Source organism: Weissella coleopterorum, from assembly GCF_011304355.1.
Classification (GTDB): Bacteria; Bacillota; Bacilli; order Lactobacillales; family Lactobacillaceae; genus Weissella; species Weissella coleopterorum.
Genome location: NZ_CP049888.1, coordinates 115,343 through 173,013, shown reverse-complemented (window position 1 = coordinate 173,013; position 57,671 = coordinate 115,343). Strand labels below are relative to the sequence as shown.

General features: G+C 37.1%; 43 protein-coding genes, 1 tRNA gene, 3 rRNA genes and 2 pseudogenes (1 of these 49 cut by a window edge). 38 read left to right on the top strand and 11 right to left on the bottom strand.

What is annotated here, in order from left to right:
• Positions 1–154 precede the first annotated feature (154 nt).
• Positions 155–1,498 carry a TrkH family potassium uptake protein gene (locus G7084_RS00905; protein ID WP_166009183.1) on the bottom strand — a complete coding sequence of 448 codons (1,344 nt, stop codon included), beginning with the start codon at positions 1,496–1,498 and terminating at the stop codon, positions 155–157.
• A 695-nt stretch (positions 1,499–2,193) separates the two neighbouring features.
• Between G7084_RS00905 and rlmH the strand changes: the two genes are divergently transcribed.
• Positions 2,194–2,673 (top strand): 23S rRNA (pseudouridine(1915)-N(3))-methyltransferase RlmH, encoded by a 480-nt coding sequence (gene rlmH, locus G7084_RS00900; protein ID WP_166009181.1) that lies wholly within the window; start codon positions 2,194–2,196, stop codon positions 2,671–2,673.
• A 697-nt stretch (positions 2,674–3,370) separates the two neighbouring features.
• Here rlmH and G7084_RS00895 read toward each other — a convergent pair.
• Positions 3,371–4,440, bottom strand: a protein-coding gene (locus G7084_RS00895) for an IS3 family transposase (RefSeq protein ID WP_166009179.1) whose coding sequence is annotated in 2 segments (ribosomal slippage) — positions 3,371–4,224 and positions 4,224–4,440 — 1,071 coding nt in all. Because the reading frame shifts where the segments join, the coding sequence is not laid out codon by codon here.
• A 587-nt stretch (positions 4,441–5,027) separates the two neighbouring features.
• Complete coding sequence (locus G7084_RS00890) at positions 5,028–5,237, bottom strand: hypothetical protein (protein WP_166009177.1); 210 nt, start codon at positions 5,235–5,237, stop codon at positions 5,028–5,030.
• Between the two features lie 280 nt (positions 5,238–5,517).
• On the opposite strand from G7084_RS00890, the gene G7084_RS00885 reads away from it, so the two are divergent.
• Positions 5,518–6,177 carry an MgtC/SapB family protein gene (locus tag G7084_RS00885; RefSeq protein WP_166009175.1) on the top strand — a complete coding sequence of 220 codons (660 nt, stop codon included), beginning with the start codon at positions 5,518–5,520 and terminating at the stop codon, positions 6,175–6,177.
• Between the two features lie 683 nt (positions 6,178–6,860).
• Positions 6,861–7,990, top strand: a pseudogene (locus tag G7084_RS00880) (aminotransferase).
• A 47-nt stretch (positions 7,991–8,037) separates the two neighbouring features.
• On the opposite strand, the gene G7084_RS00875 reads toward G7084_RS00880, so the two are convergent.
• The 3 genes from G7084_RS00875 to G7084_RS08410 form a co-directional block, all read right to left on the bottom strand.
• A complete protein-coding gene (locus G7084_RS00875; protein ID WP_166009173.1) occupies positions 8,038–11,652 on the bottom strand; it encodes a GA module-containing protein in 3,615 nt (1,204 codons plus the stop codon).
• Positions 11,653–11,913: 261 nt separating this feature from the next.
• Positions 11,914–12,432 carry an ankyrin repeat domain-containing protein gene (locus tag G7084_RS08160; RefSeq protein WP_281346944.1) on the bottom strand — a complete coding sequence of 173 codons (519 nt, stop codon included), beginning with the start codon at positions 12,430–12,432 and terminating at the stop codon, positions 11,914–11,916.
• Between the two features lie 33 nt (positions 12,433–12,465).
• Positions 12,466–12,675 carry a hypothetical protein gene (locus G7084_RS08410; RefSeq protein WP_246163817.1) on the bottom strand — a complete coding sequence of 70 codons (210 nt, stop codon included), beginning with the start codon at positions 12,673–12,675 and terminating at the stop codon, positions 12,466–12,468.
• Positions 12,676–12,893: 218 nt separating this feature from the next.
• Here G7084_RS08410 and G7084_RS00865 point away from each other — a divergent pair.
• From G7084_RS00865 to G7084_RS00845, 5 genes and pseudogenes are all read left to right on the top strand, one after another.
• Positions 12,894–13,789: pseudogene (locus tag G7084_RS00865) on the top strand (linear amide C-N hydrolase).
• 139 nt (positions 13,790–13,928) lie between these two features.
• Positions 13,929–14,750 (top strand): GIY-YIG nuclease family protein, encoded by an 822-nt coding sequence (locus tag G7084_RS00860; RefSeq protein WP_166009171.1) that lies wholly within the window; start codon positions 13,929–13,931, stop codon positions 14,748–14,750.
• Between the two features lie 217 nt (positions 14,751–14,967).
• Entirely contained in the window at positions 14,968–15,303 is a 336-nt protein-coding gene (locus tag G7084_RS00855) for a GNAT family N-acetyltransferase (RefSeq protein WP_246163816.1), read from the top strand.
• Positions 15,304–15,350: 47 nt separating this feature from the next.
• A complete protein-coding gene (locus G7084_RS00850; RefSeq protein WP_166009169.1) occupies positions 15,351–15,518 on the top strand; it encodes a hypothetical protein in 168 nt (55 codons plus the stop codon).
• A 231-nt stretch (positions 15,519–15,749) separates the two neighbouring features.
• Positions 15,750–16,574, top strand: coding sequence for a glycosyltransferase family 8 protein (locus G7084_RS00845; RefSeq protein WP_166009167.1), 825 nt, complete (start codon positions 15,750–15,752; stop codon positions 16,572–16,574).
• A gap of 63 nt (positions 16,575–16,637) precedes the next feature.
• Here G7084_RS00845 and G7084_RS00840 read toward each other — a convergent pair whose 3' ends face one another.
• Complete coding sequence (locus G7084_RS00840; RefSeq protein WP_166009165.1) at positions 16,638–17,276, bottom strand: NAD(P)H-binding protein; 639 nt, start codon at positions 17,274–17,276, stop codon at positions 16,638–16,640.
• A gap of 234 nt (positions 17,277–17,510) precedes the next feature.
• On the opposite strand from G7084_RS00840, the gene G7084_RS00835 reads away from it, so the two are divergent.
• From G7084_RS00835 to lepB, 3 genes are all read left to right on the top strand, one after another.
• The gene (locus G7084_RS00835; RefSeq protein WP_166009163.1) at positions 17,511–18,182 is read left to right on the top strand and encodes a potassium channel family protein; all 672 of its coding nucleotides are present in this window, start codon (positions 17,511–17,513) and stop codon (positions 18,180–18,182) included.
• A 344-nt stretch (positions 18,183–18,526) separates the two neighbouring features.
• Positions 18,527–19,876, top strand: a complete 1,350-nt coding sequence (locus G7084_RS00830; protein WP_166009161.1) for an amino acid permease — start codon at positions 18,527–18,529, stop codon at positions 19,874–19,876.
• Positions 19,877–20,016: 140 nt separating this feature from the next.
• Complete coding sequence (lepB, locus tag G7084_RS00825; protein ID WP_166009159.1) at positions 20,017–20,643, top strand: signal peptidase I; 627 nt, start codon at positions 20,017–20,019, stop codon at positions 20,641–20,643.
• A gap of 57 nt (positions 20,644–20,700) precedes the next feature.
• On the opposite strand, the gene G7084_RS00820 is transcribed toward lepB, so the two are convergent.
• The 3 genes from G7084_RS00820 to rpmH form a co-directional block, all read right to left on the bottom strand.
• Positions 20,701–21,552 carry a YidC/Oxa1 family membrane protein insertase gene (locus G7084_RS00820; RefSeq protein ID WP_166009157.1) on the bottom strand — a complete coding sequence of 284 codons (852 nt, stop codon included), beginning with the start codon at positions 21,550–21,552 and terminating at the stop codon, positions 20,701–20,703.
• Positions 21,533–21,937: a ribonuclease P protein component gene (gene rnpA, locus G7084_RS00815; RefSeq protein ID WP_166009155.1), complete on the bottom strand. Its 405-nt coding sequence runs from the start codon at positions 21,935–21,937 to the stop codon at positions 21,533–21,535. Before rnpA ends, G7084_RS00820 begins: the two co-directional genes overlap by 20 nt.
• Before the next feature lie 169 nt (positions 21,938–22,106).
• Positions 22,107–22,241, bottom strand: a complete 135-nt coding sequence (gene rpmH, locus G7084_RS00810) for a 50S ribosomal protein L34 (RefSeq protein WP_002828338.1) — start codon at positions 22,239–22,241, stop codon at positions 22,107–22,109.
• A 625-nt stretch (positions 22,242–22,866) separates the two neighbouring features.
• Here rpmH and dnaA point away from each other — a divergent pair.
• From dnaA to G7084_RS00715, 19 genes are all read left to right on the top strand, one after another.
• Positions 22,867–24,246, top strand: a complete 1,380-nt coding sequence (gene dnaA / locus G7084_RS00805; protein ID WP_166009153.1) for a chromosomal replication initiator protein DnaA — start codon at positions 22,867–22,869, stop codon at positions 24,244–24,246.
• A 203-nt stretch (positions 24,247–24,449) separates the two neighbouring features.
• Complete coding sequence (gene dnaN / locus G7084_RS00800) at positions 24,450–25,580, top strand: DNA polymerase III subunit beta (RefSeq protein WP_166009151.1); 1,131 nt, start codon at positions 24,450–24,452, stop codon at positions 25,578–25,580.
• Between the two features lie 207 nt (positions 25,581–25,787).
• Complete coding sequence (gene yaaA / locus G7084_RS00795; RefSeq protein ID WP_166009149.1) at positions 25,788–26,027, top strand: S4 domain-containing protein YaaA; 240 nt, start codon at positions 25,788–25,790, stop codon at positions 26,025–26,027.
• Positions 26,027–27,190, top strand: a complete 1,164-nt coding sequence (gene recF / locus G7084_RS00790) for a DNA replication/repair protein RecF (RefSeq protein ID WP_166009147.1) — start codon at positions 26,027–26,029, stop codon at positions 27,188–27,190. Before yaaA ends, recF begins: the two co-directional genes overlap by 1 nt.
• A gap of 33 nt (positions 27,191–27,223) precedes the next feature.
• Complete coding sequence (gyrB, locus tag G7084_RS00785; RefSeq protein WP_425508985.1) at positions 27,224–29,200, top strand: DNA topoisomerase (ATP-hydrolyzing) subunit B; 1,977 nt, start codon at positions 27,224–27,226, stop codon at positions 29,198–29,200.
• 36 nt (positions 29,201–29,236) lie between these two features.
• The gene (gyrA, locus tag G7084_RS00780) at positions 29,237–31,795 is read left to right on the top strand and encodes a DNA gyrase subunit A (protein ID WP_166009145.1); all 2,559 of its coding nucleotides are present in this window, start codon (positions 29,237–29,239) and stop codon (positions 31,793–31,795) included.
• A 319-nt stretch (positions 31,796–32,114) separates the two neighbouring features.
• Positions 32,115–34,319 carry an LTA synthase family protein gene (locus tag G7084_RS00775; protein WP_425508984.1) on the top strand — a complete coding sequence of 735 codons (2,205 nt, stop codon included), beginning with the start codon at positions 32,115–32,117 and terminating at the stop codon, positions 34,317–34,319.
• A gap of 256 nt (positions 34,320–34,575) precedes the next feature.
• The gene (locus tag G7084_RS00770) at positions 34,576–35,046 is read left to right on the top strand and encodes a MerR family transcriptional regulator (RefSeq protein WP_166009143.1); all 471 of its coding nucleotides are present in this window, start codon (positions 34,576–34,578) and stop codon (positions 35,044–35,046) included.
• Between the two features lie 2 nt (positions 35,047–35,048).
• Positions 35,049–36,308 carry a hydroxymethylglutaryl-CoA reductase, degradative gene (locus G7084_RS00765; RefSeq protein ID WP_166009141.1) on the top strand — a complete coding sequence of 420 codons (1,260 nt, stop codon included), beginning with the start codon at positions 35,049–35,051 and terminating at the stop codon, positions 36,306–36,308.
• Complete coding sequence (locus G7084_RS00760) at positions 36,305–37,261, top strand: IpaB/EvcA family protein (protein ID WP_166009139.1); 957 nt, start codon at positions 36,305–36,307, stop codon at positions 37,259–37,261. Before G7084_RS00765 ends, G7084_RS00760 begins: the two co-directional genes overlap by 4 nt.
• Before the next feature lie 496 nt (positions 37,262–37,757).
• Positions 37,758–39,338, top strand: a 16S ribosomal RNA gene (locus G7084_RS00755).
• Between the two features lie 77 nt (positions 39,339–39,415).
• A tRNA-Ala gene (locus G7084_RS00750) sits at positions 39,416–39,488 on the top strand.
• 256 nt (positions 39,489–39,744) lie between these two features.
• Positions 39,745–42,657 (top strand): 23S ribosomal RNA (locus G7084_RS00745).
• Positions 42,658–42,750: 93 nt separating this feature from the next.
• Positions 42,751–42,867 (top strand): 5S ribosomal RNA (gene rrf, locus G7084_RS00740).
• Together the 16S, 23S and 5S rRNA genes with 1 tRNA gene alongside form the textbook arrangement of a ribosomal RNA operon.
• Positions 42,868–43,068: 201 nt before the next feature.
• Entirely contained in the window at positions 43,069–45,081 is a 2,013-nt protein-coding gene (metG, locus tag G7084_RS00735; protein ID WP_166009137.1) for a methionine--tRNA ligase, read from the top strand.
• A 657-nt stretch (positions 45,082–45,738) separates the two neighbouring features.
• Positions 45,739–46,551 carry a TatD family hydrolase gene (locus G7084_RS00730; RefSeq protein WP_166009136.1) on the top strand — a complete coding sequence of 271 codons (813 nt, stop codon included), beginning with the start codon at positions 45,739–45,741 and terminating at the stop codon, positions 46,549–46,551.
• Complete coding sequence (rnmV, locus tag G7084_RS00725) at positions 46,541–47,089, top strand: ribonuclease M5 (protein ID WP_166009134.1); 549 nt, start codon at positions 46,541–46,543, stop codon at positions 47,087–47,089. The genes G7084_RS00730 and rnmV overlap by 11 nt, the downstream gene beginning before the upstream one ends.
• Before the next feature lie 23 nt (positions 47,090–47,112).
• Entirely contained in the window at positions 47,113–48,006 is an 894-nt protein-coding gene (gene rsmA, locus G7084_RS00720) for a 16S rRNA (adenine(1518)-N(6)/adenine(1519)-N(6))-dimethyltransferase RsmA (RefSeq protein WP_166009132.1), read from the top strand.
• A 144-nt stretch (positions 48,007–48,150) separates the two neighbouring features.
• Complete coding sequence (locus G7084_RS00715; protein ID WP_166009130.1) at positions 48,151–49,527, top strand: hemolysin family protein; 1,377 nt, start codon at positions 48,151–48,153, stop codon at positions 49,525–49,527.
• Between the two features lie 132 nt (positions 49,528–49,659).
• Here the strand turns inward: G7084_RS00715 and G7084_RS00710 are convergent, their stop codons facing one another.
• The gene (locus tag G7084_RS00710) at positions 49,660–49,890 is read right to left on the bottom strand and encodes a Veg family protein (RefSeq protein ID WP_166009128.1); all 231 of its coding nucleotides are present in this window, start codon (positions 49,888–49,890) and stop codon (positions 49,660–49,662) included.
• Between the two features lie 268 nt (positions 49,891–50,158).
• Here G7084_RS00710 and G7084_RS00705 point away from each other — a divergent pair, with 268 nt between their 5' ends.
• The 8 genes from G7084_RS00705 to arcA all read left to right on the top strand — a co-directional run.
• Positions 50,159–50,638, top strand: coding sequence for a ComE operon protein 2 (locus G7084_RS00705; RefSeq protein ID WP_166009126.1), 480 nt, complete (start codon positions 50,159–50,161; stop codon positions 50,636–50,638).
• Positions 50,639–50,655: 17 nt separating this feature from the next.
• Positions 50,656–51,612: a thymidylate synthase gene (locus tag G7084_RS00700; protein WP_166009124.1), complete on the top strand. Its 957-nt coding sequence runs from the start codon at positions 50,656–50,658 to the stop codon at positions 51,610–51,612.
• A gap of 143 nt (positions 51,613–51,755) precedes the next feature.
• Positions 51,756–52,976, top strand: coding sequence for an LCP family glycopolymer transferase (locus tag G7084_RS00695; RefSeq protein WP_166009122.1), 1,221 nt, complete (start codon positions 51,756–51,758; stop codon positions 52,974–52,976).
• Between the two features lie 208 nt (positions 52,977–53,184).
• Positions 53,185–53,817 (top strand): DUF1700 domain-containing protein, encoded by a 633-nt coding sequence (locus G7084_RS00690; RefSeq protein ID WP_166009120.1) that lies wholly within the window; start codon positions 53,185–53,187, stop codon positions 53,815–53,817.
• Positions 53,810–54,817, top strand: a complete 1,008-nt coding sequence (locus G7084_RS00685; RefSeq protein WP_166009118.1) for a DUF4097 family beta strand repeat-containing protein — start codon at positions 53,810–53,812, stop codon at positions 54,815–54,817. Before G7084_RS00690 ends, G7084_RS00685 begins: the two co-directional genes overlap by 8 nt.
• A 19-nt stretch (positions 54,818–54,836) precedes the next feature.
• On the top strand, positions 54,837–55,691 hold the full coding sequence (locus G7084_RS00680) for an undecaprenyl-diphosphate phosphatase (protein ID WP_166009116.1): 855 nt from the start codon (positions 54,837–54,839) through the stop codon (positions 55,689–55,691).
• 119 nt (positions 55,692–55,810) lie between these two features.
• Positions 55,811–56,701: a YihY/virulence factor BrkB family protein gene (locus G7084_RS00675; protein WP_166009114.1), complete on the top strand. Its 891-nt coding sequence runs from the start codon at positions 55,811–55,813 to the stop codon at positions 56,699–56,701.
• A 372-nt stretch (positions 56,702–57,073) separates the two neighbouring features.
• Positions 57,074–57,671, top strand: partial view of an arginine deiminase gene (arcA, locus tag G7084_RS00670; RefSeq protein ID WP_166009112.1) — the start only. The gene runs 638 nt beyond the window's last position; only the first 598 of its 1,236 coding nucleotides appear in the window; its start codon is at positions 57,074–57,076; its stop codon lies beyond the right edge, outside the window.

The window sequence follows — 57,671 nt, the reverse complement described above, 5'->3', positions numbered from 1 at the left end:
ACACCCCGTAGGTCTCATAAAATATTTTTTAGCTTTTTAGTGTACTAGTAACCTGAAAAGCCGCGCTACATTGTATGATTTTGGGGATCTAAAAACATTTCATTCCAATTTAATAGGCACTCGTAGCCCGCATTATTAATATTTAAAACTAGCATTATCCGATTAAGACTTCTTCTTCTGGATACTCAATATGGGTATCTTGAGCATGGACATTCAAGACCGAAAACATTACTGTATATAATCCTACGCGGCCAATAAACATGACCAACATAATAATTACTTTTCCAAGGCCTGACAGATTCGGCGTTAATCCTAAAGTCAAACCAGCGGTTGAGAACGCTGAAACCACCTCAAAGACATAGTATTCAGTTCCCCGCCCCGTGGGTAATTTTTCCGTAATACTCAACAAAAATGATGCTAAGAAAATAAAAATAATGGCCACAATGGCTAACATTAAAGCCTTGTTTACGGTCTTTTTTGAGAATTGTCGCTCCCCAAAGCGCACTGAATCTTGTCCACGTAGGGAAGCCCAAACTTGAGCAATTAAAATTCCAGCGGTAGTGGTCTTGATTCCACCTGATGTTGATCCAGGGGTTCCACCAATAAACATTAAGAAAACAAAAGTCATAAATCCGGCATTCGAGATGGTATTCATTGGAACAATTTCAAATCCCGCTGTGCGGGGAGTGATCGCAACAAAAAGTGTATCAATCATTTGATTGAACCACCCATTGGAATGGCTAAAAGTTCCCGTTAGTGTATCTGAAATCAAGAAGCCAATAAACCCTAACCCAATTAACCAAGCAGAAACAGTCAATGTTAAACGGGTATGCAGACTAAAATGATGTTTTTTATGTTTAGAGATAATATCGCGCCAGACCAAGAACCCTAGTGATCCTGCCAGTATTAATAGCATTGTCACAATTAAAACGTAAGTATTATTACTAAATTGGCTAAATGGTGCATCAAAGAAGACAAAGCCGGCATTAGCAAACGCCGAAATCGAATGAGCTATTGCATAGTAACTTCCTTGCCCCCACCCAAAGCGTGGAATGAAGTCAAACGAGAGTAATAATGCTCCTAAAATTTGAATAATGGCTGATAAGCGTAAGACATATTCAAGAATAGAGTGTACGTCTGAAAAATTTTGTAAATTAAGCGCCTGTTGAGCAATCATTCGTGATTTTAAGTCCAGTTGGCGGCCGGTCAAAGTAATTAACATCACCGCAAAAGTCATGAAACCTAGGGCCCCTACCTCAATCATCATCAAAATGATGATTTGTCCTGGCAACGTCCAAGTGGTCGCCGTTGGAAGCGTATTTAATCCGGTTATCGTTGTTGCTGAAACCGCGGTAAAAATGGCATCAATCATCGGTACATGAATTTGTGTATGGTGCATCCACGGAAACGTCAATAACAAACTACCCACCAAAATAATTAATAAAAAACCAAAGGTCAAAATTTGTGGCGGGGTCATTTTTTTAGCAATTTTTTTCATTATTCGCACTCATTTCTACATTTATACTATTTCCTTAAATTATAACCTAATTCCCCCAATCTAGCTCTTTGTTAATAAGCATGTGTAAAACTTTCAGTTTGAGTTATCCCCACATGTGTATAACATGTTAATAACTATCGTTAGTTTTCAACAACTAAAAATTAAATCGTGTATAACTGAATTTTCACACTACTTTTAAACAAATATAAGCGTCAACAAACGCCGTGAAAATGCACTTTATAGCCCATATACTTTTATTGATTGATGTGTAAAAATAATTATTAACAAAGCATCTAATTAAAACTTAATAATCGTTAACCCTGTTAATATAATCTTTATTTATTATAATTAGATATCGCTTTCATTATTAAAAGACGATTGTTTTAAATGTTATTACAATTAATGTTCGCTTTTATTTTTACATCTATATATTAATTCACATTTTCGAAGTTAAATTTAACTTTATTAACTCCTGACAAGCCTGTAATAATGGGTCTTTAGAGAGTTTTCCACAAGGTTACTAACAACTGTGGAAAATCATAATTTAGTATCCATTTCCAAACCGTAAACCGTGCTATAATTGAAAGCAATGTAAAAAACATACAATATTTTTATGTGTAAAAGTAGGGAACAATAACACAACAATTATGTAAACTTTAAGGTTTAAGTTGATTAGGAAGAGTAAATAAAAGATTATGAATATTAAAATCATTACCGTTGGAAAATTAAAAGAGCAATATCTCAAAGACGGAATTGCTGAGTACACCAAACGGCTATCAAAATTTGCTAAATTTAGTATTATTGAGGTTCCTGATGAAAAAGCGCCCGAGCAATTATCAGATACCCAAATGCAACAAGTCATGGCCAAAGAGGGGGATCGCATTCTTAGCAAAATTAAGGATAAAGAATATGTTTTTGTCCTCGCAATCAAAGGGAAAGAACGAACTTCTGAAGCCTTAGCCCATGAAATCGACCAATTAACCATTGCTGGGCATTCTGATCTTACGTTTGTCATCGGTGGTTCTTTAGGGACTGATCCCGCGGTTAATCAAAGAGCGAATGCTTTAATTAGTTTTGGTAAATTCACCCTACCACATCAACTGATGCGTTTAGTATTAACAGAGCAGATTTATCGCGCCTTTATGATTAATATTGGTTCTCCTTACCATAAATAACTGCGTCTTTTCCTGTTTTAATGGGACTATTCAACGCCAAATCCAAATTAACTAAAGCTTCTGAACCCGCTCCAAATCTTGATTGTGGGTCTTTTTTATGTCATGATTGATTGAAATTTCAAATATTCAGATTTTTTATATATTTAGGGATCATGTACGACCTCATTTGATTGTCTCACTTTTCAAAAACGGACAAATACATTGGTACTACTACGTTTTGGCTTTATTTATATTCTTTATGATTAATTTTGATTCCTTTTTCAAATATTTATATGATTTCAAACCCGAATTACCCGTTATTTTTGGTTGTTACCCGTTCAAAATTCCGCCCAAATAAAAAAACGGGTACGATTCATCCTTGCTATACATAGCCTCTCAGACGATTCCTCGTTTTCCCGTTTATTTTCGGGTACATATACATATACATATATATATTCACACATAAAAAGAGCCTCTATTTTCATAGCGGCTCTCTTATTTTAAATAATCCGTCAGGATTAATATTTATTAGGCTCCTATGTCAATAATTCGGACATAAAAATACGAATAAATTTTGAAAAACGTTTTAATTATTTAACGTACTGGTAAAGTATGTGATTTATCTAAAAAAGTGCATCCTTTAATGTTTCCATGCCATTCTAAACAACCCGTCTATACTTATCGTTTTAAACGGGATATTAATATGATTTATTTGTAGCTACGCTACAAGGGAAATTCGATCACTGTTATACCAGCGAATATAGCTATCAATGCCAGCTATTGCTTCATTAATTGTCTTAAATTCTTGAAAATTAATGTATTCACGCTTCAAAATTGAGTGAAAGCTCTCAATTCTTGCGTTATCACCAGGTTGTCCTTTACGAGAATAAGAATGCTTAATCCCAAAACGAGTTAAAGTACTTTCAAATAAATCGCTTGTATACTGACTCCCCATATCGCTATGAATAATGCTTGGTTTAACAGACTTTACTGCGACTTGATTAATGACGTCGGTTGCTAATTCCTTAGTCATATGACTTCCAACTTTATAAGAAATAACCCGCCGGGTTACGGGATTGTACACACTAGCTAGATAAACCCAAGTATTTTTAACGGGAATATACGTAATATCTGTTAAAAGAATATTGGATTGATCAGGTAATCCTTTAATTAGATTTGGTCGTTGATCATATTCAGTATGTGTTTTAGGCTTATTAATTCGTTTAGTCATCCTAGACCTAATTTTTAAAGCGTACATCTGTTTATAAACCATACGCTGGCTAATTTTAATTTTTAACTGACGATTTAATAAAATTGTTAATCGCGGGTATCCATACATAGGATATTTTAACCATGCATCTAATACCTTTTGCTTAATGAAATTGCGACGAAGAAGGGTTTTACCAGGCTTCCAATGTATATAGCCATAATAAGTCGATCGTGGAATTCTGAGGACGTTCAAAATTTTAGTAATGCGGTGCCCAACCTGTAGATTGTCATTAATAATTTTTAAGGTAGGAATACGTCCTTTGATGATCAATTTTTCGCCATAAGCACCGCTGCTCGTTTTAAAATATCAAGTTCTTCTTTTAGTTGTTTATTTTCTTTAATCAATGCCCTTTCATTTGCTGACAATACTTTCGTATTGTTAGGATCGGCTTGATTAACCCATTTAGAAACCGTTGAAACACTAACGTTGTATTCTTTTGCTAATGAATTAGCTGAACGACCAACTTTATGCAAGCTTACGATCGATTCTTTAAAGTCATTTGAATATTTGATAACCATAATAAAAAGCTCCTTTATGATGTATTATATCGAACAATTTGTCCGTAATTCCATCATAGGAGCCCCTTGGCTGTTAGTGTCTTCGCAAAGTGGCTATCACTCTTAACGTAAGCATCGAGTGACTCTTTTTGAAACATTCTCCGTAATAAACGCATTCGCTACCCTCCTGAAATCAAAATAAAAACACACATGGATATCGATTAATAATCCTATATGTGTTTATATGATTTTCATAGCATCTGCATAAAGGCTCAGCATACATCGATTACTTTACCGTCACCCGAGTTCTCAACGCAAAATAACTTTACAATTGATTCGGATGACTACCCAAAAAATGTAAAGTTAAAAAATAAGTGCATTGATGTGCTGTATTTTTGCATGAATTTCATTTCCTTTATTTTATTAATTCCATTATTGTATTCGTAAAAGGAGACTCTGTCAAACAAATCTTATTGATTTGTTATCGTGTTCTAATTATTGGCATAATTTTTTATGATATCAATCACTAGTCAAAATACTATAAAATTTTTGGGGAATATTATTTTCGCAATATCGTTTATATTATTCAATCTACTAAAATAAAATATTTAAATAGTCATATCTGATTGTTCTTCTAAAATAACTTCCCGCATCAAGTAAATTAAATCATGCAGTTCCGCACGCTCATCCTCTTTCAAATAGGCAACGCCATACGTCAATTTGACCTTGTGGTCTAAAGGCACACTCACAATTTCATGATCATTGGGCTCGACAACGAAACTAGGAAAAATACCGATTCCTTGCTGTCCTTTAACCATATATATGAATAATTTTAAAGCTTAGGTCATGCTAATCGATTATTTTCTAAATTTATGCTATGTTGCTCGTTCAAAAATGGTTAAAAAAATCATTTATTGACTATCAAGAATTTAGCCCCTTAGATCAAAGATATCTTGGATCGTAATGCTTAATTGAAATAATTTCCCTTCGCTTTCATGTAATCTGTTGCTTCACGTGAAACATTTTTGATCTTAAAATAATGATTTAACAAAGCATCCTGATATACTTATATATATTTATTTTGAACAGGAGTATCTTATGGAACTTGATTTTATTATTAAACTATTATTAGCTGTCATTTTAGGGATCTTTATCGGTTTGGAACGCCAAACTCGTTTTAAATCAGCTGGAGTTAGAACCCACGCACTAGTTTCTTTAGGTGGGGCTCTTGTCATGATTATTTCGAAATATGGATTTATGAACATATTAAATCTCAACAATATTGCGTTAGACCCTTCCCGAATCGCGGCCCAAGTGGTTAGTGGAATTGGATTTTTAGGTGCCGGGTTAATCATCGTCAAAGGTGATAAGTTTCTGAGTGTTTCCGGTTTAACCACGGCTGCTGGTGTTTGGGTAACTTCTGGCATTGGGATGGCCGTTGGGGCTGATATGTATTCTTTAGCCATTGGTGGCACGATAATTATCATTATCATGCAATTGATCCTCTATAAATTTAAAGATTTCAACCTACATACTATCTATCATATTCGAATGACAAGTCCCATTGAAGATGCCCAGGTCAATGATTATCTCAATCAAATTCGATCAAATAAATTCAGTCCCGTCATCGATGCGATTAAACTTGAACATAATCAAATTAGCACAGAATTAACCGTAGTCTTATCAAATTCTGATGACTTAATTGACCTAAAACAATCTATGCCAACCAGTACATTTATCGAAATTAGTGGTGAATAAAATAATGATGTCCAAACGGGCATAAAACTAAATTTATTCTGATATAAGTTTTTAATAATTTTATTAATAAAAAACGTTAATTCAAATGAATTGAATTAACGTTTTTTATGTTAGTCTGGATTTTTTAACATATTAGCTTATTTCTGAAAAATACTCGACTTAATCTCAGTATTCATCGTGACATTCGTACCAAATTATAATTTATTACCCACCAACAAAGTTGGCATTGTAGTTAATTTATCTTCAGCATAATGAGCCAACTAATAACCTTTACCGTAACCTCACTTCTTCATTAAATGTATTAATTTATAATGTGAATAGGTCATTCCTCGTTTTATTTGCAGCGGGTAAACGCGCCTTATAAATAGCATTTAATTTTCGTACTAATAGTAAACATGTCACTGCTTCCACCAAATGGGCATTGCATTCAGGCAGCCGCAATCAATTTAAACGATTCTTTCATCAAAATTGGAGCCTCTAAATTTAATTGGCTAGAATTTAACATCGTTTAAGAAATATCATCTTTAAATTAATTGACATTATTTTATAGATCAAAATTAATTAGGTACGCGTTTTCTTTCCTTTAATAAAAGCATTGAAATAACCTTGCTTACTATCAATTTAATTGCTATATTTGGGGCATAGGTTTTAGATTGTACGTTCTTACGAAAGGATTGATCATTATGAAAATAAATGCATTTGGTGTGGAAGATTGGTTAAACGTTTGGGAAAAAAGTGCAACCTATGATATTGCACAGAGTACCATTTCATCGATGACAATGAATGAAATTTTAAATCTTGATGGACAAAATGGTGCAGAATTTTATTCTTTACTCAATGATCAAAAAATGAATTATGGCTGGATTGAAGGATCCCCGAATTCAAACAAGAAGTTGCTAAATTGTATCACAATGTTGATGATGAAAATATCTTACAGACCAATGGGGCTACTGGCGCTAATTTTCTCGCACTCTACGCTTTGATTGAACCTGGAGATCATGTAATTGCTGAATATCCTTCTTACCAGCAACTTTATGATATCCCAAAATCTTTGGGCGCTAAGGTTGATTTATGGAAGATCCATGAAGCAGATAACTGGTATCCATCCATTGATGAACTAAAACAATTAATCCAGCCCAATACTAAATTAATTTGTCTAAATAATGCTAATAATCCTACAGGAACGATTTTAAATCGAGAATTTTTACTTGAAGTAGTTGCATTAGCTAAATCGATCGGTGCTTATATTTTAGTAGACGAAGTTTATTTACCACTAGATGATCCTGATCAATTTGTTTCAATTGTTGATATTTATGATCGTGGTATCGCCACCAATTCTCTCTCTAAGACGTACTCAGTTCCAGGGATTCGTGTTGGATGGGTGGTTGCTAATCCTGAATTAATTGATTTGTTTAGGAAGTACCGAGACTATACCATGATTTGTTCAGGTGTTTTTAATGATTTAATGGCCGTTTATATTTTGCGCCATCGGCAACAAATTATCGCACGAAATCAAAAAATTGTGCTCAATAATCTAACGATATATAAAAATTGGATTGAGAACGAGCCTAGAGTGAGTGTCATTCTTCCAAAAGCTGTTTCAACATCCTTTCCGAAATTAGATATTCCAGATGATATTGAAGAATTTTGTATTAAATTATTAAAAACAAAGGGTGTTTTGTTGGTACCTGGAACTCGTTTTGATACACCCGGACATGTTCGCCTAGGTTATTGTACTGATGAAGCAACGCTAATCAATGGTTTGAATAAAATTTCAGAATTTATGATTGAACAATATGGTGTCAAAAATTAAATAACAAAAGGCCTATAAACATTTTCGTCTATAGGCCTATTTATTGCTTATTTATGTTTTTTTCCTAATACATAAGATAGTGAGAAGACACTAACCAATGCAATTGAAATCAATGCTCCAATTGTTAACTGGTTCTTAGCATCAGTCTGAGGTAATTTAGTTTGTTGCATAATTTTTCCTAGATCTGAGCTTGTCTCAGCGTTTCTAATTTGATTAATGTAATCCTGCTTCTGCTTATCATTTAAAGTTTTAGCAGTATTAATTTGATCAATCGCGGTTTTCTTCTCTTCCGCTAATTTATCTGCGCCAGCCTTTTGATCGGCGGCCTTGGCAGCGTCAACGATCTTGGTGATTTCATCAGCGGTTTTCGCATTATTGACTTGGTCAATATAATCCTGTTTTTGGTCCTTATCAAGATTCTTTAAGTCATTAATTTCATCAATTGCGTTTTTCTTCTCTTCTGCTAATTTATCAGCACCAGCCTTTTGATCGGCGGCCTTGGCAGCGTCAACGATCTTGGTGATTTCATCAGCGGTTTTCGCATTATTGACTTGGTCAATATAATCCTGTTTTTGGTCCTTATCAAGATTCTTTAAGTCATTAATTTCATCAATCGCGGTTTTCTTCTCTTCCGCTAACTTATCTGCGCCGGCCTTCTGGTCGGCGACCTTAGCAGCGTCAACAATCTTGGTGATTTCATCAGCGGTTTTCGCATTATTGACTTGGTCAATATAATCCTGTTTTTGGTCCTTATCAAGATTCTTTAAGTCATTGATTTGATCAATTGCGTTTTTCTTCTCTTCTGCTAATTTATCAGCACCAGCCTTTTGATCGGCGACCTTAGCAGCGTCAACGATCTTGGTGATTTCATCAGCGATTTTCGCATTATTGACTTGGTCAATATAATCCTGTTTTTGGTCCTTATCAAGATTCTTTAAATCATTAATTTGATCAATTGCATTTTTCTTCTCTTCTGCTAATTTATCAGCACCAGCCTTTTGATCAGCGGCCTTGGCTGCATCAACGATCTTGGTGATTTCATCAGTGGTTTTCGCATTATTGACTTGGTCAATATAATCCTGTTTTTGATCCTTATCAAGATTCTTTAAATCATTGATTTGATCAATTGCGTTTTTCTTCTCTTCTGCTAATTTATCAGCACCAGCCTTTTGATCGGCGACCTTAGCAGCGTCAACGATCTTGGTGATTTCATCAGCGGTTTTCGCATTATTGACTTGGTCAATATAATCCTGTTTTTGATCCTTATCAAGATTCTTTAAATCATTGATTTGATCAATTGCGGCCTGCTTTTCAGCTGCTAAATCATCTGCCGCTTGGTTTGCCGCCTGTGCTTCAGCTAAAATCTGTTCTACTTCTGCCACCGTTGTGGCGTTTTCTACTCGATCCACGTACCCTTGCTTTGTCGCATCATCCAAGTTAGCCATTCCTGTTATCTCAGTCTTCGCGGATGCTTTCGCATCATCTAGAGCTTTTTGATCAGCAGCCTTGGCGGCATCAACCACCTGATTGATTTCACCTGTGGTTTTGGCTTCATTCACTTGGTCGATATAGCCTTGTTTTGCCCCTGCATCTAAATTCTTTAAGTCATTAATTTCATCAATTGCGGCCTGCTTTTCAGCTGCTAAATCATCTGCCGCTTGATTCGCCGCCTGTGCTTCAGCTAAAATCTGTTCTACTTCTGCCACCGTTGTGGCGTTTTCTACTCGATCCACGTACCCTTGCTTTGTCGCATCATCCAAGTTAGCCATTCCTGTTATCTCAGTCTTCGCGGATGCTTTCGCATCATCTAGAGCTTTTTGATCAGCAGCCTTGGCGGCATCAACCACCTGATTGATTTCACCTGTGGTTTTGGCTTCATTCACTTGGTCGATATAGCCTTGTTTTGCCCCTGCATCTAAATTCTTTAAGTCATTAATTTCATCAATTGCGGCCTGCTTTTCAGCTGCTAAATCATCTGCCGCTTGATTCGCCGCCTGTGCTTCAGCTAAAATCTGTTCTACTTCTGCCACCGTTGTGGCGTTTTCTACTCGCTCCACGTACCCTTGCTTTGTCGCATCATCTAAGTTAGCCATTCCTGTTATCTCAGTCTTCGCGGATGCTTTCGCATCATCTAGAGCTTTTTGATCAGCGGCCTTGGCAGCGTCAACCACCTGATTGATTTCACCCGTGGTTTTGGCTTCATTCACTTGGTCGATATAGCCTTGTTTTGCCCCTGCATCTAAATTCTTTAACCCATTAATTTCATCAATTGCGGCCTGCTTTTCAGCTGCTAAATCATCTGCCGCTTGGTTTGCCGCCTGTGCTTCAGCTAAAATCTGTTCTACTTCTGCCACCGTTGTGGCGTTTTCTACTCGCTCCACGTACCCTTGCTTTGTCGCATCATCCAAATTAGCCATTCCTGTTATCTCAGTCTTCGCGGATGCTTTCGCATCATCTAGAGCTTTTTGATCAGCAGCCTTGGCAGCGTCAACCACCTGATTGATTTCACCTGTGGTTTTGGCTTCATTCACTTGGTCGATATAGCCTTGTTTTGCCCCCGCATCTAAATTCTTTAACCCATTAATTTCATCAATTGCGGCCTGCTTTTCAGCTGCTAAATCATCAACTTGTTCTTTTCCAATAAACACATTACTTGAACCAGAGCTGTTTGTAAAAAGATCTACCGTAATAAAATTCGGATTTGCCATCGTTCCAACAAATTTTTCTGAATTAATTTTACCATTATTTAAATTACCAGCTGGATTAATTGTCGTTGGCATTATTACAGTTGTCGCTCCAAATAATGAAATATCTGCAATCTGATTAAATAAATTACCACCAGCTTGCAAACCCGTCTTGGAAACTTCTAAAGCATCCGTCGCTAGTTTCTTAGGAACACCTAACAAAGTATTAACTGGTCCCGCCCCAAATCCAGTAAATTCTGTATTATTCACTGCTGTTTCCAGTTGATTAAGAGCCGTCACTAAGTTATTAGCGATAATCTCGCTACTCCCGGTTCCGATATCAGCGGATAAGTAGGTCCCATTATCATTAATTGGACTATTGTAACTTCCCTTTGTTGATCCCAAAACAGTTTCTACAGCATCTAACGCGTCATTGACGCCAGCCAAATCAATATGCAATGTTGGGTTTAAGCCTTGTAAACGATTAGCCTCAGTTACGAATGCATGAATTAAATCTAAATTCGTTTTTAACAAGACAAATTTATCTAGCGGTACCGTCACATTAGTTGTTACCTGCGCTGAACCATTTGCGACTACCTTGCCTTGTAAGTCAGTAGGTATCCCCAAAACAGCGTATTTTTGATTATCTCCTAATAATGAAACATCGACCGCACTGCCTCCGCTAATTGCAAAATTAACATTATTAGTTTGAAGTGGATCTAAACCATTTTGCGCAGTAGTTCCGCTATTATTAAGTGTCTGGATATCCGAGAATATTTCTCCATGAACGACTGATGCCGCAACTGAATGACTGATATTATTATCAACTCCAAAGATATCATTAATTGGGCCAACCCCACTAGATCCTATAATTGCTCCAACCATCAAAGAAGCCATCCAGACCTTCTTTGACTTATATAATTTTTTCCGAGTAATACGATTTGCACCTACTACTAAATTTATGCCAGACTTCTTCATAATTTATTACCTCCAAGTTAAGGACATCTATATTTTATAGATGTGAATGCTTTTAGTATTAATTAATCCAAGATTTACTTATAGTCTAACATATAATTTTAAATATTTTAATCTTTATTAAATCTAAAAATAATATATTTTTAATAAAAGTTAATCAATCAGCGCAAATATAGGTTTTTGGTTTTTAAAAATATTTCAAATAAAAAGAATGAAACTATCTATATTTGATTCTGATCTGTATTTAATTCAATTTTTATTCGTTTATTTTGCTTTAAATTCCCGTAAAATATGGACAATATCAAGATAATTGTTTTGTTCTGCATAATCTAATGCTGTCCGTCCAGAATTATCCTGAATTGTTTGATCCGCCCCATATTCTAGTAATATTCGTGTAATTTCTTGATATACCGGTCCTCCGTCGCGTAGCCCAACAGCTTCAATTAAAGCCGTATATCCAAAATTATTTTGATAATTTACGTTCTCTTGTCCATGTTCTAACAATATCTTTAAAGTTTCAATATGTCCTTTTTCTGCCGCTGGAATCAAAGCATTACCACCATACCGATTATGTTTTACCAAATCCGGTTGCGATTTTTCCAACATTTCTTGTAAAATTTCAGTTCGCCCTTCAGCCCCAGCGTACAGGTATGGACTATCTTCATTCTCATTTTGAATATTTATATCGGCACCATTATCAATTAAAACTTTGGCAATCTTAATATCATTATTATGCACCGCTAAATTTAACGGGGTATTCCGTTTTTCATCAAATTCATCAATTTGGTATGTTGGATCTTTGATAATTTGTTTTACCTATTCTAAATTATGTTGATTAACCGCTTTGATTAAAGCACCAGGGACCGCTTTAGCCATTTGATTGGCCTTTTTTTGCTCCGTTCGTAAATTATTTTCACTCGTCCTTTTTGTCTGGCGAAAGTTAGTGTCTTTGAAGTTCGATACCATAAATATTAAAAATAACCCTAAAGCGATATAAACGAGCACCCACCCAATTTTATGGTTCATCATAACCTCCTCACCATCTTTTAAACCTAACAAATTTTACATTAAAAATTAAATTTAATTAGATAAACACAGCACGTCAAAAACCATTTATTTAAATTGAAACTGATCATTAATTACACCCATCATATCAATTTATATTTAATAATTTCAATACTGCTTACAAACTTATTCATGCGTATAATAATAGTAATAATAAAAATAAATCGGAGGATTTAACGATGTGTACTAGTGTCCAAATGCATGCCCTTGATGGTACTTCGCTCTTTGCTAGAACCATGGATTGGCATCCTTTTAATCCAAAAGTTTTAACGATTCCAAAACAATATCAATGGGCTAGTACGGCAAATCCAGCTAAGATTTTAACTAACACATTTAAAATTATGGGCGTTGGTCAAGATATTCCCAACCTTCATGCCGATATTTCAGATGGGATTAATGAGTACGGTCTTGCTGTGCAAAAACTTACCTTTACCAAACCATTCCAGAACGAACCAACCATATTTCAAAATCACAAAATATCTTTAGCCCCTTTTGAAGTCGTCACTTGGCTTTTAGGTAACTGTCGCTCAGTCAATGATGTTCTTAACCACTTAGAGTCACTTCAGATTATTCCAGACCATGATAAGCAACATGCAATTTTAGGTCAAAGTTTACATTACACATTAACTGACCCTACTGGAAAATTAATTAACTTCGAACCAGTGGGAACTGAATTAAAAGTCGTTCAGAATCCAATTGGAGTTGTTACAAATTCAGCCAATCTCCAACGAGAAATCGATAAGTTAGATCAATATATGGATTTTTCTCTTCCCTCAACCCACTTAAATGCCATTGCCAGTGATAATTTTAATGGTAAACATGCAATGCCTGGCGGTTTTAATCCAACTGCACGCTTTATTCGCGCCACCATTTTAAAAGAACATGCTATTACCCCGCCAACCGTGAGGAGAACTTGATCGAAACATGGCATATCTTAAATAGTGTTACTGTTCCAAAAAGTCATGCACGTTCTGATACATATACCATTTATCGCAGTGCAGTTGATTTAACCTCCCGTCGACTTTATTTCCAAAAATATGAAGATTTATCGATTTCAATTTATGACTTTGACTAGCATGATTTACATCAAACTAATAACCATTAATCCGTTTCTGGTCCGTTCAATACAATATGTTGCTGCTTAATAAATTGTTAATTTCATTCTCAATTTTTATGATATATTAAGTTACAGAAACTAATTCAGGAGAAAAGTAATGCCAAGGCATATTTTTATTAATCGAGAATCAAATAATGATCACATATCCATCTTCTATGATGAGCCTGCATTTATTGTACTTGCGGATAAAGACGATTTACCTAAAATAAATATTTTGGAAGAATCCCATAAACCTGGTATTTATATTTTAATTGGAGAACATCAACGCTATATTGGTCAGGCCTCTGGTTCAATTTTTAGTCGCCTACAGCAACACTTTATTAATAAAAATTGGTGGCATAAAGTTATCTTCTTTGGTCGTGATGACGGTCACTTAAACAAGGCTCAATTAGATTTTTTAGAGGCCAAATTAATTAATGCTTTTTCACAGTCTAATTTTAAAGTCGATAATAATACTACTGGTAATCATAGTTATATCGACAAAATGAGCAAAATAACGGCTAACTCCCTTTTAAAATTAGTCGAAGATACACTAAGTAATGTTTCCAACATTAACTTATTTGATGATCTAAACAGCAGCGAGCATGAATTAATAGATGAATCCAGTTTGCATTCGGTAACTTTTAAATCTAAGCAATATATTAGCAAATCAGCTCGCAAGATATTATTAGACCTTGTTAAAGACATTATTGTCACTGACGATTTGTTAAGTTTAGCCCCAATCATCTCAAATTCGCTCCCCAGCACGACATATTTTATCGGCACTGAAAAGCGAATATCATCCAAAGGAACTGAACTTTCACAGGTTATTTCAGAAACTCCTTACCATCTCTATGTCACTTTCTCGACTAATGTCATTGAAAAAAAGCTTCAATTAATCGCTGATTTAACCCATCATCCCATTGAAATTAATTTCTAGCATCATTAATATTAATTTCAAAATAGCAATGCTTATTTACCTTTTAAAAAAGTATAATTAAAATATCAAAAGTTAAATTTGTTATTACTTAGATTGGGGGAATTTATATGGAAATTAAAATCATTGCACAAAATACGACCGATCCCCAATTATGGGCCACATTTCAAAGTCAAATTAACCAATTTGACTGGGGTGGTGCCAAATTTATCGCAAAAAAATGTTAGGTAACATGGCTCCCAATGAACGTATCGCAATTGCTTTAGATTCCAAAACGGTCATTGGAGTGGGAGCACTTGTGGATCAAGATATTGCTCAAATCCCACAAACCCCTTTTATCAGTACCATCTATGTGACCAAAAAATATCGAAAAAACCAACTTGGTACAGCGATCGTCTCTAAACTTGAACATACTGCCCAACAATTAGGCTATAAAGATGTTTTTATTATCTCAAGTTTAGATAATTTCTACGAAAAAATGCATTTTTCTAAGATTGATGATATTATCGATTTTATGAATCGGCCGATGAAGTTATACCAAAAATCACTACGCTAAATTAAACGGTGCAGCTAAATTAATTAAATTAAAAGGGGAACATTTTGATGATAGAACATACTGCCAAATTTTATAAAGCACGCAAAAACGATCCAAAATGGGCTGCAGAATACAAAAAATTCCGCCAAAAGCGCGTTGATACTTTCGCATCCCGTTTACTCGTCTTTTTACTAGTTTTAGATGTCATTTTAATCATAATTAGTGTTTTTAAATAATCAATTAGAAACATCGATTAAATAACCGGTGAACTGAACCCCATTAGTTTTCTCTAGCTAATGGGGTTTGTTGTAAGGTGGAACTTTTATTTTATATTTCAATCTAAAAGTTCAAAAAATAATTAATTACTTTTTAATTTTCACCATTGTTTCACATGAAACATCAGCGAAAATGATCATTTTAACCTATATTTTTTTTTAATAATTTCTTTAATATGAAGGAAAGATCCTATGTCTGAAAATATCAATCTTCTTGTCACCCTTGACGAAAATTACTTACCATATTTAAAAGTAATGTTATTTTCATTGCACCAAAATAACCTAGATCAGCATTTCGATCTGTGGCTTTTCCATGAAAAAATCGATAGTCAACAATTAACTCAGCTGTCCTTGCTAGTAGAAAGACTAGCTGTTACCTTACATGCTGTTCAAATTTCAGGCCAACTTTTTAAAAATGCACCAACCGTAGAGCGTTATCCTCGGGAAATGTATTTTCGTTTAGCTTGCGGGAATTTACTCCCTCAAAACGTCAAGCGTGTCATCTATCTGGATCCAGACATACTGGTTATCAATTCTGTTCGGCCACTCTGGGAGTTAGATTTACAAGGCAATGTTTTCGCAGCTGCTGTCCATGCCGGTTTAACTAATATTGCCAAGAGCATCAACAACATTCGGCTTCAAACTACCAAAAGTTATTTCAATTCTGGCGTTCTCTTAATTGACGTTGAACGTGCTCGTAAAATTGTTAAATTAGAAGATATTTATCAAACAATTCGTAAATATGGTGATTACTTATTGTTGCCAGATCAAGATGTGATGAATCATCTATATAGTCACGTAACCCTCGAAATTCCCGAAGAAATTTGGAATTATGATACGCGCCAATCTAATATTTACTTCACTCGCCACGTCGATACCTTTAACATGCGTTGGGTCGCACAAAATACTGTATTTTTGCATTTTTGTGGTAAACCAAAACCTTGGAGTACAAGAAATAATAGTCGTTTTGGTTTTCTTTATCTTCACTACCAACAACTACTTCAAAAATTTGAGTGAAAAATGCAACATTAAAAGGCACTGTTTGTCAGAATTTCAAACAGTGCCTTTATTAGATTTAGCTTAATACCAAGCCGGTTTATCTCCATCGGTATTCGGCTTATTAATTCCAAGTGAATCATTAATTGCTTTTTGCGGATTTTGAATTAATTCACTAATAACCACTCCCACCGTTTTTCTGGAAACCTCAGTTCCTTTAAATGGTTCATTTTTATGCGTTATTTCATAATTAACTTCATTTTGATTGGTTAACCAAGCGGGTCGAATTATCGTACTGTCTAAAGGAGCAGCTTCAATGATGGCGGCAGCTTTGGCATACGGTTGAAGATAACCATCTAAAGTTTGATTATTCCAAACACCAAAAGCACCTGGTACTTCGTCATAGATTCCTAAACTTGAAACCCAATAAATTCGCCTAATTCCTTGTTTTTGCATAGCTTGTACAATTGCTTGTGCTTGTTGAACAATATCTTTTCCCGCTAAATTAGCATAAACGATATCTACACCAACTAATGCTCTCTCAAGATCGCTAACTTTCGTTGCATCCCCTTCGATCACTTGCTCACGGTTTGGATTTTGAATCGTTAACCTACTACTATTACGTAAAAAATAAATTAATTGATAATTCGTTTTTGCTAGTAAATCTTGCTCTGCAAAGCAAGCAATTCGACCATTAGCACCTAAAATTAAGATATTTTGCATGATATTACCATCCTTTATCATATTTTTAGTACAAATTAATCATACACCTGATTAAGCATAATTTAAATCTTTGGTTCGTTTAAAACTAATTTTAATTATGTTTAAATTAAATCTATTTGAATATTATCTTTTTACCTAATTCATATACAAATTATTTCTATCGCTCTTTATAATTTGAATATTAATCAGTATAATTAGTTTAAATACATTGAAAAAGACAGGGGATACATAAAAATGGCAGAGACATATGCGGTGGTGGGACTTGGACGCTTTGGTAGTTCACTGCTTGAGTCATTGATCAATGACGGACAAGAAGTTCTAGCAATTGATAATAATACTGAAATGATTCAAAATTACATGGAACTCGCCACACATGCTGTGATAGCTGATGCCCAAGATGAAGAATCTCTTCGTGAATTAGATCTAGCATCCTTTGATCACGTCATTGTCGCCATTGGCCATAATCAACAAGCTTCAATTTTAGCTACAATTATTTTAAAGGATATTGGATGTAAGCATGTTATCGCCAAAGCCGAAAATAATTTACACGCTCGAGTTCTCGATAAAGTTGGCGCTGACGAAGTCGTCCGTCCAGAACACGAAATGGCTCAACAAGTTGCTAATCGCCTTGTTTCCCCCAACCTATTAAACTATATTTCACTAAGTGATGACTATTCAATTGGTGAAATTAAAATTACTAATTTTTCATTTATCAACCAATCCCTTGCCGATTTAGATATTCGTTCTAAATATGGTTTGAACGTCATCGCTGTTAAAGCCCATGAATTATTCCTTGTCTCCCCTGATGCTGATTATGTCTTAAATATTGGGGACGTACTGACGGTGATTGGTACAAGTGCCGATGTGCAAAAATTTGATCGCCTTGTTTCTGGGATCAAAAAATAATCTCGAATTTTTAACTTTTTAACATCAAACTTAGCTTGCCGCTGTTAAAGGTGCTCGTTATAATAACTTAATTAATATCAATTCTATTGAGAAATTAGTCAGCAGATCAACGTATTGTTCAAGCGAGCTTGTGATTGGTGAAAACAAGTACATGCAGATCTACTTGGAAACTAATGGAGTAAATTGACCAATTAAATTAATTAAGTTGCTTAAACCATACTAAATGGTTTAAGAAATAGGGTGGAACCGCGTTTTTAGATCATTTCAATAACGTCCCTATGTCAAAATTATTTTTGACAAGGGGCTTTTTTTATTACCCTTTGTTTCATCTCAAAGGAGCAAATATGTCTAAACAACGTGAACTAAGCCGAGCATTATCTGCTCGGCACGTCCAAATGATCGCCTTAGGTGGTTCAATTGGAACCGGTCTGTTTCTAGGATCGGGAAGTGCAATTCATACCACCGGACCAGCACTAATTTTAGCTTATTTAATTACTGGTATTTTTGGATTCCTAATGATGCGTGCCGTTGGTGAGTTACTTTTATCAAATCTAAAAATTCGTTCTTTCATCGATTTTGCCAAAATATATCTAGGTACAAAATGGGAATTTGCGATTGGATGGTCCTATTGGTTAGCTTGGGCCAGTCTTGCAATGGCAGACTTAACGGCAACTGGAATTTATATTCGTTTTTGGATTCCCAGTCTGCCTCAATGGATAACTCCACTAATCATCGTACTCATTTTAGTTGCACTGAATTTAACAACCGTGAAATTATTTGGTGAAATGGAAGCCTTATTTGCATCAATCAAGATCATCGCCATTTTGGCATTAATTGCAAGTGGATTAGTCATGATTATTACTGGTTTCCATCAGGGTAATAATACTGCTTCATTTCAAAACTTATTCAATCATGGAGGCTTTTTCCCAACCGGTATCAGAGGTTTTCTTCTAGCTTTTCCGATGGTTATTTTTTCATTTACCGGAATTGAAATGATTGGTTTAACGGCTGGTGAAACAAAAAATCCAAGGCTTGATATTCCACGGGCCATCAATGCCGTCCCCATTCGGATTGCACTATTCTATATTGGTGCTATCACAATCATCATGTCCATTTTCCCTTGGAATCAAATTAAGCCCAATCAATCGCCATTTGTGCAAATTTTTACTGGACTAGGTATTAATTTTGCAGCTGGAATTATTAACTTTGTGGTTTTCACCGCGGCGCTTTCTGCGGCTAATTCTGCAATTTTTTCTACTTCACGGACGCTCTACGTTTTGGCCAAAAATAGATTAGCCCCCCATTCCCTAGCACATTTATCAAAAAATAACGTTCCAATTACTGGTATGCTTGCCTCTGCCATTGTTTTTTTAATTGTCGTCTTATTAAACTATTTTTTCCCAAGTCAGGCGTTTGACCTCATTACTGGTGTGGCAAATACCTCGTTTATCTTTGTCTGGCTCTTAATTTTAATCACTCATCTTAAGTATCGGCAGCAAAATGACCAATTAGGAGCATTTCAGATGCCCTGGTTCCCCTATACAAACTACCTAACAATTATTTTTTACCTCTTTATCCTAGTCATTCTCCTGATTAATCCCAGCACTCGCCTCTCGGTAGTACTAACAATCATATTCTTTATGCTGATGATCCATGGTTATCCTTATGTTCATCGATTTAAAGTTAATTATTAAATCTCCTAAATTTATGGGTTCCCTCGACCATGTTTATTAATTAATTTATAATATTTATCAATCAATCGTAGCATTAACCCGATGAAGTTTATAAATTGTGCTACAATATCAAAAAACAGTTAAGAAACGGGGAGTTGTTCATGAAAACTTTTAAATCGATTATGTCATCATGGGTCTTACCAATTTTAATCGGTTTGGCATTAGCGTTAATTATCCGGCAATTCTGGTTTACAATTGTCCGTGTTGATGGAACTTCAATGGAACCTAATTTAACTAATAATGAGCGCGTTTTAGTTTTGCGTTCATCCGAAATTAAACGGGGAAGTGTCGTTGTCTTTAATGCCCAAGGAATTGATCCAAACGTCCAAGTTAAACGCGAATATGTTAAACGAGTAATTGGATTGCCTGGTGATAAGGTTGCTTCTAAAGATGGTGAAATCTATGTTAATAATAAAAAAGTTGATCAAAATTATCTGCCCCAATCTGAAAAAGTAGCAACTAATAATGTCAACAATGTTGGAAATTGGGATAACTTATCTGAACTAGGACAACACATGAATTGGAATAAAGACAGCCAAACGATCACCGTTCCAAAGGGTAAGTATTTTGTCTTAGGAGATCATCGAACGGTTTCAAATGATTCTCGTTACTGGGGATTTGTTCCAAAGGATAAAATGTTTGGGGTAGTTAAGGTTGGTTTCTGGACCAAAACTGCACCAAAAGATGCTATCAATCAGCAATACATTAATTTTTTTGCAACAAAATAAACAATAAAAAACACCACTCTGGGGTATGCCCACAGTGGTGTTTTTTAAGTGTTATTATTATTTATGTTTCTTTGAACGCTTCGCCTTATTAATAGCTCGTTCTCGATCCTTAAGCGCTTGTTTTTTCGCTTCCCGCTCCCGTCGAATCTTGAATGGATTTTGAATTGTCCAAGTTTGTGCAACTTGGAATGCATTTGAAACTACCCAGTAAAGCGACAAAGCTGATGGCACGTTAATCGCGAATAAGAAAATCATTACTGGCATCGCATACGTCATCGTTGACGTCATTGAATTTTTCTCAGGCTGTCCAATCATTACTAAATATGATGACATAAAAGTAAAGACGGCTGCTAACAATGGAATAATATAAGTTGGATCATGTTGTCCTAATTGGAACCACAAAAATGTCCCAGTCTGTAGTTCCTTTGTATTGAAAATCGCTTGATACAAAGCAATTAGAATGGGCATTTGAACAATTAACGGAATTAAAGACGTAAATGGACTCACGCCTGCTTCCTTATACAGAGCTGAAGTTTCAGCTTGCATCTGTTGCATTTGTTCTGTATCTTTTTTATTCGGATATTTCTCTTGTAATTTTTTCAATGCTGGTGCAATTTCTTGCATTTTTACCATTGAACTCGTCTGATGCACCATCAATGGCAAGATTAAAATCCGAATCAAAAGTGTAAAGACGATAATTCCAAGGCCATAACTATTGCCAAACCAACCTGAAACACCCATGATTGATCGAGCAAAGTTACCAATAATCGTTCCCTTCCAAAAACCATGCCCAATTGCAGGCCCCTGATACATCATCGCAGCAATAACCATAATTACCAAGGCAATTAGAGCAGCTAACACTGATTTCTTATAATCCATAAAAAACGATTTAATCTTCGACAATTTCATCATGTTCTCCATTATTAAGTTTTATTTTGGTGTCATTAAAGTTCTCAGGTAATAGATCCGCTAATTTTAATACATGAATTAAATTTTCTTTAATTACATTCATGGGTTGATCATGTGCCGCTGGGCGAGCAATTACTAAGATATCAACGTTTGTCTTCAAAAATGGTTTTAACTCCAAAACACTCTGTCGAATCCTTCTTTTTACCCAAACTCGTTCATGTCCACGTAACCCAACTTTTTTTGAAATCGAAATTCCTAATCTTAAATGGTTTTGTTCCGGCTTTTCCATCGTGTAAACAATAAACATTTTATTAGCTACTGAATTATGTTGCTCAAAGACCGCTTGAAAGTCTTTTTCTGTTTTAACGCGAAAACTCTTGCGCATGCTTTTCTCCTTAATGCAAAATTAACTCTTTTTACTGGATCAATGCTTATTTAATCCAAAAATAATGAGCGATCTTCTTAAGAAAATAAAAAACACGGATGACTCCAGCCAAATAGCCGGAATCACCCGTGTTGGTTATTATCAGTTTCCTAATAAAGGCGCTGCCGAATTAGGCTGACAATACCTTGCGGCCCTTTTGGCGGCGACGTGCAAGCACTTTGCGCCCGTTACTTGTGCTCATGCGCTTGCGGAAGCCGTGCACGCGTTCGCGGTGACGCTTCTTTGGTTGATATGTGCGCTTCATGTGATTACACCTCCCATTCGTAGTTAGATTTTTTCTGTTTTTCAATATCAAAAACAATTCAAGAATTATAATACCATTTCTACAATATTAAGGCAAGCGTAAACCAGTCAAGCACTTTAATTTAAATAAATAAATAAAATCAAGTTATCCAAAACATAACTCTCCGTTATGTTTATAAAAAATTGAATATCCCAGAGTGTTAGGGAGTTTTCCACAAAATCCACAGGTTTTCCACAGTATCAACAGGGTGTTAAAAGAATAAATTACAACCCCTGTGGAAATGTGGAAAACTCTGTTGATAACCTGTCATATCCGCATATCTTTTACACAAACGGCTCTGTATAACACTTTATTTTTCCACTTTTTTCACATCTCATCTAATTTTGTGGGTAATTTTTTAAACAACCCTGTGTATTCTTGGATAACTTTTTCAACAAACTGTTAATATCTCAATATGTTATTTTATTATCCGTATTTTTAATTTTGATTGCTTTTAACCTGTGGAAAACCATGCTAAATCCTGCTACAATAACAGATGTTTTGAAAGATAACATTGTTATTTTTCCACATTTTTTATTTTTAAATATAAATTATAGAAATTTATTCTATTAAGGAGGAGCACCCGATGGACCATATTCAACTCTGGGATGCGATTAAAACTGAACTACGAAAAACTATCGGCCCGGGGATGTCTTTTGATAATTTTGTTGAAGGTCTAACTCCAATTCAATTGATTCAAACTCCCAACAATTCCGACCAGCTCTACCTCTCAACGGCGCATAAAAATGTCGCAAATGAATGGCAGCCAAACGGTCAGTACTATAACCAATTTCTCAGTGCTTCAATCCAAGTCACCGTTAACTTACTCGGTAATCCAACTTTGATTTTGCCCGTAGTTAGTCTCATTGAAATTCCGGTTGAAAAACCAGCTACTGTTGAACAACTTGATCTCAATCTAACTGATAAAAAAGTTAACGGCGCAACTGAATCGCGATTAAATCCCAAGTATCGTTTTGACAGTTTTATCGCTTCTACTCCCAATCGTGAAGCCAAGTCCGTGGCTGAAGCGGTGGCTGAGCATCCTGGTCAAGAATGGAATCCGCTTCTATTATATGGAAACTCTGGTTTAGGTAAGACCCACTTAATGCAAGCCATTGGAAATGATCTAATCAAGCGAAATCCTAAAGCTAGCGTTAAATTCATTACCACTGATGATTTCATGAATGATTGGACAGATGCCCTTCGTTTTAATAAGACAAACGAATTTAAAAAAGAATACCGAAACGTGGACCTATTACTAGTTGATGACATTCAATTATTAGCGGATAAAGAAAACGTTCAGGAAGAGTTTTTCAATACTTTTAATGCCATTACACGCGATGGACATCAGATTGTATTGACTTCAGATAAGCTTCCAAAAGATATTAAAGGAATTGAAGATCGCCTAGTTTCTCGCTTTGCAATGGGTTACTCAGCCAATTTAACGCAACCTGATCCCGAAACAAAAATTGCAATTCTTAAAAATAAAGCTGAAGAATCCAATATAGAAATTTCATACGATGTCCTTTCAGAAATCGCTAATGCAGTTAATACTAATGTCCGTGATTTGGAAGGCGTTTTCAAAAAAGTTGTTGCTAAGATTAAAATTAGTAATGCTAAAGTCACTGTTGACGCGATTCGCGAGATTTTAAAAGACCTTAATTTTGAACGTTCAAACGTAATTACAATCCCGTTAATTCAAGAAACGGTTTCACAGTATTTTGATTTAAATATTAGTGATTTAACTGGTAAAAGTCGGGTTAAAGAAATTGTCATTCCTCGCCAGATTGCTATGTATCTTTCACGAGAAATTACACAAGAATCCTTACCTGCAATTGGTCGTGCTTTTGGTGGGAAAGATCATACGACCGTGATGCATTCAACCAATAAAATTGAAGAAACAATGTTGGATGATGCTAAACTAGAACAACAGGTCCAAGAAATTAGAGCATTAGTTCAACATTAGCTTGTGGAAAACTAAAAAGTTATTAAACAGTTATCAACATGATTATGAACATACCAAAACTATTGGGCCTCTTTTAGTTGATATGCTTTTCCACAGTTTCCACAGGGCCTACTACTACTACTACTTTCTATTTATATTAATTAGTCATTAAACAGCGTTTCGCCCACCCTACATTAATTTCACACTAAGGAGTTTTTTACGTTATGCAATTCTCAATTAATCGCCAAATTTTAATTAAAGCACTAAATAATGTAAATCGGGCTATTTCAGCTAGAACTGCGATGCCCATTCTCGCTAACATTAAGTTAGTCCTAACAGAAGACGGCTTAACTTTGACCGGATCAGATACCGATATTTCCATTGAGACCACAATTCCGACCAATGATGATCAAGCTCAATTAAAAGTAGATTCAATTGGAGGTATCACTTTACCCGCCACTTTTTTCACAAACATTGTGAAACGGATGCCTGGTGAAGAGATTAAGTTAGCAAATATTGATGGTTTTCAAGCTAAAATCAGTTCTGGTTCAGCGGAATATGATATTCATGGACAAGATGTGAATAGTTATCCGCATCTACCTGAAGTTGATATTAAAAATCAATTAATGTTACCAGCTGAGACATTAATTGAAGTGATACGCCAAACAGTTATTGCAGTTTCAAAACAATTAAGTCAACCAATTTTAACTGGAGTCCATTTTATTTTAGGTGGGGGTAATTTAACGGCGGTAGCGACTGATCGTCATCGTTTGGCGCAAAGAACCATTCCATTTGCAAATGAAGAAGTCAGCGCTGATATTATTATTCCAGGGCCATCGCTATTACAGTTGCAAGGAATGTTAGAAGAAGTTGAAACAGTTGAAATTCGGGTGGCAGCAAACCAAGTGATTTTTCAATTGGGACCCAATACATTATTTTACTCACGGTTGTTGGAAGGTAATTATCCAGATGCTTCACGCTTAATCCCAACGGAAAAGAAAACAACTTTGACGATTAATGCGCGGGAACTGTTACAAACCATTGATCGAGCCGCGTTGCTTTCGCATGAGGGGCGATCAAATGTTATCCAATTTGATATATCTGGTGAACATTCAATTATTTCATCGAATTCGCCAGAAGTTGGAAAAATTGAAGAAGAGATTTTTGCTGCTGAAACGGCTGGTGACGATTTGACGATTTCATTTAATCCGGATTATATGCGCGATGCTTTAAAGTCATTTGGGGATGAAGAAATTCAAATTGGCTTTAAAACAGCCCTTGATCCATTTACACTCGTTCCGACCAATAATGCTACAAATTTCATACAATTAATTACGCCGGTTCGGACATATTAATTGATTTACCTGTCGAAATAAAAAATAAAAAAGAGCCTAAATGAGCGTAAAATGCTTATTTTGGCTCTTTTTGTCAAAATAGCTTAAAAGTCCTTAGCGGTCTAATTAAAGCCAAATAGATAAAAAAATGGTATAATCAAGAGTAACTAATTTTGTAAATAAAAAATATTATTATCGTATTATCCCCGTGATAGAAAGGACTTGGATTTGGCAAAAGAATTGTCCATCACAACCCCCTATATAACTTTAGGGCAGTTGTTAAAAGAAACGAGTACCATCGCTACTGGCGGTCAAGCAAAATGGTATCTACGTGAGAATGAAGTATTAGTAAACCAAGAAATTGATATGCGCCGTGGTCGAAAATTATACCCAGGAGATGTTGTTGCATTACCAGATGGTGATCGTTACGTGATCAATGGTGAAGGGGCAACTCCTAAGTTTGAATAATGCGATTATTATCCTTAGAGCTTGATAATTTTCGGAATTATCAAAATTTAGCAGTTGAATTTTCACCGGGAGTCAATGTCTTTTTGGGCGAAAATGCCCAAGGAAAAACCAATTTGTTAGAAGCAATTTATGTTTTAGCTTTGGCCCGTTCTCATCGAGCGCATAGCGATAAAGAGTTAATTGGCTGGACGCAAAAAACAGCAGAAATAAAAGGGATTGTGGAACGACGGACGGGTAAGACCCCCCTTTCACTTGCTTTTAACCCAAAGGGCAAAAAAGCCCGGATGAATCATTTAGATCAAGCAAAATTAGCTAATTACATCGGACAAATGAATGTGATTTTATTTGCACCAGAAGATTTGAATCTGGTGAAGGGAAGCCCGCAAATTAGACGGCAATTTATTGATCGTGAATTTAGTCAAATGAGCCCCAAATACCTCTATATTGCCAATCAATATCGAGCAATTCTAAAACAAAGAAATCAATATTTAAAACAATTAAGTCATCATGAAAATACGGATGAATTGTTTTTAGATGTTTTAACTGAACAGTTGATTACTTATGGGAGTGAGCTGATTGAACGGCGCTTGAAATTAATTCAACAACTTGATGCTGCAGCTGCTCCGATTCAAGCAGCAATTACAAAAGATCAAGAACATTTGAAAATTGAGTATGTTTCTCAATTAAGTGAGAAAGATCTAAGCGATATCAAAATGATTCAAAGCAGTTTAAAACAGCATTTTGATAGACTAAAAAAACGTGAAATTCAAATGGGAACGACTCTGTTGGGACCACACCGCGATGATTTAAAGTTTATGGTAAATGATCATGATGTCGCTACTTTTGGTTCGCAAGGTCAACAACGTACAACCGCTTTGGCTGTAAAGTTAGCTGAAATTGATTTAATGAAGGCTGAGACTGGAGAAGAACCGATTCTATTACTAGATGATGTTTTATCCGAACTTGATTCAACGCGACAAACGCATTTGTTGACGGCGATGCAAGATCGAGTGCAGACTTTTATAACTACCCCGTCTTTAAATGATATTACACAACAATTAATCCAAACGCCTCGCATCTTTAAGGTGGCGCATGGGACACTAACATTACAAGCAGAAATGAAAACTGATGACATACCTAATTTTGAAAAAGCATCAAATTAGATTGAAGTAGTTTATGTGAGAGGAGTTTAAAAAATGGCTGATGAAGAACAATTAACATCAATCAATTCAGATGAAGTGGGGGTTATGCATACCAATGCTGATGATTATGACGCAAGTCAAATTGAAGTACTTGAGGGACTTGAAGCGGTCCGTAAGCGACCTGGAATGTATATTGGAACAACTTCTAGTCAAGGACTCCATCATTTAGTGTGGGAAATTGTCGATAATGGAATTGATGAAGCAATGGCTGGCTTTGCGAACCATGTGACGGTCACAATTGAAGCTGACAATTCAGTAACGGTGACTGATAATGGGCGAGGAATTCCAGTCGATGTTCAACAGAAGACTGGAAAGTCAGCATTGGAAACCGTCTTTACAGTCCTTCATGCTGGTGGGAAATTTGATGGCGGTGGTTATAAAGTTTCCGGTGGGTTGCACGGCGTGGGAGCCTCAGTGGTAAACGCACTTTCAACGCGGCTAGATGCAGTCGTTGTGCGGGACGGTAAGGGTTACCAAATGACCTTTGAACGTGGGCGAACAACCCAGACGATTACCGAAATTTCAGCAGAAGGAATGGGGATTGAGCGTGGTACCATCGTACATTTCGTTCCAGATGCTGATATTTTCCAAGAGACGACGGTTTTTGATGCGAAAATCTTAATGGATCGAGTCCGTGAACTTGCATTTTTGAACAAAGGCTTGCGGATTTCATTTACAGATAAGCGCACAGATGAAATCAAAACTGAGACCTTTTATTATGAAGGTGGTTTGAAAGAATACGTTAAATTCTTAAACCGGAATAAAACGGTCTTATTTGATGATCCCGTGTATGTTGAGGGAACTGAAAATAATATTGAAGTTGAGGTTGCCTTACAATATACCGATGATTATCGGTCAAATGTCTTACTTTCATTTACGAATAATATTAATACCTGGGAAGGTGGAACACACGAAACTGGGTTTAAAACCGCAATGACACGGGTTATTAATGATTACGCACGTCAAAACAATCTCTTAAAAGAGAGTGATGACACGTTAACGATTGATGATTTACGTGAAGGATTAACGGCCATTGTTTCAGTTAAGCATCCAGATCCATTGTTTGAAGGACAAACAAAAGCTAAATTAGGTAGCTCAGATGCACGAACTGCTGTTTACCGCATGTTCAATGAAACTTTTAAACGATTTATGTATGAAAATCCAGTGGTTGCTAAGCAAATCGTTGAGAAAGGACTTTCTGCTAAAAAAGCTCGAATGGCTGCCAAGCGGGCACGTGAGGAATCACGTAAAAAAACTGGGCTAGAAATTTCTAACCTACCTGGAAAGTTGGCAAACAATACCTCAAAAGATCCCGCTATCTCAGAATTATTTATTGTTGAGGGAGACTCTGCCGGTGGTTCTGCTAAGCAGGGACGCGAACGTTTGACGCAAGCTATTTTGCCAATTCGGGGTAAAATTTTGAATGTTGAAAAGGCGCAGATGAAGACGATCTTAGCCAATGAAGAAATTCGTTCATTATTTACGGCAATGGGGACTGGTTTTGGTGAAGAGTTTAACATTGAAAAGGTTAATTATCATAAATTAATTATTATGACCGATGCCGATGTGGACGGAGCTCATATCAGAACTTTGCTATTAACATTAATCTATCGATATATGCGCCCCCTTTTAGAAGCTGGATTTGTTTATATTGCACAACCACCTTTGTATCAAGTTCGCCAGGGGAAGTTTGTTCAATACTTGGATACTGATCAAGAATTGAATAACTTATTACCCACTTTGCCAGCTAGTCCTAAGCCAGTCGTTCAGCGGTATAAGGGACTTGGTGAAATGGATGCCGAACAACTTTGGGAAACAACGATGGATCCAAATCAACGTCGAATGCTACGAGTTGAATTGGATGATGCTGAAGAAGCAGACCAAGTCTTTAGTATGTTGATGGGTGATAAGGTTGAGCCACGACGTGAATTTATTGAAGAAAATGCGCGTTATGCGGAACTAGATGTTTAATTTTAATCGTGAACTGATGATTGAAAGGAGTCAAAAATGACCGAAGAAGTAACACAAGATGACGGGCGGATTAGTAATACCCCGTTAGGCGCGCAAATGAAGAATTCATTTTTGAATTATGCTATGTCAGTTATCGTGGCACGAGCATTGCCGGATGTACGTGACGGATTAAAGCCGGTTCATCGCCGAATTTTATATGGAATGCATGAATTAGGTGTCACACCTGATAAACAGCATAAGAAATCAGCTCGAATCGTTGGGGATGTTATGGGTAAATATCATCCACACGGGGATTCCGCAATCTATGAAGCCATGGTGCGAATGGCACAAGATTTCAGTTATCGGAATATGCTAGTTGATGGTCACGGTAATTTTGGATCAATTGATGGTGATCCAGCCGCCGCTATGCGATATACTGAGGCACGATTGTCAAAGATTGCTGTTGAGATGCTCCGTGATATTAATAAAGATACGATTGATTTTATTGATAATTATGATGGATCTGATCGTGAACCAACGGTCTTACCTGCCCGTTTTCCGAATCTATTAGTTAATGGGGCAACTGGAATTGCCGTTGGAATGACAACTAATATCCCACCGCATAATCTAGGTGAAGTGATTAATGGGTTACATATGTTGATGAAAAATCCAGAGATTACAACGACTGAATTGATGGAAGCTATTCCTGGTCCTGATTTCCCAACTGGAGCCATTGTGATGGGAAAAGCTGGAATTAGGCGCGCCTATGAAACCGGTCAAGGTAAGGTTACCGTGCGAGCGAAGGTTGAAATTGAAACCGACAAAGGTGGCCGGGAAAAGATCGTGGTGACTGAGTTACCATACATGGTGAACAAAGCTCGTTTGATTCAAAGAATTGTTGAACTTGCCCGAGACAAGCGGGTTGAGGGAATTGCGGGAGCCAATGATGAATCTGATCGTGAAGGCTATCGAATTGCGATTGATGTAAGACGTGATGCCTCAGCATCTGTTGTTTTGAACAATTTGTATAAGAATACCCTGTTACAAACTACGTATAATTTTAATATGCTGGCTGTTAAAAATGGTGAGCCAAAGTTAATGGGACTTAAGGAAATTTTAGTTTCATACTTAGAACATCAGCAAAATGTTTTACGACGTCGAACTCAATTTGAATTGAAGAAGGCCGAGGCACGTGCCCATATCTTAGAAGGATTACGAATTGCGCTTGATCATATTGATGCTATTATTTCAATTATTCGCAATTCTAAAACGGCTGAAATTGCAAAAGATCGTTTAATCAATGAATATTCACTTTCTGATAAACAATCACAAGCAATCTTAGATATGCGTTTGGTACGCTTGACTGGTTTGGAACGGGATAAAATTGAAGGTGAATATCAAACCTTGATGGCCCAAATTGCTGATTTGAAGGATATTTTAGCTAATCAAGAACGCTTAGATCAAATTATCTATGAAGAATTGCTTGAAATTCAAGCTAAACATGGAGATGATCGCCGAACCGAATTGCAAATTGGAGATGTCACTAATCTTGAAGATGAAGATCTAATTGAAGAAGAAGAGATCGTGGTTACCCTTACCAATGGTGGGTATATTAAGCGCGTGCCAACTTCTGAATTTAGAGCGCAAAATCGTGGTGGACGTGGCGTGCAAGGAATGGGACTCAATGATGATGATTATATTGACCAATTGATTGGAACTTCAACCCACGACATGTTGCTATTCTTTACTAGTTTAGGTAAAGTTTATCGGATGAAGGGGTATGAGATCCCAGAGTACGGGCGAACGGCAAAAGGAATCCCAGTTATTAATCTACTTGGAAAGTTAGATGATAATGAACAGGTCACAAAAATTATTAATGTTCGAGGTGATACAGCCGCTTCAAACGATTATCTCTTCTTTGTGACGCAACAAGGAGTCGTTAAGCGTACACCAGTTGCTGAATTTGGTAATATTCGAACGAATGGATTAAAGGCATTAACACTACATGAAGATGATGAATTGATTGCCGTCTTGACTAGTGATGGTGAACAAGAAATCTTTATTGGAACTCACGATGGTTATTCAGTTTCATTTAGTGAGACAAATGTACGTTCCATGGGGCGTTCAGCCGCCGGAGTGCGTGGAATTCGTTTACGTGAAGGTGACTATGTCGTTGGTGCGGATGTCCGACATACTGGCGATGAAGTCTTAATAATTACTGAAAATGGTTACGGAAAACGGACTTCAGTGACAGAGTATCCAGTTAAGGGACGTGGTGGTAAAGGAATCAAGACAGCTAATATCACTGATAAAAATGGTTCATTGGTTGGAATTTCAATCGTAGCTGGAAATGAAGACGTAATGCTGACAACTGATCAAGGGGTGATGATTCGTTTCACTGTTGATTCTGTTTCACAAACGGGTCGTGCTACGCAAGGAGTTCGTTTGATGCGTTTGGGTGATGAAACTAAGGTTGCCACCTTTGCTAAAATGGATCCAGAAGAAGAAGTCGGTGAAAAACCGATGCCAGGAGTTTCTTCACCAATTGAAACCGATGATGTTGCTGCTACTGATGCGGTTAATAAGTTATTAGATCGGGCAGAAACAGACCAGTAGTTCTAATTCTAAGATTGCGATTAAAAATTATAAAAATGAAGCGAAGCCGGTGCTTTCAACGAAGATTCATTCTTAGTTGGGACAGTTAAGTAATGGGCAAATTACTTAGACGGCTTCTTTTTTAAGCCAAAGTTTTGGTAAATGTTATATAATTAGACGGTTATCAAAAATTTTGAATTAAGTTCAAAGATTGAAAGAAAGTAATTTAAATGATTCATGATAAATTTAATTTTGAATTCTATTTAAAAATAAGTCTATTAACAAAAAATGTTTTTTGACTGTAGTTAGAGTTTGATCAACTGACCATTTGGTGATTCTAATGATCCAATGGGTTGAAGGAGGAGGAGTTTTGAGACATTATGGCCGATTTGATTGGGTAAAGTCGCGACTTGGTTTTATTATTCTATTAGTATTTCTTTTTTGGCTAAAGAGTATGATGGCCTATATAATGGATTTTCACTTATTTAGTGGAGCAAGCATTATTCAAATTATTACAATTATTATTAATCCGCTACCACTGCCATTATTATTTATTGGGTTAGCTTTTTATTTCAGGAAGAGTCGTTACTTCTATCCGATTGCGATCTTTATGGCCTTTCTAAACACTTTGTTGCTGTATTTAAATGTCATTTATTATCGTGAATTTACTGATTTTATGTCAGTATCAACTATGTTGGGGTATAACAAAGTTAATCAAGGATTGAGTGCTTCAGGATTAGCATTAGCTAACATTCATGATTTATTTTTCTGGCTAGACTTTGTGATTATTATTGGTCTATTTTTATTTAAAAAAATAAAACCGGACCACGAGATACCAACTAAATTTATGAGTTTCGCCTTTTCAACGTTAGGTATTTTTCTCTTTATGCTGACCCTAACTTTGGGTGAGATTGATCGTCCCCAATTAATTGGTCGACAATTTGATTCAAATTATATGGTTAAATATTTGGGAATTGATGCATTCACGATTTCTGATGGGGTGCGATTGAGAAATATTAGCCATGAGCGTAATTCCGTAAAAAAGACAGACGTTCAAAAGGCTTTGGATTATATTGATAAACATAATTTATCCGATGTTACAAAATATCAAGGTGTTGCCAAAGGTAAAAATGTTTTTGTGATTCATTTAGAATCTTTCCAACAATTTGTGATTGACTTACAAGTCAATGGGCAAGAAGTGACGCCTTTTATCAATAGCTTGTATCATTCTGATTCAACCCTTAGTTTTAATAATTTCTTTAATCAGGTCGGACAAGGAAAAACTTCTGATGCCGAAAATATGTTGGAAACAGGTACTTTTGGGTTACCATCAGGTTCATTATTTGCTTCCCACGGTTCTGATCAAACATTTCAGGCGATGCCGGCCATTCTACATCAAAACCAAGATTACTCTTCCGCTGTTTTTCATGGGAATAATGCCAGTTTTTGGAATCGGAATAATGTCTATAAAAATATGGGCTATCAATATTTCTTTGATGCTAGCTATTATGATACGTCTGGTGATAAGGCGATGGGTTACGGATTGAAGGACAAACTGTTGTTTAATGATTCAATTAAATATTTAGAGCGTCTTCAACAACCCTTCTATGCTAAATATATAACTGTCACTAATCATTTCCCATATACGCTTGATGATCGTGATAAGGACTCTAACTTCCAAACGACTAGCACAGATTCAGATGTGGTTAATGGGTATTTTGAAACTAATCATTATTTGGATCAATCAATTCAAGAATTTTATAATTACTTAGATAAATCAGGCTTAGCTGATAATTCAATGATCGTTTTGTATGGAGATCATTACGGTATCTCTAATTCTGAAAATAAGAGTTTAGCTCCAGTGATCGGAAAGTCGGCTGAAGATTGGACTGATTGGGATAATCAACAGCTTCAAAGAGTACCGTTCATGATTAATATGCCGGGATGGCATGGTGGAGGAATTGATGAAACTTATGGTGGCGAGGTCGATGTCATGCCAACATTACTTCGAATCTTGGGTGTCAATAAGGCCGAACAATATGTTAATGTTGGGCAAAATCTATTAAATCCAAAAAAGGAACAGATTGTCGCATTCCGAAATAATAATTGGACAACTCCTAAATACAGTCGAGCGGGTGATACAATTTATGACCATGAGGGGAAAGCCATTGAGACGTTAACGGCCAAACAGCAAAGCCAGGTTGATAAGATTCAAGCTAAAGTTGATAAACAATTATCAGTTTCTGATTCGATTAACCAAAAGGATTTGCTTCGCTTTTATACCCCTAAGAAGTTCCAAAAGATTCAGGCCCAAAAATATAATTATGCGCATGGACTTGGTAAGCTAGAAAATTTGTCTGTTAAACTAGGCGACAAGGCGACGGACCTCTATCATCAACATGGTGATACTAGTACAGTTGATCTATACCAAACAGATGCACCGGAGAAATCTGAACCCCATTCTGATACTTCAAGGATTACGCAACAAAATCCTGATGATGTAGATAAACATGATGCGGGATTGGATAATGAACCGAATCCATAGAACAATATGAAAGAAGTTGGAAAAATAGTGAGTTATTGAGTTAGATGATGAAGTCTAGCTCGCAGTTCTTACTAGATTCACTAGCTTCTTTTTATTTAGTTTCGTAAATACGTTATAATTACTGTTGGATGCTAATTTTTTAAAAATTAATAAATAATACTTACCGATTTATTTTTTTGATAGAATTGATAAGGGATTTTAAACTTCAAGTATATTTACCAAAATAAAAATTAAAGGGGACACAGGAGAAAATTAGATGAAATATTTATTTAAAAAAGAATATTTAAAATTTGGATTTAATATGTCCCAATACGTATTTAGAATTGGTGAAATTGAGTCGATGTCTGGGATTTCGGCGCGACAATTAAGATATTGGGAAAGTAAGGGAATTATTGAGCCGTTAGAGCGGCCAGATGAACAGTCTGGTCGAGTTTATCCCTTTAAAATGTTTATGAAAATTATGATGATCAAAACTTTTTTGGATCAGGGAAATACTTTGAAAAATGCAGTTATGCATGTAGACGAGACACAACGATTCATGCGGGCAACTCATAATATTCTTGCGAGTGCTGTCCATGGTCTAGTGTATGAAGATGACACAGTTTTTATTGATTTGGGTGACTTTGATGCAGAAGGACGGCAACGACTATTAGCCTATCAAGAAAATTCGGGCGAAGATGAAAAAGTGAGTTATCGGTTAGTTGATAAAGCAGATTTGGAGGAGTAGGAATGGGTAAGTGGTCAGGTTTTTACCATTTGGATCAAGCCAACCGAATGAAACTACTACAATCTAGCTATCAATTTGACCAAACGGAAGTAGCTTTAATTCAAAAACACTATGATTCAATTGGTGAGACACAGATTGAAAATTATATTTATAACTTTGGTATTCCAACCGGACTATTATTTGATCTAAAAGTTAATCAGCAAAATTGGGTGGTGCCGATGACGACTGAAGAGCCAAGTGTGATTGCGGCTGCTAATCATGGTGCCAAAATGATTGCAACGGGAAGTGGAGTAAAGACTACCCGAAAAAAAAGGCTGATGATGGGACAAATTATCTTAACGAACGTTGATGATTGGGATAATTTACAAAATTTTATTGAAATTAATCAGATAGAAATTTTGGCAGTTGCTAACGCAGCGCATCCGTCAATGCTGAAACGAGGTGGTGGTGCCAAGCAAGTAATATGTAACTCCCTAGGCAATCAAACGATGGAGCTAAACATATTAATTGATCCCAAAGCCGCAATGGGAGCCAACCTAACAAATACGATGGTTGAAGCCGTCGCTGATTTTTTGCGTGCAGCAGGATACCAAGTATTAATGGCGATATTGTCTAATAATGCAAAATATGCGCTCACTAAAGCACAAGTTATGATCCCCGTTGAAGCTTTAGTTGGTAAGTTAGATATAGATGGGCTGACTATTGCGCATAAAATTGAACAAGCCAGTCAGATTGAGCAAATTTCAGTTAATCGTGCGGTCACAGCAAATAAGGGAATTATGAATGGCATTGAAGCTGTTGTATTAGCAAGTGGAAATGATACGCGGAGTGTTAGTGCCGCCGTACATGCTTTTGCGGCTGATCAGGGCCGATATCGAGGTTTGATAAACTGGACTGTTCAAAATGATCAATTGGTTGGAACCACTGTTATGCCAATTTTAGTTGGGATGGTTGGTGGATCGATTGGAATCGTCCCTCTGGTACAATTGAATCATAAAATTATGAATCACCCGAGCGTTGAAGAATTAACTGATATAATGGTGGCGGTGGGGATGGCTCAGAATTTAGCTGCTTTGCGTTCATTGGTAACAGAAGGAATTCAGCGGGGGCATATGGCTTTGCAGGCCAAAACGTTGGCAGTCCAAGTTGGTGCAAAAGGTGACGAGGTTGTGTCTCTGACAGATTTACTTAAGCAGAGTTCGATTAAAGACAGCCAACATGCTAGTAAACTATTACAACAAATAAGAGGGGAAAAAAAATGAGCTTTTCAAAAGATACCCAACAATTGTTAGAACAATTGAATGCGATCTATCCGGGATCAATCGTTTTACGAACATCAGGATCTAAGACCAATACAATTTTACCCGAACATGTGACGACTGATGCACTGGGTAGTCGTTTAATGATTGAAGTTAATGACTTAACGGCCCCTGATTTTGAAGCGACCCGTGAAATGTTGAAAATGCTTTTGACTTTAAATGGATATCCACAAGTTTATTTTCAACTACGAACAAAGGAAGCCAAAGTTGATGAACAATTAATGATTATGATGACGTATTTATATCAACCAGCATTAAATACCATAATCTATCGAGAGCAGGCTCAACATGGACAGTTAACTGATGCGATAGTATCCGCCTATATAAATGGGGTTTTGAAGACTTTAACCCCAGAAGATGGGCAAAATAATGAAGCCGCACTCCGGTTATTAACTTTAATTGACGCTAAAGTGTTCTTATCCAATGTTAATGGGGACGTGACTGAAATTGTCGCTGACCTAAATAATAAATTTCCAGTGGCATGGGCTGCTGCGGAATCATTATATGATCAAATGGTAGTTGACCGCATAAAAGATCCATTTACGGTTGCTCAAGCGATTCAAACGTTATTTAAGGGATTTGATGCACAAATGTTAGCATGGGAACTACCAGAATTACATGCGCAAGAATTTACAACGGTAACCCCGGTCTTATCACAGAAGCAATTAGAACAACCAATTTCAAGCAATTATGGAATTCGACATGTTGATTTGTATCAATTTGGAGATGAAGATAATCAGAATGCAGTCTTTATTGGTGAAGATAAGCTATCAGGACAAAATAGCTTTATTTTAAAAGCTCCGGGAAAAGATACCGCAGCATTTTTTAAAGAAATCTATGCGTTACCAACAAAAGAATTATTTGATCAACTAAAGCAACCCTATACAACATACTGAAAGAAAATTAATATTTACGATAATGATGATTAGTTGCTCCATTTATAATGGTAACTAATCTTTTTATTTTAAATAATTACTTTAGGAAAACATGATATAGCTGGTTAGTTGAAGGCTTTAATTGGTGGTGAAGCTTGATTTAATCAGCTTTTGATATTTAATATAAAAAACTTTTCAAAAACTATTGACGAAAACTGTTTTTGCTAGTAATATTAATAAACGTTGTTGGAAGACAACAAACAAACAAGTTTCAAACTAATTAAATTAGTTGTTGACATTAAATCAGCTGCTTGTTATACTAATTAAGTTGTCTCGTAAGAGGTCAGCGAGTAGAACATTGAAAACTAAATAACGTTTCGATGAAACAAATGTGCAGGTGTGTCTCATATTTATAATATGGTAGATACAAACATTTGCGAAGTCAATTTCGCTAGTAAATTCGTTTAACATCTGTTAAACAACAAAAAAAGATTGAGTTATACTCAAGCTTCAATTTTAAATTGAGAGTTTGATCCTGGCTCAGGATGAACGCTGGCGGCGTGCCTAATACATGCAAGTCGAACGCACTGTGGTTGAAATGATATGAAGAACTTGTTCAGATTTGATTTTCAACATTGCAGTGAGTGGCGAACGGGTGAGTAACACGTGGGAAACCTACCTCTTAGCAGGGGATAACATTTGGAAACAAATGCTAATACCGTATAACAATTAAAACCGCATGGTTTTGATTTAAAAGATGGTTCTGCTATCACTAAGAGATGGTCCCGCGGTGCATTAGTTAGTTGGTGAGGTAATGGCTCACCAAGACGATGATGCATAGCCGAGTTGAGAGACTGATCGGCCACAATGGGACTGAGACACGGCCCATACTCCTACGGGAGGCAGCAGTAGGGAATCTTCCACAATGGACGAAAGTCTGATGGAGCAACGCCGCGTGTGTGATGAAGGGTTTCGGCTCGTAAAACACTGTTGTAAGAGAAGAATGACACTGAGAGTAACTGTTCAGTGTGTGACGGTATCTTACCAGAAAGGAACGGCTAAATACGTGCCAGCAGCCGCGGTAATACGTATGTTCCAAGCGTTATCCGGATTTATTGGGCGTAAAGCGAGCGCAGACGGTTATTTAAGTCTGAAGTGAAAGCCCTCGGCTCAACCGAGGAATTGCTTTGGAAACTGGATAACTTGAGTGCAGTAGAGGAAAGTGGAACTCCATGTGTAGCGGTGAAATGCGTAGATATATGGAAGAACACCAGTGGCGAAGGCGGCTTTCTGGACTGTAACTGACGTTGAGGCTCGAAAGTGTGGGTAGCAAACAGGATTAGATACCCTGGTAGTCCACACCGTAAACGATGAGTGCTAGTTGTTCGAGGGTTTCCGCCCTTGAGTGACGAAGCTAACGCATTAAGCACTCCGCCTGGGGAGTACGACCGCAAGGTTGAAACTCAAAGGAATTGACGGGGACCCGCACAAGCGGTGGAGCATGTGGTTTAATTCGAAGCAACGCGAAGAACCTTACCAGGTCTTGACATCCTTTGACCACTCCAGAGATGGAACTTTCCCTTCGGGGACAAAGTGACAGGTGGTGCATGGTTGTCGTCAGCTCGTGTCGTGAGATGTTGGGTTAAGTCCCGCAACGAGCGCAACCCTTATTGTTAGTTGCCAGCATTCAGTTGGGCACTCTAGCAAGACTGCCGGTGACAAACCGGAGGAAGGCGGGGATGACGTCAAATCATCATGCCCCTTATGACCTGGGCTACACACGTGCTACAATGGCAAGTACAACGAGTCGCCAACCCGCGAGGGTGCGCAAATCTCTTAAAGCTTGTCTCAGTTCGGACTGTAGGCTGCAACTCGCCTACACGAAGTCGGAATCGCTAGTAATCGCGGATCAGCACGCCGCGGTGAATACGTTCCCGGGTCTTGTACACACCGCCCGTCACACCATGAGAGTTTGTAACACCCAAAGTCGGTGAGGTAACCTTTTATTAGGAGCCAGCCGCCTAAGGTGGGACAGATGATTAGGGTGAAGTCGTAACAAGGTAGCCGTAGGAGAACCTGCGGCTGGATCACCTCCTTTCTAAGGAAAATCGGAAACCTGCATCTTCGTTGAAACGTTATTTAGTTTTGAGTGTTCTACACTCAATTTAATTTATTGGGGAATTAGCTCAGCTGGGAGAGCACCTGCTTTGCAAGCAGGGGGTCAGCGGTTCGATCCCGCTATTCTCCATTAACACTTCGGTGTTAAATTAGTTCTTTGAAAACTGAATCATATATATAAATTTTAAAAATTTCAATTTTATTGAATACAATATAAATTGAACCGAGTAAATCAAGGGTTGATCATCGCAATGATGATTGACAGTGAATTACACCGCGTTATTTTTTGAGTTTTTTAATTAGTTCATCACGATATTTATATCGTGGTAATCGCAAGCGACCGTAAGGTCGCATACTCAAACTTGAATCATCAACGAAAGTTGATCGGTTAAGTTATTAAGGGCGCATGGTGGATGCCTTGGCACTAGGAGCCGATGAAGGACGGTACTAACACCGATATGCTTCGGGGAGCTGTAAGTAAGCTTTGATCCGGAGATTTCCGAATGGGGGAACCCAACTTGTTATGCAAGTTATCACTAGTTGAATATATAGACTAGTTGAAGGTAGACGTTGTGAACTGAAACATCTCATTAGCAACAGGAGTAGAAAGAAATATCGATTCCGTCAGTAGCGGCGAGCGAACCCGGAAGAGCCCAAACCAAAGTGCTTGCACTTTGGGGTTGTAGGACTACCGTTGTGGAGTTACAAAATTGTATGTTAGTCGAAGTGGTTGGGAAGCCACGCGAAACAAGGTGATAGCCCTGTAGACGAAAGCAGACAATCTCCCGTGTAGGATCCTGAGTACGGCCGGACACGTGAAATCCGGTCGGAATCTGGGAGGACCATCTCCCAAGGCTAAATACTACCTAGTGACCGATAGTGAACCAGTACCGTGAGGGAAAGGTGAAAAGCACCCCGGAAGGGGAGTGAAAAAGTTCCTGAAACCATGTGCCTACAAGAAGTCAGAGCCCGTTAATGGGTGATGGCGTGCCTTTTGTAGAATGAACCGGCGAGTTATGATTACATGCAAGGTTAAGGTGGAAAGACCGGAGCCGTAGCGAAAGCGAGTCTGAAATGGGCGCCATAGTATGTAGTTGTAAACCCGAAACCAGGTGACCTACCCATGTCCAGGGTGAAGGTGTGGTAAGACGCACTGGAGGCCCGAACCTGTGCATGTTGAAAAATGCTAGGATGAGGTGTGGGTAGCGGTGAAATTCCAATCGAACTTGGAGATAGCTGGTTCTCTCCGAAATAGCTTTAGGGCTAGCCTCGGAATGTAGCGTATTGGAGGTAGAGCACTGTTTTGGTGCGGGGCCCATCTCGGGTTACCAAATTAAGATAAACTCCGAATGCCAATTACGTATGTCCGGGAGTCAGACAGTGAGTGATAAGATCCATTGTCGAAAGGGGAACAGCCCAGATCGTCAGTTAAGGTCCCTAAGTGTGTGTTAAGTGGAAAAGGATGTGGAGTTGCATAGACAACTAGGATGTTGGCTCAGAAGCAGCCACCATTTAAAGAGTGCGTAATAGCTCACTAGTCGAGTGATTCTGCGCCGAAAATGTACCGGGGCTAAACACACCACCGAAACTACGGGTGCCACGTAAGTGGCGCGATAGGAGAGCGTTCTATGGGCAATGAAGTCAGACCGTGAGGACTGGTGGAGCGCATAGAAGTGAGAATGCCGGTATGAGTAGCGAAAGACAGGTGAGAATCCTGTCCACCGAATGACTAAGGTTTCCTGGGGAAGGCTCGTCCTCCAGGGTTAGTCGGGACCTAAGGCGAGGCCGAAAGGCGTAGTCGATGGATAACTGGTTGAGATTCCAGTACCAGGTGAACATGTTTGAACGATGGAGGGACGCAGAAGGCTAATGGATCCCAGCGACTGGAAGTGCTGGGTTAAATCACAAGTTTTGGGAGTAGTTAAATGCTTATCCCTATAAGAACAAGTGATGATGAGGATCGAAATAAAGTAGAGAAGTCCATGATGTCACGCTGCCGAGAAAAGCTTCTAGTTAGTGTTTACCTGCCCGTACCGCAAACCGACACAGGTAGTCGAGGAGAGAATCCTAAGGTGTGCGAGTGAACTCTCGTTAAGGAACTCGGCAAAATGACCCCGTAACTTCGGGAGAAGGGGTGCTCAGCGCAAGCTGAGCCGCAGTGAATAGGCCCAGGCGACTGTTTATCAAAAACACAGGTTTCTGCAAAATCGAAAGATGACGTATAGGGGCTGACGCCTGCCCGGTGCTGGAAGGTTAAAAGGAGTGCTTAGCAATAGCGAAGGTGCGAATTGAAGCCCCAGTAAACGGCGGCCGTAACTATAACGGTCCTAAGGTAGCGAAATTCCTTGTCGGGTAAGTTCCGACCCGCACGAAAGGCGTAACGATCTGGGCACTGTCTCAACGAGAGACTCGGTGAAATTTAAATACCCGTGAAGATGCGGGTTACCCGCGACAGGACGGAAAGACCCCATGGAGCTTTACTGTAGCTTGATATTGAGTGCTTGTGCAGCTTGTACAGAATAGGTAGGAGCCGTAGAAATCGGAACGCTAGTTTCGATGGAGGCAATAGTGGGATACTACCCTCGTTGTATGATCACTCTAACTCACACCACTAATCGTGGTGGAAGACAGTGTCTGGCAGGCAGTTTGACTGGGGCGGTCGCCTCCTAAAAGGTAACGGAGGCGCTCAAAGGTTCGCTCAGAATGGTTGGAAATCATTCGTAGAGTGTAAAGGCAAAAGCGAGCTTGACTGCGAGACTAACAGGTCGAGCAGGTACGAAAGTAGGACTTAGTGATCCGGTGGTTCCGCATGGAAGGGCCATCGCTCAACGGATAAAAGCTACCCTGGGGATAACAGGCTTATCTCCCCAAGAGTCCACATCGACGGGGAGGTTTGGCACCTCGATGTCGGCTCATCGCATCCTGGGGCTGTAGTCGGTCCCAAGGGTTGGGCTGTTCGCCCATTAAAGCGGTACGCGAGCTGGGTTCAGAACGTCGTGAGACAGTTCGGTCCCTATCCGTCGCGGGCGTAGGAAATTTGAGAGGAGCTGCCCTTAGTACGAGAGGACCGGGGTGGACGTACCACTGGTGTATCAGTTGTTCCGCCAGGAGCATCGCTGAGTAGCTATGTACGGATGAGATAAACGCTGAAAGCATCTAAGTGTGAAACTCGCCTCGAGATGAGATTTCCCATTCGAAAGAAGTAAGACCCCTTATAGATGATGAGGTAGATAGGCTAGAAGTGGAAGTACCGTGAGGTATGGAGCGGACTAGTACTAATGGTTCGAGGACTTAACCAAGTTGAATACGACGTGGTGGTTCAAGGTATGTTGTTAAAATTTATAAAAATATGATTCAGTTTTGAGGGAATTAACTCTCAACAATTAAATCCGTGTCGTGACGATAGCACTGAGGTCACACCTGTTCCCATCCCGAACACAGAAGTTAAGCTCAGTAACGCCAAAAGTAGTTGGAGGATCGCTTCCTGCGAGGATAGGAAGTCGCGACGCAAATTTATAGTTCATCATGTCTATGATGAGCTTTTTTGTTATATTTTTTTAAATGGATAAAGCAATATAAATCTTATGAGATTAAAGTACCAAGTCATAATGCTTCTGCTATAATAAATAAAGTGTTAAATTAACTATTATTAGGGAACAAATTTAAATTTAGTAACGAATACTCATTTGTATTTGGAAAGTAGGAAAAATATGACAGAGCAAAAGACTTTTTATATCACGACCCCCATTTACTACCCATCAGGTAAACTACACATTGGGAATACATATACTACGGTATTAGCTGATGCAGCAGCCCGATATCATCGATTATTAAACGAGGATGTATATTATTTAACTGGAACCGATGAACATGGTCTTAAGATTGAACAGAAAGCTGATAAAATGGGAATCACACCTAAGGCTTATGTTGATGGAATGGCCAGTGAAATTAAGGCACTCTGGGCATCACTAGATATCACTAACGATGGATTTATTCGGACAACTGATGAAATTCATGAAAAGGCAATAACAAAGATCTTTAATCAATTACTAGCCCAAGGTGATATTTATAAAGGTGAGTATGAGGGCTGGTATTCAGTTGATGATGAGGAGTATTTTACTGAATCACAATTGGCTGAAGTTTATCGTGATGATCAGGGTCGAGTTATTGGTGGTAAAGCGCCATCAGGTCATGAAGTGGAATTAGTTAAGGAAGAATCATATTTCTTTGCGATGTCTAAATATGCCGATTGGTTGCTTGAATATTACCAAAACCACCCTAACTTTATTCAACCTGCAACGCGGATGAATGAAATGATTAATAATTTCATTAAGCCAGGCTTGGAAGATTTGGCAGTGACAAGAACTTCATTTAAATGGGGCGTACCCGTTGAATCTGATCCGAAACACGTAATCTATGTGTGGATTGACGCTTTATCAAATTATATTACAGCGTTAGGATACGATTCAGAAGACGATAGTAAGTTTAAAAAGTATTGGCCAGCTAATGTTCAATTGTTAGGAAAAGAAATTGTTCGTTTCCATACTATTTATTGGCCAATTATGTTGCATGCATTAGGGCTGGAATTGCCAGAAAATGTAATTGGACATGGCTGGTTAACGATGAAAGATGGTAAAATGTCTAAGTCAAAGGGAAATGTTGTGTATCCTGATGTCTTAGCGGAGCGTTATGGCGTTGATGCAGTTCGTTATTATCTTTTACGTGCGATGCCGTTTGGAAATGATGGGATCTTTACACCTGAAGATTTCGTAGGTAAGTTAAATTCTGATTTGGCAAATGATCTTGGGAATTTGTTGAATCGAACGATCGCAATGATCAATAAATATGAGGCGGGAGTGATTCCATCTTTGAATACAGGTATAACAGAATTTGATGCTAGTTTGATTCAAGTAACTGAGGAAGTCATTGTCAAATACAATGAATATATGCAAACACTTCATGTTTCAGACGCTTTAGCGGAAATTTGGAAATTAATTGCTCGCGCAAATAAATATATTGATGAAACGCAACCATGGGTATTGGCTAAAGATGAGGCGAATCAAAAAGCCTTGGCTTCAGTGATGGCGCATTTAGCAGGAGCATTAAGAGTTATTGCTATTTTACTCCAACCAGCTTTGTCTAGAACTCCAGGGGAAATATTTAAACAATTAGGCCTAGCTGACTCAAATTTGGCAATTGAGCAATTAAAGTTTGAGGATTTACCTACTGGTGGTAAGGTTGTTGCCAAAGGAACCCCAATTTTCCCCCGGATTGATGTTGAAAAAGAAGTTACGTATATTCGTGATTCAATGATGGGTGGGGGTAAAGAAACGGCAGCTGTAAAAAAGGCAAAGGCTACTGCAGACAATGACACACCTGTCATTGAGAGTGAATTAATTGAATTTGATGATTTTGAAAAAGTTTCATTGAAAGTAGCTGAAATCAAGGGTGTTTCAGAAATTGAGAAGTCTAAGAAATTATTGAAATTTGAATTAGATGATGGAACTGCCAATGGTCGCATTATTTTATCTGGAATTAAGCAATGGTACCCAAACTATCAAGAATTGGTTGGAAAAAAAGTTGCGTTTGTGGCTAATTTAAAGCCCCGAACGATGATGAAAAAGTATGTTTCAGAAGGAATGTTACTATCGGCAGAAAAAAATGGTAATGTTATTTTATCAATTTTGCCAGATGAAATTGAAGCGGGATCGGAATTAGGTTAATCAATTTCAATAATTTATTTTTGGCTTAAGGTAAGTACGATATTATAAATAATGTTGAAGGAGGCGCAAGTCACCGACGACGACATATTCATACTACCTACTCCTTAAAATAATGCTATCCTCGGATGGCATTATTTTTTTGATTTAAAACATAATAATCTTATCATTAGTTTAAGGTAGGTGGTTTAATATTAGTGATGTTGAAAGAGAATATTTCCCTTACAACAACATATTCATACTACCTACTCCTTAAATAGAAAAATGATGCTACTTCCTGGGTAGCATCATTTTTTTAATAATTAATGACAAACTTATTATTGGTTTAAGGTAAATACGATATTATAAATAGTGTTGAAAGGGCAGAGACCCTAACAACATATTCATACTACCTACTCCTAAAGATAAATGGAGCCTATGTTATTAAAAATAATATAGGCTCTTTTATTTTTATATCTTAAATTTGGTTATTTTAAACTCAATTTAAGTTGGAATAAGTATAATACTGATTATTGAAAGGTTTCAAACATAATCTGATTTTTCAAGAAAATATTCATATCCTACTCCTAAAAATATGAATTCTGTGAAAGGCTTACGCTTAACCACCGTAAGCTTTTTATTTTGTTATAATATATATATGAAGAAATTAAGGAGTTCAATATGGCAATTTATGATCCAACCAAGCGTCCCACTGATGCTTATGACACACACACACATTTAAACGACGAGACACTTTGGATTGATCCTGCCGCATATTGGGCACGAGCACGAGAGCATCGTGTGATGGAAATGAACGTCGTTGGTTACAATAAAATTGGGAATGAACGTGCCATTGAGTTGGCGCAAACCTTAGAGGGCGTACATGCAACGGTTGGTTGGCAGACAGAAGACCTGGCTAACTTTGACAGCCAAGAAATGCTTATTTTAGAACAACAATTAGCCAATCCCAATGTGGTTGGTGTTGGGGAAACGGGATTAGATTACTATTGGCCTGAAAATCCCGGACATGAAGTTCAAAAGGGTGCTTTAAAGAATCAATTATATTTGGCGCATTCAATGCACAAGCCGGTAACAATTCATTCACGAGATGCATTTGACGATACATATGATATTTTAAGTAATAGTAATGTATCAGAATTTGGTGGCGTAATGCATTCCTTTACCGGTGGACCGGAAGAAGCTAAGCGTTTCCTTGATCTTGGAATGTATATTTCATTTTCAGGGATTGTAACATTTAATAACGCCCAAGAAATTAAAGATGCCGCCAAAGTGGTACCATTAGATCGGCTTCTAGTAGAAACAGATGCACCATTCTTGGCTCCAGTACCATTACGTGGTAAAACGAATGAACCAATGTTTGTAAAGTACGTTTTAGAGAATTTAGCGGAACAATTAGAAATGTCTTATAACGATTTAGCAAAAATAACGACAGATAATGCACATCGACTCTGGCATACACACAATGAAGATTAACGAAATTATTATTGTTGAGGGTAAATCAGATACTGAAAAAGTAAAAAGAGCAGTTGAGGCTGATACCATTGAAACAAATGGATCGGCTTTAGACCCTATGACACAGAATACGATTGTTCGAGCGGCTAATGCGCGCGGGGTTATTGTTTTCACGGATCCGGACTTTAATGGGGAAAGAATCCGAAAAATTGTTACTCAAATTGCGCCTAATGCTAAACATGCTTTTTTAACTAAGGATGAGGCTGGTGCTCAAATTAAACATCATAGTTTGGGGATTGAGTATGCGACAATCGAAATAATTCAAAAGACCTTGCAACAGGTAGCCGGAGAAACAAGTGATGCACATATTTCTGATATTACTAGAAAAGATTTATTAAATTGGGGACTCATTAATGGATCCAAAGCAGCATCACGCCGCACATATTTAGCTGAACGGCTGAATTTAGGATATGTGAACGGAAAACAATTTATGAAACGAATTCAAATGTTTGGGATTCAAAGAAAAGAGCTGCTTGAAGTGCTAGCTGAGCTAGAATAATTTAACTTAAAAGGAGTAAATGAATGACAGCTAATTATCCTGATATTGCGACTCCTTTACGGACGCAAGCCATTATGAATCAATATGGTATCAATACTAAAAAGTCTTTGGGACAAAATTTTTTAACGGATTTAAATATATTAAAAAATATTGTTTCAGCGGGGGATGTTAGTAAAAATGATAATGTGATTGAAATTGGCCCCGGAATTGGTGCATTGACAGAACAATTGGCGAGGGCCGCCAAAGAGGTTGTCGCTTTTGAAATTGATGATCGCTTAATCGCAGTGTTAGATGATACTCTAGCACCATATAATAATATTAAGGTTATTAATCAAGATATTTTAAAGGTTGACCTAATGGCCGCCGTCCAAGAAAATTTTTCTGACCCAAGTGCACCACTTAAAATTGTAGCTAATTTACCATACTACATTACGACGCCCATTTTAATGCAGATTTTAGAGTCAGAGGTGCACGTTGATGCAATTGTTGTTATGATGCAAAAAGAAGTTGCTGATCGACTAGCAGCGAAGCCTGGTACCAAAGAATATGGCTCTTTATCATTAACTGTTCAATATCGAGTACAAGCACGTGTTGCATTTAATGTTGATCGAACAGCTTTTATTCCAAATCCAAATGTTGATTCAGCAATTGTTGTGCTAGAGCCGCGCGAACCGTTAGCGATATTACCCGATAATGAACAACGGCTATTTAGTTTGTTTAAAGTGGGGTTTGTAATGCGACGTAAGACGTTATGGAATAATTTAATAACCGCATTTGGTAAAAACGGGGGGATGCAAGATAAATTGATGGATGCTCTCGAAGCGGCTCAGATTAATCCTAAAATTAGGGCCGAAAAATTAACGCTAGAGCAGTTTGTAACATTACAAAATACATTAACTGATGCTGGTGTATATTAAAAATTAATTGAAACTGTTAAAATGATATAAATCATAATTACACAGTGAATAATTAGTGATTAAGGTTGTGTTAACAGTCTTAATTCAGTATAATTGTTGTACTTGAAATAAAAAAACTTAAACAAGAAAGAGGTATTTTATCCTATGGATTCTGCGTCCATTATCTATAATTTAATTGCAATTGTTGTAATCTTATTATTGGCGGTCTTATTTACTTTGACCGAATATTCGTTGGTAAAGGTTCGGCCTAGTGCTTTGAAAGCGATGGCTGATGCTGGAGAAGGCAAGCCTAGTCGTAATTTAATTGGAGCGCTCCATATGACAGAGCATCTGACTGAATATCTTTCAACAGCTCAAGTTGGAATTACATTGACTAGTTTGATTTTAGGTTGGATTGGAGAAGCTTTTATTGCGGCTTTAATCCTATCTACTAAAATTTTGCCAGAAAACCTAGCTCATCCGGTTGCATCAGTGGGAGCAATTTTAATCTTCACGTTCATCCACGCTGTCTTCACTGATTTGGTGCCAAAGAATATTGCGATTGACAAGCCAGTGCGGACATTATTATTGATTGTTCGACCGGTACGGTTCTTCCATGTGATTTTATATCCCTTAATTTATATTTTCGATCGAACTGCGGCAACAATTACTAAATTGTTAGGCTTTAATGCACATCCAGATGAAGAGATTTACTCACAGAATGAAATTATTTCGTTATCTGAGGATGCGGCCCAAGCTGGTGAATTAGATGCTGAAGATGTAGCTTTCATGAAACGTGCATTCGAGATGAATGATAAGGTTGCAGCTGATATCATGATCGATCGAACTCAATTGGATGTGGTTGATGTTACAGCCACCATTGGGGATGCTGTTTCGATCTATTTGGAAGATAAGTTCTCGCGATTACCTGTGGTTGCTAATAATGATAAGGATAAGATTTTAGGCTATGTCTTTAGTTATGATTTGGTTCGACAGATGCGTATTAATCCAGAAGCTTCAGTTCGAATTGTTTTGCGAAATATTCCTAACGTTTCAGAAAATCAGGATATCCAAGATATCTTAGAGGAAATGATCACGCATCGAGCACCAATTGTGGTTGTTAAAGATGAATACGGTGGAACTTCAGGAATCGTGACTGATAAAGACATCTATGAAGAATTGTTTGGGACAGTTCGTGATGAAATTGACGACGTTTCTGATGATTTAATTGAAAAAATAGCATCGGATGAAGAAGGTCGAATGCACTATAAGGTTAACGGTAAGTTGACATTGTTTGATTTTGAACGATATTTCAAAGTCGAAATTAAAGCTTTTAGTGATTCAGAAATGGTGACTCTAACGGGCTTTGTTTTGGATAAAGATCCGGACGTTTCGGTTGGGGATGAATTCATCGTTTCGCACTTTAAGATTATTCCTCTGGATTATAAAGATGCTTACATTAATGAATTTGAAGTAATCGACTTAAACGAAGATGATATTATTCAAATTTACGATGATCAGAATGTAACTCCAGCTGACTAAAAATATTAATACTAAAAGCTTCGCTGTTTTAAATTAAAAACAGCGAAGCTTTTTAATATATTAAAAACACTCCTACCTCATTAAGAGGAAGGAGCGCTATTGACCGTTCATATTATCATGAATAAATATGAATTAGAAATCTAATTCAATGTTTTTAGTTAGGATGTCAGTATAACTAAAGGAAGCACGATCAAATTGATCGCCATCTTGCTTTAAGTCCAAAACAAAGACTGAACGAAAAGTTTCTCGAACGATGGCTTCATGTTCAATATTACGATGACGGCTTTCATGGGTAGTTAAAGTTACTGACTCTCCAATATGAGCGTCGAGTTTATCTTTAATTTCGGCTAATGCGGTTGGCATAATTCACACTTCCTTTCATGCAAGGATGACCTCGCTTTGAATAAATTGATATATGAACCAATTTATGAATTTTATAGGATGTAACTAGACTAAGCACCATCTGTTATTATACAACATTTTTAAGGTTAATTCAATATTGTATTATGTTGTGATTTAGTTTAATAATAATCTGTTAGAACGGAATAAAAGGCTCGACGATAAAAGCTGTCTGTTAAAAGTTATAAGAATTTGCTATGATAAAAGCACTTAAAATAAGGTGGATTTGCAGATGAATAGTGGACGAATTGAGTGGCCTCAATATTTTATGATGCAGGCGGTGATGCTTGCATCACGAAGCACCTGTACCCGTTTACATGTAGGGGCTGTGATTGTTAAAGAAGGACGCTTAATCGCGAGTGGTTATAACGGATCAGTTATGGGAACACCACATTGCGATGAGGTGGGCGATTATATCGTTGATGGACATTGTATTCGGGCAGTTCATGCAGAACAAAATGCCTTACTTCAGATGGCGAAAATGGGAATTGCCGCAGATGGGGCTGAAATTTATGTAACTGATTTTCCTTGTGTGCATTGCACCAAGTTTTTGTTACAAGCCGGTATTAGTAAAATTAACTATTTGCGTAGTTATCGAAATGATGCTTTTGCGATGGAGTTGATGCAACAAAAGCATATTAATTTAAATCAGGTGACCCTAACTGAAGTAGACTTAAAAAAATTTAATTTTGAACAGTTTATAAATGATTAATTTAAAGGAGTAATACGATGAGTAAAAGCGAGCAAACCTACTTAAATTTTGCGAAAGAAGTTTTGGAGAATGGTGAATTTAAGGCGGATCGAACGGGGACTGGAACCTATTCAGTTTTTGGACGCCAACAACGTTATGATCTGAGTGAGGGTTTCCCGCTCTTAACAACTAAGCGGGTTGCTTTTAAATTAATTAAGAGTGAGTTACTTTGGTTTTTAAAAGGTGAAACGAATATTCGCTACTTACTTGAAAATAATAATCATATTTGGGATGAGTGGGCGTTTAAAAATTGGGTTAATTCGAATGAATACCAAGGTCCTGATATGTCTGATTTTGGTCGACGGGCGACTCAAGATCCAGAGTTTAAAGTGCTATATGATCAACAGCATCAAATTTTTTGTGACGCCATTTTAAATGATGATAATTTTGCGGCAAAATATGGCGATCTGGGGCAAGTTTATGGAGCCCAGTGGCGTCATTGGGAAAAGGTTCAAGGAGGCTTTATTGACCAAATTGAGAACGTTGTAAATGAAATTAAAAATAATCCCACATCACGACGCTTAATTGTCTCAGCTTGGAATCCTGAGGCTGTTCCCATGCAAGCTTTACCGCCTTGCCACTCATTGTTTCAATTTTATGTGGTTGATGGAAAACTAAGCCTGCAACTATATCAGCGTTCCGGTGATATTTTCCTAGGAGTTCCGTTTAATATAGCATCGTATGCTTTGCTATTACATATGGTAGCTGCTCAAACAGGTTTGGCAGTCGGAGAATTTATTCACACTTTCGGTGATGCGCATATTTATGCTAATCATGTTGATCAAGTGAAAGAGCAATTACAACGCCCTCTTCAAGCCTTGCCAACGTTAAAACTAAATCCCGCTGTAAAATCAATTTTTGACTACGAGCTTGAAGATATTGAAATTGAGGGTTACCATCCGGCTAAATCGATTAAAGCACCAGTTGCGGTTTAAGGTTAACTAAAGAAAAAAGTATAAAAATGGTAAAGATACATTCCATTGGTCGAGAAATTGAGCTAATAAATGGTATTATGAAATAATAGTTTAAATTTGTCATAAAAACGGGAAACTCAGCCCAAAAAATGAGGAGAATTTTGATGGATAATGAACCAAACTTTGACGGAAAACAACCTTTAAGTCGGGTTTCACGTAATAATATGTACAATCAGCAACATAAAAATAAACCTAAAAAAACCCGTTTGAGAGTTTTTCGAATCTTTTTGGTTGCCTTAGGGGCTTTGGGAATTATTTTGGGCGTAACAGCCGCTAGAACGTATAATCGAATTCATGACGCTGTCGATAAAACTTTTTCAAGTGCAGGGGTTAAAAAATCACGAAATGTTTCGGCAGCTCTTTCAAAGGGAGAGCCATTTACCGTTCTTTTGATGGGAACAGATACGGGTGAATTGGGCCGTTCTGATGGAGGTCGAACAGATTCGTTAATGTTGATGACAGTTAATCCTAAGCAAAAGAAAACTACCCTGATGTCTATTCCACGTGATACGGTTATTGCTCCGGTTGGATATGAAACGGAGTTCCCACAAAAAATGAATTCAGCGTATGAATTTGGGAAAGAAGCCACAACAATGAAGACCGTCCAAAATTGGTTAAATATTCCAATTGATTATTACGGAATGGTTAATATGCGTGGAATGGAAGATGTCGTAAATGAAGTAGGGGGGATACAAGTTGAATCACCGTTAACATTTAAATTTAATCCGACAACTGCACACGCAGATTCTGGATATAATTACGGTCACTCCGATCCAGGAGATCTTTACAGTTTTACCAAGGGATCAACGACGTATGGCTTTAATAAAAATGCTACCGATGAAAAGTATACCTATTCAGACAAAATGAATGGAGCCGCTGCGTTGGCATTTTCTCGTATGCGTTATGATGACCCACAAGGTGATTATGGTCGGACGCAACGACAACGACTAGTCTTACAAGCGATTATGACGAAAGCTAAGTCAAATCCAACTCGTTTGGTAAATCAAAGTTTCTTAAATACGATTTCTAAAAATGCTCGAACTGACTTGACGTATGATGATATGATGGCGATTGTTAAAAAATATCTACCAGCTGCTAATAAAATTGTGACTGATCATATCCAAGGTGGAGGACAAGAAATCAATGGCGTTTCATATGAACATGTGACTCGGAGTGAGCAACAACGTGCTACTAATGTTTTGCGCAAGTCACTGGGCTTAAAAAAGGCCAAAGCGGGTCCACTATATGCTGGTAAAATTTCTGATTATACGATTGAGTCTAATGGTCTGACAACTGCTGAGACTGAAGAAGCTAGTACCAATTAAATAGATAACATCAAGCGGGAATTAAAAAAATATAACTAACGTGTAAATAAGTGTTCGTATACAATACGAATACTTATTTTTTTGAAAAATTGAACATGATAATATCAAGTAATATTAACCGTTGTAAATTCACTTGACATTATATGTCATATAATATAATCTACAATAGAGATTGACAACATTAGATTAAATTAAATGGAGGAATACAATGAAAAGTAATATTTACTTTTCGCAGCTTGAAGGACATTTAATCGGTTTACCAGAGAATAAAAAAATCGAAATTATTCAAGATTATCGGCGTTATGCAGAAAAAAATGAATTGAGTGGTGAAAACCTAATTAATGAATTAGGAACGCCTAGACAACTTGCGCAAAAGGCTATGGTTGAATACTCCATTGATGAAGATACAATTGAAGAAAATAATAGTTTAATCAATGGTGAATTTAGTTTTTCACATCGGATCAAACAAATTCGAAGACAATTCCATTTATTGGGGATGATCATTAGTTTCTTAATGTCCAATATTGCTTGGTACCCAGCGATGTTTTTGATTTTCATGGGCTTATTTTTAATGACTGTATTGATGGTGATTATTGATTTGGGCTTAGTTTTAATTTTGTTTATCGGCCTTTACCAAGTTTTCATGGGAATTTCTGTTTTTGGACATCATCATGCAATTGCCATTTTTCAAGGCGGAATTGGCTTATTCTTAGTGGGAACTCAATTCGTTGGTTGGCCCATTGCGGGTGCCATGATGCGAGGATTAATGAGCCTGCTGATGCGTTATACCAAATCAGTGGGTCTGCGATTTGCTAAGATAACAGGAGTAGATCATGAATAAAGTTATTCGGTCAATTATAAGCGGGTTTGTTTTAATGGGCTTGGGTATTGTTTTGATGATCTTTGGATCAATGAATGGGGGCGGGTCTCGAGTATTTTGGCATCATGGAAATTTTTGGGTTCCAGATGAGGTTAAAATCCACCAGCAAATTAAAGGCGTGCAAAATATTACAATTCAAGGGGATACATTAGATGTTTTGATTCAACCCGATGCCAAGGTCCAAAATGGAATGAGCATTGAAGGAAACCTGACGAATCAAGCGGGGTTTAAAGTTAGTAAAGACCAAAATACTTTGAAACTCAATTATCAAAATATGAAAGATAATATGCCTAACTTCTCAGATGTTTTACAAGATGAGGATCATTTAACGATTAAAGTCCCCCAAGGAACTAATCTAAAAAAAGTTAAAATTAATGTACAAAGTGGAAACGTAGAATTAAAGCAAATTACAGCACAAAAAGCCCATCTAAAGAATGTAGATGGTCAAATTAAAATTTTGCAGGGTAATTTAAAGGCAGTTGATCTAAATAATAATGATGGATCAACTCGGCTTGACGGATTAAAAACTCAGCAAATTAGAATTGATACTGGTGCAGGAAATATTAATTTACATCAATTAAAAAGTGATAAGACCCAAGTTCATATTGATGAAGCAGATTTGGTCATACAAAAAAGTCAACTGGGACAAACGTTGATTAGTATTAATCGAGGCATGACAACTATACATCAAGTTACGGCACAAGATTTATTTGCGCAATCGATCTATGGTAATTATAATCTGCAAGAAATTAATCTAAAGGGTGCTAGTACAGTTGCAACACAAAGTGGAAACATTAATGTAAATTGGCAAGATAATTTTGGATATCGTTTGGTAGTACAAGATCAAGGAAAGATTAAGGTTAAAAATGTACCTTATGCAAAGTGGTATCAAACTAAATTTGAGCGAGTTAATCGATTGACGTTAACGACTTACCGTGGTGATATTATGGTAGCTAAATAGAAAAAGAGGATAAAAGAAGATGTTTGACTTTATTAAATCAATTATAATCGGGATTGTTGAGGGATTAACGGAATTTTTACCAGTTTCATCAACCGGTCATATTATTATTGCTGAGTCATTAATGAAAATACCAGGTGGAGCAGTTTGGACGAAAGCATTTATGAATGTTTTTGATTATGTGATTCAATTGGGTGCCATTATGGCAGTGATTCAATTATATTTCCATAAATTAAATCCATTTTCACCTAAAAAAAACACACTTGAAAAGCAACAAACGTGGCAACTATGGTTTAAGGTTATCGTAGCTTGTTTGCCAGCCGCGGTGATTGGTCTATTAATGAATGATTTTATGGACGCTCACTTTATGACGCCAACGGTTGTGGCAAGTGCGCTAATTTTTTATGGAATTTTGTTTATTTTATTAGAAAAGTATAATGAACGTGAATCAGTACAACCGTGGCTGACTGATGTGAATAAAATGTCATATAAATTGGCCTTTACGATTGGTTTAATTCAAGTTTTGTCAATTATCCCAGGGACTTCACGTTCGGGCGCAACCATTCTAGGAGCAGTCTTCTTAGGGGTGTCACGTGTCGCCGCCGCTGAATTCTCATTTTTCCTTAGTATCCCTGTCATGGTTGGTGTTTCAATTCTAAAGTTAGGTAGTTTCTTCCATAAAGGTGGGACATTTACTGGTATGCAGGGTGCGGTATTGGCAATTGGCTTTATCGTTTCATGGGTTGTTGCTTGGTATGCTATTAAATTTATGATGAACTATATTAAACAAAATGATTTCAAAGCCTTTGGTTGGTATCGAATCATTATTGGAATCATCGTTATTATTTTGGGTGTTTTTGGATTATTACATATGTAAATTAAATTATGAGGTAGTTACACGGACAAAATTTTGGTCAGTAACTACCTTTTTGTTTGAAATAACCATTATTTTCCGTATAATTTGTATTATGACGGAATAAAAGGCTGGATAAATTAATGAAAAAAACCATCAAAAAGGTGACAGATAATCTGTATATTAAAACTATTTATAATACGGTTACCCGTATTAATTTAGGCGTTGCCACGGCAGCTATTTCGTATTATGGGTTCCTATCATTGTTTCCGGCAATTATATTTTTAGCAGCTATTTTGCCGTTGTTAGGTTTGACCACGGATGTAATTATGCATTTTTTGGATAATGGAATGCCAAAGTCAATTGCGGGCATGCTATTACCAATGATTGAATCAATTTTAAAACATCCTGGGGTGGGGACCCTATCATTGTCAGCCTTAGTAGCTTTATGGTCTTTAAGCCGAGTTGTAGCCATGATTAGACAGGCACAAAATGAAATTTATGATGTAAAAGTAAGCAATAATTCGCTTCTCGGACGTGCGATTTCAGTGGCGTGGTTGATTTTGTTGTTGGGGATTATGGGAGTCCTATTTTTGCTTTTCTCAATTGGAACGAATATATTGGATGCATTGCCAATAAACGCGCAATTAACGAACCAGTTGAATCATATAAAATCAGCAGCAATTCCAATTGGAATGTTTTTTGGTCTTTGCTTATTTAATTTTCTGATTCCAGCCAAAAATCCGCGATTTATTTTTGTGATGTTGGGGACCGGTGTACAATTATTAGGGATGTTGGCTTTAGCTAAAGGCTTTGGATTTTACGTTAAATTGGCGGGGCATTCTTATTCATTCTATCAAGCGATAGGATCAGTGGTTATTTTAATGATTTGGCTTAATCTAGTTGCGACCATCGCTCTAATTGGAACAATGGTGACAGCAATATTAGATCAGTTATGGCCGCAAAAAAAGGCTCCTTTTAGTAAAGTTAATCAAATTTTAGAACGAACAGAAAATAAAAATAAATCAGATTAATATCATATTTGAGAAGAATCATCGTTACTGATGATTCTTTTTTTAATTTTTTTCAAAAAAACAGCATAAATTTTTATGCAATATATTAGTTTAAAATGCATAAAAAGAATTTAAAACGTTTAAGTTCTGAATTGGTATATGTCATTTTAAGGCGCTTACGATAAGATGATTTTAATAATAAATTCACAAACATAATCATGAATATTTATTTAAAATTGATATATAAGAGCGTTCATAAAAATAAATGTAAGCCTTTACATTATTGATATAACAGACTATTATTAAGGCGTTGAGAAAAGTAAAAACAACTACTCAACAACATAAATTTATTTCAATATTTCAATGATGTATTACTAGATAGGAGATTTAATAATGATTAAGAATCCAGCAATTCAAGTCAATTCAGAAATTGGTACTTTGAAGACAGTCTTGTTACATAGGCCAGGTGCAGAAATTGAAAATATTACACCTGATACAATGGAACGTTTATTGTTCGATGATATTCCTTTCTTGAAGAACGCTCAAATTGAGCATGATTATTTTGCAAAGACTTTGCAAGATAAGGGAATCGAAACGGTTTATATCGAACAATTGTTAGAAGATGTCTTAGCTGATTCAGCGGTTAAGGATGATTTCTTAACACGTTATCTAAATGAACATCATTACATGAACGATGCAATGAAGGATATCAAAGGATATCTAAATACATTATCAACCCACGATTTAGTAGCTACGATTTACGCAGGTGTTCGTCGCGAGTTGGTTGACTTTAAGCACCCTAACCTTCACGATGTGGCTGGCTCAGATGCCGAAAATCCATTCTTAATGGATCCATTGCCAAATGCTTACTTCACACGTGATCCACAGGCAATGATGGGAAGCGGATTAACAATTAATTATATGACTTTTGAGGCCCGTCGTCCTGAATCATTAATTACTGAGTTTGTGATGAAGTATCACCCACGCTTTG

What these genes read in the sequence shown, in the direction of transcription:
- G7084_RS00905 (WP_166009183.1), bottom strand. Translation starts at nt 1,498, where the DNA reads ATGAAAAAAATTGCTAAAAAAATGACCCCGCCACAAATTTTGACCTTT.
- rlmH (WP_166009181.1), top strand. Translation starts at nt 2,194, where the DNA reads ATGAATATTAAAATCATTACCGTTGGAAAATTAAAAGAGCAATATCTC.
- G7084_RS00890 (WP_166009177.1), bottom strand. Translation starts at nt 5,237, where the DNA reads ATGGTTAAAGGACAGCAAGGAATCGGTATTTTTCCTAGTTTCGTTGTC.
- G7084_RS00885 (WP_166009175.1), top strand. Translation starts at nt 5,518, where the DNA reads ATGGAACTTGATTTTATTATTAAACTATTATTAGCTGTCATTTTAGGG.
- G7084_RS00875 (WP_166009173.1), bottom strand. Translation starts at nt 11,652, where the DNA reads ATGAAGAAGTCTGGCATAAATTTAGTAGTAGGTGCAAATCGTATTACT.
- G7084_RS08410 (WP_246163817.1), bottom strand. Translation starts at nt 12,675, where the DNA reads ATGAACCATAAAATTGGGTGGGTGCTCGTTTATATCGCTTTAGGGTTA.
- G7084_RS00860 (WP_166009171.1), top strand. Translation starts at nt 13,929, where the DNA reads ATGCCAAGGCATATTTTTATTAATCGAGAATCAAATAATGATCACATA.
- G7084_RS00855 (WP_246163816.1), top strand. Translation starts at nt 14,968, where the DNA reads ATGTTAGGTAACATGGCTCCCAATGAACGTATCGCAATTGCTTTAGAT.
- G7084_RS00850 (WP_166009169.1), top strand. Translation starts at nt 15,351, where the DNA reads ATGATAGAACATACTGCCAAATTTTATAAAGCACGCAAAAACGATCCA.
- G7084_RS00845 (WP_166009167.1), top strand. Translation starts at nt 15,750, where the DNA reads ATGTCTGAAAATATCAATCTTCTTGTCACCCTTGACGAAAATTACTTA.
- G7084_RS00840 (WP_166009165.1), bottom strand. Translation starts at nt 17,276, where the DNA reads ATGCAAAATATCTTAATTTTAGGTGCTAATGGTCGAATTGCTTGCTTT.
- G7084_RS00835 (WP_166009163.1), top strand. Translation starts at nt 17,511, where the DNA reads ATGGCAGAGACATATGCGGTGGTGGGACTTGGACGCTTTGGTAGTTCA.
- G7084_RS00830 (WP_166009161.1), top strand. Translation starts at nt 18,527, where the DNA reads ATGTCTAAACAACGTGAACTAAGCCGAGCATTATCTGCTCGGCACGTC.
- lepB (WP_166009159.1), top strand. Translation starts at nt 20,017, where the DNA reads ATGAAAACTTTTAAATCGATTATGTCATCATGGGTCTTACCAATTTTA.
- G7084_RS00820 (WP_166009157.1), bottom strand. Translation starts at nt 21,552, where the DNA reads ATGAAATTGTCGAAGATTAAATCGTTTTTTATGGATTATAAGAAATCA.
- rnpA (WP_166009155.1), bottom strand. Translation starts at nt 21,937, where the DNA reads ATGCGCAAGAGTTTTCGCGTTAAAACAGAAAAAGACTTTCAAGCGGTC.
- rpmH (WP_002828338.1), bottom strand. Translation starts at nt 22,241, where the DNA reads ATGAAGCGCACATATCAACCAAAGAAGCGTCACCGCGAACGCGTGCAC.
- dnaA (WP_166009153.1), top strand. Translation starts at nt 22,867, where the DNA reads ATGGACCATATTCAACTCTGGGATGCGATTAAAACTGAACTACGAAAA.
- dnaN (WP_166009151.1), top strand. Translation starts at nt 24,450, where the DNA reads ATGCAATTCTCAATTAATCGCCAAATTTTAATTAAAGCACTAAATAAT.
- recF (WP_166009147.1), top strand. Translation starts at nt 26,027, where the DNA reads ATGCGATTATTATCCTTAGAGCTTGATAATTTTCGGAATTATCAAAAT.
- gyrB (WP_425508985.1), top strand. Translation starts at nt 27,224, where the DNA reads ATGGCTGATGAAGAACAATTAACATCAATCAATTCAGATGAAGTGGGG.
- gyrA (WP_166009145.1), top strand. Translation starts at nt 29,237, where the DNA reads ATGACCGAAGAAGTAACACAAGATGACGGGCGGATTAGTAATACCCCG.
- G7084_RS00775 (WP_425508984.1), top strand. Translation starts at nt 32,115, where the DNA reads ATGATCCAATGGGTTGAAGGAGGAGGAGTTTTGAGACATTATGGCCGA.
- G7084_RS00770 (WP_166009143.1), top strand. Translation starts at nt 34,576, where the DNA reads ATGAAATATTTATTTAAAAAAGAATATTTAAAATTTGGATTTAATATG.
- G7084_RS00765 (WP_166009141.1), top strand. Translation starts at nt 35,049, where the DNA reads ATGGGTAAGTGGTCAGGTTTTTACCATTTGGATCAAGCCAACCGAATG.
- G7084_RS00760 (WP_166009139.1), top strand. Translation starts at nt 36,305, where the DNA reads ATGAGCTTTTCAAAAGATACCCAACAATTGTTAGAACAATTGAATGCG.
- metG (WP_166009137.1), top strand. Translation starts at nt 43,069, where the DNA reads ATGACAGAGCAAAAGACTTTTTATATCACGACCCCCATTTACTACCCA.
- G7084_RS00730 (WP_166009136.1), top strand. Translation starts at nt 45,739, where the DNA reads ATGGCAATTTATGATCCAACCAAGCGTCCCACTGATGCTTATGACACA.
- rnmV (WP_166009134.1), top strand. Translation starts at nt 46,541, where the DNA reads ATGAAGATTAACGAAATTATTATTGTTGAGGGTAAATCAGATACTGAA.
- rsmA (WP_166009132.1), top strand. Translation starts at nt 47,113, where the DNA reads ATGACAGCTAATTATCCTGATATTGCGACTCCTTTACGGACGCAAGCC.
- G7084_RS00715 (WP_166009130.1), top strand. Translation starts at nt 48,151, where the DNA reads ATGGATTCTGCGTCCATTATCTATAATTTAATTGCAATTGTTGTAATC.
- G7084_RS00710 (WP_166009128.1), bottom strand. Translation starts at nt 49,890, where the DNA reads ATGCCAACCGCATTAGCCGAAATTAAAGATAAACTCGACGCTCATATT.
- G7084_RS00705 (WP_166009126.1), top strand. Translation starts at nt 50,159, where the DNA reads ATGAATAGTGGACGAATTGAGTGGCCTCAATATTTTATGATGCAGGCG.
- G7084_RS00700 (WP_166009124.1), top strand. Translation starts at nt 50,656, where the DNA reads ATGAGTAAAAGCGAGCAAACCTACTTAAATTTTGCGAAAGAAGTTTTG.
- G7084_RS00695 (WP_166009122.1), top strand. Translation starts at nt 51,756, where the DNA reads ATGGATAATGAACCAAACTTTGACGGAAAACAACCTTTAAGTCGGGTT.
- G7084_RS00690 (WP_166009120.1), top strand. Translation starts at nt 53,185, where the DNA reads ATGAAAAGTAATATTTACTTTTCGCAGCTTGAAGGACATTTAATCGGT.
- G7084_RS00685 (WP_166009118.1), top strand. Translation starts at nt 53,810, where the DNA reads ATGAATAAAGTTATTCGGTCAATTATAAGCGGGTTTGTTTTAATGGGC.
- G7084_RS00680 (WP_166009116.1), top strand. Translation starts at nt 54,837, where the DNA reads ATGTTTGACTTTATTAAATCAATTATAATCGGGATTGTTGAGGGATTA.
- G7084_RS00675 (WP_166009114.1), top strand. Translation starts at nt 55,811, where the DNA reads ATGAAAAAAACCATCAAAAAGGTGACAGATAATCTGTATATTAAAACT.